Origin of the sequence: Tuberibacillus sp. Marseille-P3662 (assembly GCF_900178005.1) — a bacterium.
In the GTDB taxonomy this organism is placed as follows: domain Bacteria; phylum Bacillota; class Bacilli; order Bacillales; family Sporolactobacillaceae; genus Marseille-P3662.
Genome location: NZ_FXBS01000005.1, coordinates 230,687 through 288,357, shown reverse-complemented (window position 1 = coordinate 288,357; position 57,671 = coordinate 230,687). Strand labels below are relative to the sequence as shown.

Below are 57,671 nucleotides of genomic sequence, written 5' to 3'. Positions count from 1 at the left end.
CTCGTTTTGTTAATTTACTATAATATGAAACTTTATATTGTTTGGCAAGATCATAAAGTTCTTTTAACTTCATGTTCTCAAGTTCTGCCAATGTGACTTCCATTATGACACCACACTTTTCAGTTTTCGTAATTGGCATTGGTAAATAGCTAATCTGAGAGAAGAAAAAATAAATTAGGAAGAGTTGAAAGAAATTAAGAGAAGTGCTTGATTTGCAGTAACTATTCATAGCTTTGCCGGTAACGCTAATTTATATACAGGCAAGGACACTGTCAAGCAACAACAGTGAATTATACGCTTGTTTCCCCATCTTTTCAAGAAGCACTAGCAAAAGCTAGTGCTTATTCATTTTTGATCACGAGATTCGGTTTTTTAATAAGACTATGATCACCGTTGATAAAACGAACCGTTCCTGAACGGGCTCGCATGACTAATGATTGTGTACGACCTTTATTACCTTGATAACGGACACCTCGAAGGAGCTCGCCATCGGTCACACCGGTAGCTGCAAAAATAGCATCATCACCGCTAACTAAGTCTTCCATGTGCAAGACTTGATTGACATCACTTATGCCCATGTTCAAACAGCGGTTTAATTCTTCATCATTACGCGGCATTAACCTTCCTTGAATTTCTCCTCCTAGGCACTTTAACGCCACCGCAGAAATAACACCTTCAGGGGCTCCACCTTGCCCTAATAACATATCAACGCCAGTGTTATCAAAAGCTGTGTGAATGGCGGCGGCTACATCGCCTTCTGGTATTAATTTGATGCGGGCACCTGCGTTGCGGACATCTTTGATCAATTGATCATGTCGGGGCCTGTCTAAGATGACGACCACCAAATCTTCAACATCTTTATTTCTTGCCTTCGCTACAGCTTCTAGATTATCAACCACAGGCGCATCAAGATTTATTTTTCCGACGGACTCGGGCCCGACGGCGATTTTGTCCATATACATATCCGGGGCGTGTAATAGATTTCCCCGGTCAGCAATCGCGAGGACTGCTAAAGCGTTCCACGTCCCTTTAGCAACAATATTGGTTCCTTCCACAGGGTCAACGGCAACATCAACCCCTGGTCCATCTCCCGTTCCTAAATCTTCGCCGATATAGAGCATTGGAGCTTGATCTTTTTCGCCTTCGCCAATAACAACTGTGCCCTCCATAGGTACAGTATCAAACACACTACGCATGGCCGTTGTGGCCGCATCATCAGCTTCTTCCTTTTTGGCACGTCCCATCCACCTCGCTGAAGCTAAGGCAGCTGCTTCAGTTACGCGGACCAATTCCATTGATAGACTTCTTTCCATATCCGGTTCTCCCCCTCAATGTAAAACGCTTCCATTTATTTGTAATGGAAAACCGCCTGATTAGACGATTTCCAAGATGAATATCAAGTTATAACCTGCTCTTGCTCTCGGGTATCCAAGTCTTTACGCCAAATTTTGGCACCAATACCTTTTAGCTTTTCTACTAAAAGGCTGTAACCACGGTCAATATGCTCAACGCCTGTCACTTCCGTAACACCGTCGGCCATTAAACCCGCAATCACTAAAGCCGCTCCTGCGCGTAGATCTGTTGCCCGGACGCGTGCACCTTGTAAGGTCACCGGACCGTGAATGATTGACGAACTTCCTTCAACCTTGATATCCGCACCCATTCGCCGCAGTTCATCGACATGTTTGAAACGGGATGTATAGATCGTATCGGTGACCATGCTTGTGCCATCAGCCTGCGTTAACAGCGATGTCAAAGGTTGCTGTAAATCCGTCGGGAATCCTGGGTATACCAGTGTTTTGACATCAATTTTCTTAAACGGATCTCCTGAATTAGAAATCATCATTTGATCATCACCGATCTCTACCTGGATCCCCATTTCACGAAGTTTTGCCGTCAAAGATTCAACGTGCTGTGGAATGACATTATCAATGAGAACCTGGTCACCCATGGCAGCAGCCGCAGCCATAAATGTTCCAGCCTCGATACGATCAGGAATAATCGAATGACGGCAGCCGTGTAACTCTTGAACACCCTCAATGCGGATAACGTCCGTTCCCGCACCTTTAATTTTAGCTCCCATACTCGTCAACAACGTTGCAACATCAATAATTTCCGGTTCCTTCGCCGCGTTTTCAATGACGGTTTTGCCTTTGGCTCTTACAGCCGCCAACATAATATTAATCGTTGCCCCGACACTGACAACATCAAGGTAAATGCGTGCACCCACCAGTTCTTCAGCACGCAAATAGATTGCCCCTTGCTCATTTGTAATTTCGGCACCTAGGGCCTCAAAACCTTTAATGTGTTGATCAATGGGACGTGGGCCAAGATTACACCCTCCAGGCAAACCAATAACAGCTTTTTTAAACCGGCCCAGCATAGCTCCCATTAAATAGTAGGAAGCTCTTAGCTTTTTCACCCGGCCATTTGGAAGCGGCATAGATACCATTTGACTTGAGTCAACAGTCAATGCATCACCTTCCAATTGGACAGTACCACCAATTTCCTCCAACAATTCGGACAGGGTCTGTACGTCTGAAATATTTGGTAATTGGTCAATGGTAACAGTGTCTTTCGCCAAAATAGCTGCCGGTATCAACGCAACTGCACTATTCTTTGCTCCGCTGACTTGTATGGTCCCTTTAAGGCGCTGACCGCCTTCAATCATTAGCTTATCCATGGGTTGACTCCCTTTTCTGTCATCTCACGGTTATGGTACATATACATAAACCCTGATGTCATATTTTACACCGTATTATGTGTAAAAGTAGATGCATTATGCATTAAATCTTTTACTTTTGGTTCCCTTTATATTGATGCCAGTCTTCCAGAAATGCCGCTAATCCCTTATCAGTCAATGGATGCCCGACGAGCTGACTGAACAGTTTATAAGGCAGTGTCGCAATATCAGCACCGGATAACGCGGCATCAATAACATGTTGGGGATGGCGAACAGAAGCTGCTATAATTTGCGTATCTAGCTCATGCACCGCAAATAGTTCAGCAATCTGTCCCACTAACTCAGTGCCACTTTGCCCAATATCATCAAGCCGACCGATAAAAGGCGAAACATAAGTTGCCCCGGCTCTTGCAGCTAGAAGAGCTTGGTTGGCAGAAAACACAAGGGTCACATTGGTATCAATGTTATTTGCATGCAAATGACTAACTGCTTTCAGTCCTTCTGATGTCATCGGAATTTTGACCGTAATATTCGGCGCGATGGCAGCAAGTTGTTTGCCTTCTGCAATCATGCCTTCAGCATCTGTTGCGACGACTTCAGCGCTAACCGAACCCGATACAATAGCTGTGATCTCCTTTAATCGCTCAGTAAAATCCGCGTTTTCTTTAGCAACAAGTGTCGGATTCGTCGTCACACCGTCAATAATGCCCCAGTCATTAATTTCCGAAATTTGCTCAACATTTGCCGTATCAATGAAATATTTCATCTTAGGCAACTCCCCCCTAAAAAGTTATTGATGAATCAAGTGACTTAACCTAACCGTTATCCAATTGGCTTAAACTTATGCCTTATTGGACGAACCAAAATCACGCATTTTGCCAACAACTGTTTCTTTAATAGCATCACGTGCTGGACCAAAGTACTTACGTGTATCATACAGTTCGGGTTTTTCATCTAAAACTTGACGCACAACTTGAGCAGAAGCGATTTGACTTTCCGTATTGACATTAACTTTGGCATGACCAAAGCGAATCGCTTTTTGTACATCAGCAATCGGTATGCCGCTGCCTCCATGAAGCACGAGCGGAACGCCGGTTAATTTGCTGATTTCTTCCATACGATCAAAGCCGAGATTGGGTTCGCCTTTATATGGACCGTGAACCGAACCAAGTGCTGGAGCAAAACAATCCACACCTGTTTCATCAATCAGCTGCTTGCACTCAGATGGAATCGCGTAGGCAGCCTCAGCATCTTCAACAACAACGTCATCTTCTTGACCACCAATACGTCCTAGTTCAGCTTCCACGGAAACCCCTGCAGGATGTGCGGCCTCAACGACCTTTTTCGTTAGAGCAATGTTTTCTTCCAAAGGATAATGAGAGCCGTCAATCATGACCGAAGTGAATCCGGCCCGAATCGCTTGTACACATTTGTCGAAGGAAGATCCATGATCCAAATGGATGGCGACGGGAACAGTAGTGCCATACTGTTCCATAAGAGCTTTAACCAATTGGACAGTTACATGAAAACCGCCAATATATTTGGCTGCCCCTTCAGAAACTCCTAGAATGACCGGCGATTGTTCATCTTCAGCTGCCTGAAGAATCGCTTGCGTATATTCGAGGTTATTAATGTTAAATTGACCAACGGCATAATGCTCAGATTTGGCCTTCTTAAGCATTTCCGTCATTGAAACTAATGGCATAAGTGTGTCCTCCTTTATGACATATCAGCTTTAGTTTGCTACTCTCACACATTTCATTAAAAAGACAAGCAAACCCATTCACCCTAATCGGCTTAGGCAAAATCAATTATATCATAACATGAAATTAATCAGAAAATGGTTGACTTTAATAACTTAAAATCTTCCATTCACCAAACCTTTTTTATGATCAGACCGGAAGTTCACCTTTAACAGCCGATAATATTTCCTCAATATCGAATGGTTTAGAAAAATGCGTCACAGCACCATGGTCAATCGCTTCTTGAATCATATCCAATTCGCCATAGGCTGTCATAATAATCACCTTGATATCTGGGTAATCCTTTTTAACCCGCTTTAGAATTTCCAGTCCATCCATACCGGGAATTTTCATATCTAAAACAACGAGACCGGGCTGCTCGTTTTTAACGATATCCAAGGCTTGAACACCATTAGCTGCTTGAAATGTTTGATAACCCTCTTTTTGAAATATTTCATCAAGTAAAATTCGAATCCCATATTGATCATCCACTATCAGTAATTTTTGCTGAGCCATGATCATCCGCCTTTCCTACTTCATCTGTTATAAAGATCTATCTACCTGCATTCTTTTCTAGATTGGATATTTCGCCACATATTTCTAAACTCCTGCTAAAATCTACATATCACTCCATCAGATTCCTATATGTTACGATGAAAATAATCGGGTAGGAGGTGCTTAAGATGCACAAAATTTATCAAACACAACTCCAAGGGATTTTCGAAAACATCAATGAAAACAGTGCCTTCGACATTGAAGATGGTGCGCGATTACTGACTCAAGCGTCCATTGCTGATGGCACGATCTACTGTTGGGGTATGGGCCGGATGATTGGGGTTGCCTATGAAGCTGTTTGTGGCCCTAATGCCATTCCAGAAGCTCAATTTCTATTCCAAAATGAGGAGCTAGTTGCGACAACGGAAAGGGATCGAGCCCTTATTATCGATGATACTAGCCAAACTGCAGATGTTGCAGATACCGCAAAACAATTACAGGCAAGAGGCACATCATGTGTCATCATCACCCCACAAACAGTGCCACAATGGGCGTCTATGACAGACATCGTCATCAATACAGACTCGAATCGATCAATGATTCCGATGGATGATGGTCAAAAAGTCGGACACCCTTCAACATTAGCTGCTTTTTATGCGTATCATTTACTATATTTATCGACATACGAAATCCTAACAGAACAGGATTTTTACTGATTATGTAAAAATTTTGGGGAATTTGAAGGAATTTATCGAAGCGTGCTGAATTATAAAATATAGGGGGGATCGCCTCCCCCTATTGACCAGCTTCCCTTTTTCACCTTTTCACCTATAAACCTCTGTGCCAAAAACCTCAAGCGTTTGAATCATACTTAATGGTGTTCCTCGCTCGTACCTTCATTTTTCCCCCAGGGCCGCACCTACGAAATCTTTAAATAAGGGCTGCGGACGTGTCGGCCTTGATTTGAACTCAGGGTGAAATTGGGAAGCTACAAACCAAGGATGATCCTTAATTTCGATAACTTCGGCTAATCGCCCATCGGGACTAATCCCAGAAAAGACAAAACCGTATTCCTTCATTGTCTCGCGGTATTCGTTATTAAATTCATAACGATGTCTATGCCGTTCATAGATCACTTGATCCTCATAAGCTCGGAATGCGTGAGTATTCTCCTGAACTTTAGCCGGATTAATACCAAGGCGTAATGTCCCGCCTAAATCTTCGACTTCTTTTTGTTCCGGTAATAGATCAATGATCGGATAAGGCGTTGACGGATCAATTTCAGCGGAATGGGCACCCTTCAATCCGACAACATTGCGGGCAAATTCAACGGAAGCTAATTGCATTCCCAAACAAATTCCCAAGAATGGAATTTTATTTTCCCTAGCAAATGTGATCACGCGGATCTTGCCTTCAATACCACGGTCACCAAAACCACCGGGAACAAGAATACCATCAACACCAGCCAGCATATCATTGACATTGTAATCCGTAACTTTTTCCGAGTTAATCCATTGGACGTTAACATCGGCATCATACGCAAAACCGGCATGTTTCAAAGCTTCAACAACGGAAATATAAGCATCTTGCAAGTCGACATATTTACCAACTAAACCAATGGTTACCGCTCCATTAAGATTGGAAACTTTATTAACTAGCTGCTTCCATTCGGTCATATCCGCTTGTCCGCAAGATAATTTTAAATGATCACACGTAATCTGATCCAAATGCTGTTCTTGTAAAGCTAAAGGCACTTGATATAATGTTTCTTCATCCATAGCTTCAATAACGGCCTTCGGATCAATATCACAGAACAAAGCAATCTTGTCTTTCATTTCTTGCGACAGCGGCATTTCGGTGCGCACGACAATCACATTCGGCTGAATGCCCAAACTCCGCAGCTCTTTAACACTATGCTGGGTTGGCTTGGTCTTTATTTCACCCGCTGCTTTAATATAAGGTACAAGCGTACAATGGAGATACATCACATTGTCTATGCCAACGTCGCTTTTCATTTGCCGGATGGCTTCCAAAAACGGGAGACTTTCAATATCCCCAACCGTGCCGCCAATTTCGGTAATCACAACATCCGCATTCGTTTCTTTTCCAGCGCGATATATACGATCCTTGATTTCATTAGTGACGTGGGGGATAACTTGAACTGTTCCACCTAAGTAATCACCGCGTCTCTCTTTTTTTAAAACTGTTGAGTACACTTTCCCCGTGGTAACATTGGAATACTTGTTCAGATTGATGTCAATAAACCGTTCATAGTGACCCAGATCCAAGTCGGTTTCTGCACCATCATCGGTCACAAACACTTCACCATGTTGATAAGGGCTCATTGTACCTGGATCAACATTAATATAAGGGTCAAATTTTTGTATCGTCACACTCAAGCCGCGGTTTTTCAAAAGGCGTCCCAGAGATGCCGCTGTAATACCTTTACCAAGGGAAGAAACCACACCGCCGGTCACAAAAATATATTTTGTCATATTCACATCCCCTTCATCAGATCATCAAAAAGTTATATAGGGTTAGTCTGTATTGAAAGTTTCAACGTTAACCTGACAATCGGGAGCTCCTGAAGAAACTTTCCCATAAAAAAAAGTGACGCCGCTCCAAAAATAGGAGGGCCTCACTATGACTTTGAATCCTTTATTATTCGAATTAATAGCCCAAAAATGATTGTACCAAACACGCTGTTAAAAAGCAAAACTTTTCTTAGTCGTCATAGTTATCATCATGAGCCGGTTGTTCTCCCTTATCAGCTTCATCATCCTTATCTAAGTCAAGGTCAAGATCAAGATCAAGGTCTTCATCCAAGCCTTCCAATTCATCCTCAACCTCGACATCATCAGCGGCTTTCCCTTTCTTCTCTTTCTTATCTTTCTTATCTTTTGATTTCATTTTGATAGCCACTTCTTCTTCACGCTGGTCAACAGGATACCACTTTTTCAGACTCCAATAATTGTCACCGATACATATGAATCGACCATCGACAGTCATATTAGTAAAAAGCCGGGTTAAAGCACGACCGCGGTCATCATCCGCGCCACCAATATCTAATTGTGCAACAAGATCATAAAAATTCTTCGGCTGCCCATCCTTTTCAAGCAGATCATGAACTCTTTCAATCATCGGCTGTCCATTAGCTGTCATCGTCATTGCCAATTGCACCCTTTCAGTCCAAACTGTTCTTAATATATCCACCATTATAGACAAATTACTTCAAACTATGCTTAATAAAAAGTGTCATCATTATTTTTAAACATGTTGACTAAAAAAATCAAGTCCTTTAATCAGTTTTTTATTCTTAAAGGATAAAAACAAGGGTCGAGACATATCACTCGATGCAGTTACATATTCCTGCGATATTGACCTCCAACGTCATAGAGCGCCCTTGTGATCTGTCCAAGACTAGCCACTTTAACCGTTTCCATCAGTTCTGCAAAAATATTGCCTTCAGTCAGCGCTACTTGCTTTAATCGATGAAGAGCAGCCTCTGACTCGTCTTCGTGAATTTGCTGAAACGTTTTAAGATGGCTGATTTGTTGCTCCTTTTCCTCTTTTGATGCTCGAGCTAACTGGAGGTCTTGGTTAGCTTCAGAATCATCTGTTTGGTTCGGGTTAAGGTAAGTGTTAACACCAACAATTGGCAATGCTCCGCTATGCTTTTGCATTTCATAATACATCGATTCGTCTTGAATCTTTCCGCGCTGATATTGAACTTCCATCGCTCCGAGCACACCACCGCGTTGGTTGATTCTATCAAATTCGGCTAGCACCGCTTCTTCAACAAGATCCGTTAATTCATCAATAATGAAAGACCCTTGAAGGGGATTTTCATTTTTAGCCCAACCCATTTCTTTAGAGATAATCATTTGGATCGCCATCGCCCGGCGCACCGATTCTTCCGAAGGAGTGGTCACTGCTTCATCATAGGAGTTGGTATGAAGCGAGTTACAATTATCATAAATTGCCATAAGGGCTTGCAGCGTTGTGCGAATATCATTAAAGTCCATTTCTTGGGCATGCAGAGAACGTCCCGACGTTTGGATATGATACTTTAACTTCTGGCTACGTTCATTGGCCCCATACTTATTTTTCATGACAACCGACCAAATCCTGCGGGCCACGCGCCCAATTACTGTGTACTCAGGGTCGAGGCCATTAGAAAAGAAGAAAGACAAATTGGGTGCAAAATCGTCAATAGCCATGCCCCGGCTTAAGTAATACTCCACATAGGTGAATCCGTTAGCGAGGGTGAAGGCCAACTGAGAAATCGGATTAGCACCAGCTTCAGCAATATGATAACCCGAGATTGACACCGAATAATAATTGCGCACTTGATGGTCTGTGAAATATTGTTGGATATCACCCATGAGACGCAAAGCAAATTCAGTAGAGAAAATGCATGTATTTTGACCCTGATCTTCTTTTAAAATATCCGCTTGGACAGTACCACGAACGACCTGCAGCGTTGCCGCTTTAATTTCAGCCGCTTCAACCTCCGTAGGTTTTCGACCGTTATCCGTTGTGAATGTTTCTAACTGTTGATCTATCGCGGTATTCATAAACATCGCGAGTATGATCGGCGCCGGACCATTAATCGTCATCGATACCGAGGTTGATGGTGCACATAAATCAAAACCGGCATAAAGCTTCTTCATGTCATCTAAATTACAAATACTGACGCCGCTCTCACCCACTTTTCCGTAGATATCAGGACGGCGGTCGGGATCTTCACCGTATAACGTTACAGAGTCAAAAGCGGTGCTTAATCGTTTGGCATCGTCATCCTTAGAAAGATAATGAAAACGCCGGTTAGTCCGCTCTGGCGTACCTTCACCAGCAAATTGCCGTTTCGGATCTTCACCTTTGCGTTTTAACGGAAATACACCCGCAGTATAAGGGAATGAACCCGGAACATTTTCTTTATAGACCCATTGTAGAATCTCGCCCCAGTCCTCATATTTTGGCAAAGCGATTTTGGGGATGTCCAGGCCAGATAAACTTTGAGTGGTTAACTCATTGACAATTTCTTTGCCACGGATATTAACGGTAAATGTCTTCTGCTTATATCTATCTTTGAGATCATCCCAGCCTTCTAGAATTGTCTTTGAATCAGGATGCAATTGGTTCCACCAACTGGCCTTGAGATCCTCTAATTTAGTTATGTCAATATCATTGGTCTGATTCATATTTTGCATCGCTTCGATGGTGCCCTGAATTTGGAAACAGCGCCGCGCTGCTTTCACTTCTTGCTTAATCAACTCGTGATAGCTGCGAACGGTACGAACAATATCATTTAAATAGTGCGTTTGTTCTGCCGGGATGACAACGTTTTGTCGTTTGACCGTTAATGCTTGAGCATCCGGCACCTCCCAATCCAATTCGACATTATTTGTTACCGCTTTCATTAAAGCGCTAAATAAAATATTCGTTCCCGCATCATTAAACTGGCTGGCAATCGTTCCATAAACGGGCATCTCCTTTGGATCTTGATCAAACAATAAGTGACCGCGTTGATACTGTTTCTGCACCTCTTTTTGGGCATCCTCGGAACCTTTTTGGTCAAATTTATTAACTGCAATCAAATCTGCAAAATCAATCATATCAATTTTTTCAAGTTGCGAGGGTGCACCAAATTCACTTGTCATGACGTACATAGAGACGTCAGATACTTCCGTGATTTCCGCATCTCCTTGGCCGATCCCGCTTGTTTCCACAATAATCATGTCAAAGGGGGCTGCTTTGACCATTTGAATGGCATCGCGAACAGCAGCTGACAGCTCCGTTTTCGATTTTCTTGTAGCCAACGATCGCATATACACATTTGGATGATGAATCGCGTTCATGCGAATGCGATCGCCAAGTAAAGCGCCACCCGTTTTTTGTTTGGTCGGATCGACGGAAATAATCGCGAGTTTTTTCTCGGGATAATGATTAATAAACCGGCGAACCAGTTCATCCGTTAATGAACTTTTGCCGGCACCCCCCGTTCCCGTAATCCCGATCACGGGGGTTTTCCGCGCAGTAATATCGCTATGATGACCCTGCCCAGCCGTTTCTAAAGCAGCTGACATTTCTTCGGGGGCCTTAAGGCCATTTTCAGCCATCGTCACGATGCGTGACAAGGCACGATAATCGCCTTCTTGTGCCTGTTCCCATTCATTTTCAATTTGGGTGACAGTTGGGAAGTCACATTCCTCTAACATGAGACTAATCATACCTTGAAGACCATATTTGCGCCCATCCTCTGGTGAAAAAATCCAGGCAATACCATAATCATGCAATTCTTTAATTTCCTCGGGAATAATCACCCCGCCACCGCCGCCATAGATGCGGATATGCTTGGCATCACGTTCCTGAAGCAAGTCATACATGTATTTAAAATATTCCACATGACCGCCTTGGTAAGATGAAATGGCTATACCTTGTGCATCCTCCTGAATCGCCGCATTCACAACTTCCTCAACAGATCGATTGTGTCCAAGATGAATGACCTCAGCGCCCCCTGATTGTAATATCCGCCTCATAATATTGATGGAAACATCATGACCATCAAACAAACTCGACGCGGTGACAAATCTGACATGGTTTTTTGGTTGGTACATTTGTGGTTGTGACATTGATGATTCTCCTCCTTTAAGCCGGTTTGATACTCTGCAGCAGCGAATGAACTTGCTTTGTCGCAAACTGTTCAAGTGTAAATTGCGTTTGAACAGCCCATCGGCGAAACGTCCACATCTGGCATTGAACCAAAATTTGCTGGGCATGGAAGGCACGCCATTCTTGGTCGATATGGAGAACGCCCAGGTCAACACATCGTTTTAAAATGTTTTCAAAAATGACCGCCATTTCACGTTCTTTATTAAGAACATAAGGTAACGCCTCTTTGGACAATGACTTGGTTTCCTGATACATAACGAGGACCTCGTCTTGAAGTTCGTCAATCACGTAAATGTAATTTTGAATGGCTTGCCGCAAAGCTGACCACGGATCCCCACTAAAGTCGATCTGTTTTTCTAAACCTTGTTTCACTCGTGTATAAATATCATCACAGACAAGGTAGAGAACATCTTCTTTTGAACGGATATATTCATATAATGTGCCAATGCTAAAACCGGCTTCGCGAGCAATTTCTCGCGTTGTCGTCCGGTGAAACCCCTTATCGGTAAATAATTTGACCCCGGCTTTAATCATCTGCTCGCGACGTTTTTGTACAAGTCTTCGATCTTTAACGGATGTATCGACGTTTTTACTATCCATCATGAACAACCTACGCTTTCATAAGATATCTAGAAATAACCAGACGTTGAATCTCATTCGTCCCCTCATAGATTTGTGTAATTTTTGCATCACGCATGTAGCGCTCCACAGGGTAATCCTTTGTATAACCATAACCGCCAAATACTTGGACTGCGTCTGTTGTCACTTCCATGGCCGTATCCCCGGCGAATAACTTTGACATAGCCGAAGCCTGACCGTAAGCCTCACCCGCACCTTCCAACCAAGCCGCTTGATAGGTTAATAGGCGAGAGGCCTCAACCTTTGTTGCCATATCAGCAAGTTTGAAGCCGATCCCTTGTTGTTTGCCAATGGATTTGCCGAATTGTTTCCGTTCTTTAGCATAATCCACGGCCTTATCTAGGGCTCCCTGAGCGATGCCGACAGCTTGAGCGGCAATGCCATTGCGTCCGCCATCTAATGTCATCATCGCAATTTTAAACCCATCACCTTCTGTGCCTAAAAGGTTTTCCTTAGGTACCCGGCAATCTTCGAAAATAAGTTCCATCGTCGGGGACGAACGGATGCCTAGCTTTTTCTCCTTTTTACCCATATAGAATCCTGGTGTGTTTTTTTCAATAATAAAAGCACTCGTTCCTTGTTGCTGTGATTCCGGATCAGTAACAGCAAATACGACATAAATATCGGCTTCACCGGCATTTGTCGTAAAAACTTTATTGCCATTAATAATATAATAATCGCCATCTTGTTTGGCTGTCGTTTGCATTGCACCGGCATCTGAACCCGCCCCAGGTTCGGTCAAGCCATAGGCGCCAAGTTTTTCGCCGGTTGCCAAGGCTCTGAGGTATGTTTGTTTTTGCCATTCGTTACCAAACTGATAAATTGGCCAACTCGCTAAAGACGTGTGGGCAGATAAGGTTACGCCGGTGGAGGCACAGACTCTGGATAATTCTTCAACGGCAATCACATAGCTTAAATAATCAGAACCAATGCCGCCGTAAGCCTCAGACCATGGAATCCCGGTAAGACCGAGCTCTGCCATTTTGTCAAATAGCTCACGGTCAAAGCGCTCTTCTTCATCGCGTTCAGCAGCTGTCGGCTCCACCTCATTTTTGGCAAAATCACGCACCATTTTTCGCAGCATCTCGTGTTCTTCGGAAAGTTGAAAGTTCATGTATTCTGTCTCCTTTTTCGATATTTACTTGGTCAGCTCACGACCAATAACAATCCGCTGAATTTCACTCGTACCTTCATAGATTTCTGTCACTTTAGCATCCCGAAAAAATCGCTCCACGGGGTAATCTTTGGTATAACCATAACCGCCTAAGACTTGAATCGCTTCGGTGGTCACACTAACTGCCGTTTGTGAAGCCAATAGTTTTGCCATGGATGCCTCTTTCGTACATGTGATATCGCTTTCAACCAATGCTGCTGCTTGGTACACAAGTAACCTCGCAGCCTCAATTTGGGTGGACATATCCGCTAACTTAAAGCCGATCCCTTGTTGCTTCGAAATAGACTTGCCAAACTGCCAGCGTTTCTGAGCGTAATCGCGCGCATATTCCAGGGCACCTTCAGCAATGCCGAGTGCTTGGGCTGCAATACCGATACGTCCAATATTTAAATTGGACATGGCAATTTGAAAGCCTTCCCCTTCACGACCTAGCCTATTTGCGGCTGGAACCCTAGCATCATCAAATTGCAGACCTACGGTACCAGAGCCATTGAGTCCCATCTTTCTTTCCTTCCCTGTCACAGTGAAACCGGACATACCTTTTTCAACGATGAAAGCGGTAATGGCGTCTTTGCCTTGGTCCGGATCAAGCGTGGCGAACACAACAAATGTATCAGCCGCCTCACCATTTGTGATAAATACCTTTGATCCGTTTAAAATGTAGTCATGACCATCTCTCTTCGCTCGACAGCTGAGCGCAGCAGCATCCGATCCGGCGCCCGGCTCTGTTAAACCAAACGCACCAACTAACTCACCGGACGCCAGTTTTGGAACATAAGCGTTTTTTTGTTGTTCGTTGCCATAGGATAAAATCGGGTGCGTTCCGACTGAGGTATGCACTGATAGAATTACGCCCATCGTTGCACTAACCTTAGACAATTCATGAATGGCTATGATGTATGATGTGAAGTCCATGCCTGCCCCGCCATGTTCCTCCGGTATTGGGATACCCATTAGACCGAGCGAGCCCATTTTTCTGATTAAGGATACGGGGTAGGTATCCGTTTCATCGATGTTATCCGCAAGCGGCGCAACTTCCTTTTGAGTAAAATCACGAACCATTTTTCGCATCATTTGTTCCTCATCGGTCCATTTCAGATGCATATCAAATCACCCTATTTGTAATCGTAAAAGCCTTTGCCCGTCTTTTTACCGAGCCATCCAGCTTTCACGTATTTTCTTAACAATGGACATGGACGGTATTTATCATCGCCTAACCCTTCATGCAGGACTTCCATAATATAAAGGCAGGTATCAAGGCCAATAAAATCAGCCAACGTTAACGGGCCCATCGGATGATTTGCCCCCAATTTCATGACTTTATCAAGATCTTCGGGTGATGCGACCCCTTCATATAAGGCAAAAACAGCTTCATTAATCATCGGCATGAGAATGCGGTTGGAAGCAAAACCGGGAGAGTCGCTGACATCCACCGGTGTTTTCCCCAGAGATTCTGCTATTTGTCTAACCGTCGCAAACGTTTCGTCTGTCGTAGCTAACCCTCTAATAACTTCTACTAATTTCATAACAGGAACAGGGTTCATAAAATGCATACCGATGACCTGACCCGGACGATTCGTTGCCGCCGCGACTTCAGTGATAGGTAACGAACTGGTATTCGTCGCCAATATAGCCTTCTCCGGTGCGATTTGATCAAGTTCCTTGAAAATTTGCGTTTTGATGGCCATATTTTCGACGGCGGCCTCAACAACCAAATCAACTTGACCGGCATCATTTAATGATCGGGCTGGCTGCAAATAATTGAGGGCATTCTGAACGTCTTCATCTGTCGCTTTGCCTTTCTCTACCAACCGGTTTAACCGGCTTTTAATATGGGTCATGCCTTTATTAAGTGCTTCAGTATGATTATCATAAAGTCTGACGTGATACCCTGCTTGCGCAAATACTTGGGCAATGCCGGCTCCCATCTGTCCAGCACCGATTATCATGACGCGATTGATTTGTGTCATATAAGATTCCCTCCATAATTTTCCGAGTTACCTTTAAACCTCGACTAAAATAGCGTCTCCTTGCCCGCCGCCTGAACAAATTGCGGCTATGCCTAGACCACCTCCGCGGCGTTTCAATTCATAAACCAGTGTCATTAAAATTCTCGCCCCACTGGCGCCGATGGGGTGACCTATAGCTACCGCGCCACCATTCACATTGATTTTTTCAGAATCGAGATTTGCAATTTCCTTGCTGGCTAGAGCGACGGAAGCAAATGCTTCATTAATTTCAAATAGATCAATATCATCCAGGCTGTGACCTGTTTTCGTAAGCAAATCATTAATAACAAGACCAGGTGTTTCCGGGAAATCTTCGGCATCCACCGCAACCTCAGCATGACCCACAATTGTGGCAAGGACGTCTTTACCTTGTTCGCGAGCCGCGTCTCCTTCCATAAGCACAAGGGCGCCAGCGCCATCGTTAACACCGGGAGCATTGCCTGCCGTAATGGTGCCGTCGTGGCTAAACGCCGGTTTCAGTGCAGAGAGTTGTTCTAAAGTGGTATTTCGGCGGACGGCCTCATCCGTATCGACAATTATAGGCTCACCTTTACGCTGCGGGACTTCAACCGGAGTGATTTCTTCAGTGAGGCGTCCCGCATCAATCGCTTCCGCTGCCTTTTGCTGACTGCGATAGGCCCAACTATCTTGTTCCTCGCGGGTGATGGCGTATTTCTCGGCTGTGCCGCTTCCGTAAATCCCCATGTGAACCTGATTAAAAGCACACGTCAATCCGTCGTGGACCATAAGATCAATAACCGATGCATCCCCCATACGGTATCCCCAGCGCGCTTTCGGCAGAACATAAGGCGCTTGACTCATAGATTCCATGCCGCCCGCGACAATTGTCCCCGCATCACCGGCGCGAATAATTTGATCACCTAGAGAAACACTGCGAAGTCCCGATGCACAAACTTTATTAATGGTCTCCGTTTTAATCTCCCATGGAAGACCCGCGCTGCGCGCAGCCTGCCTTGAAGGGATTTGCCCTTGCCCACCTTGAAGGACCATCCCCATAATAACTTCATCTATTGTCTGTGCTGATACCTGTGATTGCTCTAAAGCTGCTTGAATCACCTGTCCGCCCAATTGGACGGCGGACTTTGAACTCAACGCTCCGCCTAATTTTCCAAAAGGCGATCGTTTAGCACCAACGATCACTGTCTTTGTCATTCATATAACCTCCTAAATAAGTAAACGCTTGCAAAAATAATTATCTGATTGAACGCTCGCTCAGAAAACATCCGTTAACAGGCTCCCGCCCTTCGCGGGAGCATCTGATTAGAGCATTAAACGGCTGCCTTCTCAGGGGAACTAAGAGAACGGTCAACAAGCTCAGCCACGTCATATGTGCTAATTTCCTCGTCTTTTTCTTTTGCTTTCGTTCCATCACTCATCATCGTTAAGCAATAAGGACAAGCGCTGCTGATCACTGTTGGATTGACGTCAATTGCCTGCTCCGTGCGTGCTACGTTAATGCGGCTGCCAGTATCTTCTTCGGTCCACATAAGGCCGCCGCCGGCCCCGCAGCACATGCCTGTTTCTCGATTTCGTTCCATCTCCACGAGTTCGACACCCGGAATCGCCTTTAAAATGTCACGCGGCGGATCGTAAACTTCATTATAACGTCCTAGATAACAAGAATCATGATACGTAATCCGTTCATTAACGGAATATTTCGGCTTGATCAAACCGTCTTTGATCCATTCAGCAATCAATTCCGTATGATGGTAAACGTCAATGCCTTCCATACCAAATTCAGGGTATTCATTTTTAAATGTGTTATAAGCATGCGGGTCTGTGGTGACAATCTTCTTGACGCCGTTTTTCTCAAACGTCTGGATGTTTTGCTCCGCAAGCTCTTGAAATAAAAATTCATTGCCCATCCGTCTTGGCGTATCCCCCGAATTTTTCTCTTTGTTACCCAAAATAGCGAAACGGATCCCCGCTTCATTCATGACCTTCGCAAACGACTGAGCAATTTTTTGGCTGCGATTATCGTAAGAATCCATCGAACCGACCCAGAAAAGATAATCAAATGATTCCTCATTCTTTTTCATTTCTTTAACCGTCTTGACTTCAATGTCGTCACGGCCGTCGCGCCAGTCTTCGCGTTCCTTTTTACTCAGTCCCCAAGGATTGCCTTGACGTTCGATATTCGTCATCGCGCGCTGAGTATCTTGATCCATTTTTCCTTCGGTTAAGACAAGATAACGACGCAAATCAATAATTTTATCCACGTGCTCGTTCATCACCGGACATTGATCCTCACAATTTCGGCATGTTGTACACGCCCAGATCTCTTCCTCAGTGATCACATTGCCAATAATCCCCTCCGGCGGTGCCTCAACGGATGCAGCGACCTCATCATTCGAATTGTTACCGCTTCCACCTGCGGCCAACTGATTACCTTTGGTATGACCAAAAGCATAGGCAGGCATCCAGGGAGATCGTGACGTTACTGAAGCCCCGTATTCCGTCAGATGATCACGCAATCGAACAATCAAATCCATCGGTGACAACATTTTACCAGTTCCAGTTGCCGGACAAACGTTGGTACAACGGCCACATTCCACACAAGCATAAAGGTCGATCAACTGACTTTCCTGAAATTCCGTAATGTGGTTGACACCAAAAGTCTCCTGCGATTCATCCTCAAAATCAATCGACTTAAGGCGCCCAACTTCATGGGTGCGGCCTAAATAGACATTGGCCGGGCCGAAAATCAAGTGCGCATGCTTTGATTGCGGGACGTAGATCATAAATGATAATAGTGTCAGTAAGTGAACCCACCAGAAAGCGTAGAAGAGCCCCTGTGCCACCGACACCGGCAACCATTGGAATACAAACGCAACGCAAGACGCCATTGGTGCTGTCCAAGTATATTCAAGGCCTGAAACGATCATCTCCATACCATTGGAAAATAGCACGGAAAACATGAGAACCGCAATAAATAGTAATACAAGACCGGCTTTAAATCCCCGCTTCAACCTCACTAATTTTTCCACATAGCGGCGATAAAATGCCCAAACAACCGCAACGAGAATCATCAACGTCACAAGTTCTTGAAAAAAGACAAAACCTGGATAAATTGGACCAAACGGCAAATGACCGCCTGGATCTAATCCTTTCCAAATCAAGTCTATAGCCCCAAATTGGACTAATAAGAATCCATAGAACATCATGACATGAATACTGCCGCTTTTCTTATCCTTAAGTAATTTCTTTTGGCCGAAAACGTAAATACCTATGTTTTTCAACCGCTCTTTAACCGTTTGATCCCATTCAGCTTTTTGCCCCAGTTTAATGAATTCATAACGTGTTTTCACAACATGGGTAAATAAGTAAATTCCATAACCCGTTATTCCTAGGAACAGCAACCAATTTAACAACAATAAGGTGTTCATTCATTCATCCCCTTTCACTAGAAGTCAAAATTGCTTTTTTGCAAGCCCATACATATCTGAATGGGATTAATATTCTGTTAGTTATTATAACATACATTTTAAAAAATGAGTGAGCATTCAGTCAGAAAAAATCATGATTTCATAAAATTTTTCTGATCGGGGAAACTAATCAATAGACTTTGTTCCTCTAAGGAGGATTTGCCGTTGATTCTCACCATCATTTTAGCGATTCTGTTAATCATTATATTAACTTTATTCGGTATCATGCTTGATTTGTATCTCGGGTTTAAAACCCATCAACATACAAGACCTTTTTTCAAGCCACCCAGCCGCCATAGTAATATTGATTTATTTATGGATGGAAGGCGTTTTTTTGATACGTTTAAAGAAGATATCAGCCAATCGCAGGACTACGTTCATATTGAATTTTTCATTTTTCGAGAGGATTCATTAGGTCAAGAGATGATCCAGTTAATGAAAAGAAAAGCTCAGGAAGGGGTTAGAGTCCGGTTACTTTTGGATAAGCTGGGGAGCTTTGCCTTCTCTAAAAGAACCCAAAAGGAATTAACCGCTGCCGGTATTGAGATTGCGTTTACCGCAAAAGCAAAATTCCCTTACTTTTTTTATCACTTAAATTGCCGTAACCATTGTAAAATCGCAATTCTAGACGGTAAAACTGGTTATTACGGCGGATTTAACGTGGGTGATGAGTATTTGGGAAAAGCACCTAAGTTTGGAGACTGGCGGGATTATCATTTGAAGTTATCCGGTGAAGGGATCATTGATTTATACGACCAATTCACGCGTGATTGGGAAGGCGCGACGAATGAAAAACTGAACTCCAAAAGGCCGGATATATTGGAGAAAACCGGTCAATCGGAAATGCGTTTGGTATCGACGTATGGCAAGGATCTGGAGGATGAATTTATTGACCATTTAAGCCGGGCACAGGAAACGATTTTCATCGGCTCACCTTATTTCATCCCAAGCCAAAGACTCCTCAACCTATTGCTAGAGAAATTAAAACAAGGCGTCCAGATAACAATCCTGCTACCGCTTAAGAAGGATCATCCATGCGTCAAACCTGCTTCTTATAAGTATCTCACACCGCTCGTGAACAAAGGAGCACGCATCTTTCACTTTTATCAAGGCTTTTACCACGCCAAAGTATTCATTGTTGACAAGGTAAACTGCTATCTAGGCACCTCTAATTTTGATAAGCGGAGTCTATTTTGGAATGTAGAGATCAACGGCTTCATTTATGATAAGAATCTAATCAAAAAAATTGACTTAATGACCAAAAAGGATTTGGCCCAATCTGTCGAAGTAACACAAGAAAATCTCGAACAACGCACGTGGATACAAAAGCTTAAAACACAAGCATCCGCGCTGTTGTCCCCTTTTTTATAGATAGAGTCGCTGGAACAAAAGGATATTAGTCACAGCATCCTCCGAACTTGTATATTAATCCGTTCGGAGGATTGGTTAAAATAGTCATTTTTGTTATGCTTCGTCAAAATCCCTCGCTTGCCACGGCCTCAGCTAACTTGGTCAGCCTCTATCATGATAGTTCCTTGCCTTCATTGGGTAAGTCCTTACGTTTGACCGCTTCACCATTCTTGCCTTGGAAACGAAGTCCCCATCCTGTCAACGCCGCAATCAGCATGACGATCATGAGCCCCCAGCCCTGAAAGACAAACGGGAATACTTGAGACGGATTAACAACGGTGATGAAATCAAAATCCTGAGCTGCTGTTTTTATCGTACTCCAAGCAAGTAACACCCCAGCACTCCACGGAAAAATATAACCAAGTGAGGATGAAATGGTATCAAGAAAATTAGCTCGTCGGTACGGATGGATATTATATTCTTTGCCCAACCGGCGAACAAAAGGTGCGGCCGCGATTTCTGATGCGGTATTAATCGTTATAAACACATTCAAGAATGCCACAATACCAAAAATAGTCAGTTCTGCCCGGCGAACAACATTATTAATCATTTTCATAAAGAAGGCTTTGATAGCCTCCATTGTACCCGCTGCTTCTAGTAAGTAAGCCGCCGCTAATATAAATAAAATTAAGAGCGCCATATTAAAGTAGCCTGTAATTCCTTCAATCAAAGCACCTTCAACAACTGGTGAACCACTGTTATTCATGTGAATATATAAAACCTCTTTCAAAGGAACACCTGCGAACAGGATAAAGAAAAAGGAGACGATGATTCCCCATGTCAATGATGTTAATAAATGATGACCTTTTAGCGCTAGAAATATGACAAGAATAAATGGAATTAAAAGCAATAAACCGTTCGGAGACACTTGACTTTTCAATTGTGCAACCGCCGCTAAGTTTTCTGCTGAACCGCCACCGCCGAAAATAACAAATAAAATCAATGACGGCACTGCAGCTATGATTGAGTATTTAAACCGTGACCGAACGACACCAGGCACATCCGTTTCTTGGGTGGTTGCTGACACAATTGTCGTATCGGATACGGGTGCCAGGTTATCACCAAACACCGCTCCACTTAGGATCGCTGCTAACATTAAGACAGGGTCAGCTCCAAGGGCGATACCAGCAGGATACATCAATATACCAAATGCAGAGACCGTCCCATAACCAGTTCCAACAGCTGTTGCAAAGAGGGCAGCCAAAACAAAGGTCAAACCGACAAACAATCCACCTGACATGTTAGTAATAAAGCCAAACCAAATCAGTCCGTCCACAAGCCCTCCGGTTTGTAGCATCTTAGCAAACATCCCTGCCCAAAACCAAGCAATAACCGCGACCACACCAACGGGTTGAGCCATGCCTGAAAACAAGCTCTGAGCATAATCCGCCCATTTTGATTTGCAAAAAAGCAGTCCAATACCAAGACCGATGACAATACCTAGTACCAGCGCCTGTTCCGTAATAAGGCCTTGAACACTCAGAACAATTGCCCAAACCACAAAAAAGGCCAGCGGTAAAGCGGCCATAAACGTCCCGCCACGAAACTTAAGCTGACCTACTTCTTTCTCTCCTACCGCTTCATCCATCGATTGATCCGTCATTCTATCACCCCAAACCTATTAAAATAATTTCTTACTAATATAACATACATACCGAATCATAGTCCCCTCTAGAACACAGATTTTTGATAATTTATGTCAGTTGATGTCTAAACTTTTCTAAAACGGCGCCGATATATATAAAGAAATTGATTCTAGGGGGGCAAGCATGCTTAAATTCTTGCAGAAATTTAAAAAGTTCCGTTGGAAGGATTTAAAGATCGGACAAAAATACGCATCCGCTTTTGTGATAACTATTTTGTTATTCGCTGTCTCAAGCGCCATCATCTCTGTGTTTCTTGCTAATATTCAAGGAAGTGTCTCCGCATTAGAGCGGCGCGGGCAAAGAGCCATTGATGTCACGTCCATGGGGTCGCTCATCCGGTCAAAGGACGCTCATATTTCTGATTATTTAAAACGTCCGAGTGCATCACTAACTGAAGATTTTGAAGCCGAACGCAAAACCTTTAACAAACTGGAAGCACGCGTGAAGCCGAAAATGGATACGAAGAAACAACGTCAATTATTTAAGAAAATTACAGCCAATGACAAAAAAATAAACACGCTTTTTCTTGAAAAAATAGCTCCCGCTGTTGACGACGGTGAGCTGGTCAAGGCCTCATCATTCCGTATGGATGCCAATGAAATACGCCGGAATACGGTTGACTTACTGGAAGAGCTTCGAACGATCGTTAACCAACAGCGGGATCAAGCTGTTAACCAAGTCACAGGAAATGTCACAGGTACATATATTGCCCTATTTAGTTCGATCATCATTTCACTTATTTTCGGTATTGCCGTCCTCATTTTCGTGAATCGTCTAGTTAAAAGGACACTAAATAAAGCTATTGGCACATCTAAAGATATCGCCGCAGGTAACCTTGCGACGGAACAAATTGATGTCCAGGGCAAAGATGAGTTGGGTGAATTATCAATAGCGATTAATCAAATGCTGACAAGCCTAAGGGACATCGTGAATCGCATCAATCAGGCATCGACTGATGTGAGTGGTAACAGTGAAGAACTAGCACAATCTGCCAGCGAAGTCAGTTCGGGCAGCAACCAAATTGCGACCACCATGCAAGAATTATCATCAGGCACTCAAGAGCAGTCGGCCACCACCCAAGACATGGTCAAAAATATGAATGATTTCATGGAAAAAATCGAAAGTGAACATGAAAATAGCCAATTCATGCAGTCTTATTCTGATGAAGTTTTAGAAATGACAGAAAAGGGGTCTTCCTTAATGAATGACTCCGAAAAACAAATGCAAGTGATTTATCAATTGGTTAAGGCGTCCGTCGATCAGTTAACTGGCTTTAATGAACGAACCAATGATATTTCCAAACTTGTTCAAGTGATCCAGAAGATCTCTGAACAAACCAACTTGCTTGCGCTTAATGCTTCAATTGAAGCCGCAAGAGCTGGTGAACACGGTCGCGGCTTTGCAGTTGTCGCTAGTGAAATCCAAAAATTATCGGAGGAAGTCTCTAATTCCGTTAAAGACATCACAAGTATCGTTACCGATTTACAAAAAGAAGCCTCTGAGATGACTGAGTCCTTAAAGGACGGCTACCAACAGGTCGAAAAAGGTTCGGAACAAATTGAGGAAACGGGCAGCGCCTTTAGTACGATTCACAATAATCTCAATAAAATGGCTGAGCGCATCCAATCCATGACCACCAATCTTTCGGCAGCAGCGACAAACGGTCAAGATATTAATGACTCTGTCGACAGCATTGCCGCCATTTCTGAACAAACATCCGCAGGCATTGAACAAACTTCAGCATCGGTTCAACAAACCAACAGCACGATGGAAGAAATCAAATCAAGCGCCGACGCTTTGTCCAAACTAGCGGAAGATTTAAACAACACCGTTCAAAACTTTAAACTCTAGATCTCCACCTGATCAAAAACGCTTGGATGAATCCAAGCGTTTTTCTATGGGACAAATCACTCCTTTGGGCGAGTCTGTTACAGATTCACGAACAATTCGACCGTATAGTCACACTGTGAAACCGCTTTATATCAGCAATCTTTACAATGATTTAGTCAATATCTATTGACAATTGACCATATAGTCATTTATGATTTCCTTTGTGCTTATGACTTAACAGTTTTATTATGACTCGATAGTCACACCCGAAGAAAAGAGGTGAATATACCCTGACTGATAAAGAAAAAGAGATCATGCAAACTGCCATTAAGCGATTTTCAGAACAAGGCTATTTTAAGACATCAGTTCAAGAAATCGCTGATGATTGCCATATTTCTAAAGGAGCCCTTTATAAATATTTTGATTCAAAGGAATCCTTACTCATTCAAGCATTTGAGTATAACCACAATAAGATATTTGAAAATGCGATGGCGATCGAATTTGATACTTCTGAAACACCCAAATCGGTATTAGTTAAAAAATTAGCCGTTGAAATAGATGGCATGATCGAAAATAAAGATTTTATGACAATGCTTTTTAGAACGTTCCCTCCAGGGGAAAGTGAAAAGCTAAAACCCGTGATGGAACGCATTAAGTATTCGATGGCGGATTGGCATAAAGATTGCTTACTAGAAGCTTATGGCGAGTCCGTTCAACCTCATATTTGGGATCTCGTCGTCATTTTGCAAGGCATTTTAAAAGAATACTTGTTTCTCTTGATGAACGAGCGAAAGCCGATCTCGATTGAATCATTAATCCATTTTCTTATTGAACGCATGGATGCGATTGTTTTGGATATGACCCACTCTCAACCTTTGTTAACACGAAAAATGATGAGCGATTACGAGCAATTTAATGACCAAGACGATTCAAGATCTCGTATCAGCTCATTAACAGAGCTTATTACGCAATTAAAAACCACCATTCAGTCTATATCATGTCGTGAAGATGAGCGTGAAGAACTGACCGCAACGACAACATTATTAGAAAAAGAAATGAATGATGATGAGCCAAGACGATTTCTCATCCAAGCATTGCTCAACTATTTAAATCAGTGGGAACCCTTGCAGCAATGGGTCAAACGCATAAGAATGAGTAACGAACTAGAGGAGGATAGAACCCATGAGTGAAGAAGTAGAGAATCAACAAAACGTTAAAAAGGGCCCGATTATGGTTATTATGCTTTCGGGTGCATTTATCGCTATTTTGAATGAAACATTGCTAAACACGGCATTACCGATCATTAAAGATACTTATGGTATCGAATATAATACTGTTCAGTGGCTGACAACAGCCTTTCTACTCACCAACGGTGTCATGATTCCGATATCGGCGTTTTTAATTGAGAAATTTTCGACGAGGAAATTATTTCTCACGGCTATGAGTGTATTTGCAATTGGAACCTTGGTCGCAGCTGTATCGAATACATTTCCAGTGCTTTTAACTGCTAGGGTTATTCAAGCTGCTGGTTCAGGCATTATGCTGCCATTAATGATGAATGTGTTCTTAGCGATATTCCCCTCTGATAAACGTGGGGCAGCCATGGGTTCCGCCGGTATGGTCATCGCCTTTGCTCCAGCAATTGGTCCGACATTATCCGGCTGGCTTATTGAACATTATTCATGGCGACTCTTATTCTACGTCGTCCTTCCGATTGCAATTATTGATATCATCGCTGCCAGCTTTGCATTGAAGAACGTCACGAAATTAACGAATCCTAAAATCGATATTCTCTCCATTATCTTATCATCTATTGGTTTCGGCGGACTCCTATATGGATTCAGTAAAGCCGGGAAATCAGGATGGGGTGAAACAGAGGTTCTCGTCACTTTAATTGTTGGTGCCATTGTTCTTGCTGTATTCATCTGGAGACAATTAAAAATGAAACATCCAATGTTAGAATTTAGGGTCCTTAAATATAATACATTTACACTAGCCATGGTCATTACCATGATTGTGATGATGGCGCTTCTCGGCGCTGAAACACTATTACCTATGTACATGCAGAACATGCGCGGTTTTACAGCCCTTGAATCCGGCTTAATGCTGCTTCCAGGAGCCATTGTCATGGGACTCATGTCGCCTATTACAGGTGTCTTATTTGATAAAATTGGGGCCAAGATACTGGCAACATCAGGTTTAGCGATTGTCGCTGTGATGACATTCTTCTTTACCGATCTGACACCATCAACATCGTTCACATTTTTAATTATTGTCTATGCTATCCGGATGTTTGGACTAGCATTGGCGATGATGCCGGTTATGACGGCAGGCTTGAATCAACTTCCCGAAAAAATGCATCCGCACGGAACAGCCGTCGTCAATACCATGCAGCAAGTGGCGGGTTCCATCGGAACTGCTGTATTAATCACATTTATGACCAACAGTGCTGAAAGCAGACGGGAAGAACTAACCATTCCTAAAGGAACATCGCCAGCTGAGGCCAAAGAAATGATGGCCAACACCATGATCCATGGCATGAACGTCGCCTTTATGATCGCGGCTGGACTTGCCGCAGCCGGTGTCATACTCGCTTTCTTTATCAAAACACCGAAGAAAACCGGCGATGGTGAAACAATTACAAGTGAGGGTAACGCATAATAGTCTTTCGAAAAAGGCTTCCCCAAGATAAGGGGGAAGCCTTTTTTAGATTCTGCGCTAAAAGTCAGAGCACAATATTTAAACCAGGGTACCGCTTTACGGCAAGCATAATACTCTATTATGATGTTATACCAAAAAAGGGAGGAAACAATATCAATTTAAATGAAAGATTAGCTACAATTTTACAAATAACCACAGTTTCGTAGCATTATGTCAAACACTAAAGTTTGATGATACATAGAAACGCATTCACTTCTTAAAAAGACGTGCAAAGAGCCCGTCTTTTTTTCAAAATATCACCGTTTTATTCCCATACACAATAATTTTATCTTCCAAATGCAATTGTATTGCACGTGCCAGAACATCACGCTCAATGGTCCGGCCGATGCGTTTCAAATCGTCAACGTTATATTTATGGCTGATTTCTTTGGTCCCTTGAGCAATGATTGGACCTTCATCAAGATTATCGGTAACAAAGTGAGATGTTGCCCCGATAATTTTCACCCCGCGTTGGTAGGCTCGTTCATAAGGGTTGGCACCGACAAAGGCAGGCAAAAACGAATGGTGAATATTGATAACCCGCTTGGGATAATGAGCAACGAAATCAGGAGACAAAATTTGCATATAACGCGCTAGAACGACAAAATCAACATGGTATTGTTCAAGACATTCAAGCTGCTCTTTCTCCGCCTCCCGTTTATTTTGTTTATTCACGGGTATGTAATGAAACGGAATATCAAAGGATTCCACCGTTGCTTGTAAATCCGGATGATTGCTGATCACCACAGGAATATCAACATTTAGATCGCCGGCCTTCCAGCGCCACAAAAGTTCTAGAAGACAATGATCCTGCTTGGACACAAATATGGCCATGCGCTTAAGTGTGTTCACATGGGACAACCGCCAATCCATATCAAACGATTCGGCAATCTCGGTAAATGCCGCCTCTAAATTTTGACTTTCCCCACCTTCACATTCAAATTCAATGCGCATAAAGAAGATGCCACCTTGAGGGTCTGTCGTGTGTTGATCAGATTGAATGATATTGGCACCATTCTCATACAAAAACTGCGACACAGTAGCGACAATCCCCGGACGATCTTGGCAGGAAATTAATAACCTCATACGAATGTTACTCGACATATAGATAACCTCCCGATGTATTCATGAAAATTATAACCGTCGAGAAACGGGTTTTAAAGGGGGAAAGTGTCAAACATTTATTAAAAAAACCATCAGCATAAAACTGATGGCTTCTATACTGGCTCCGGTTGAAATGTTTCGGTCATAAACCGGTGGATGGCATGGTTAAAGGGTTCATGAAAGCGACTAGGTAGCTGGTGAGTCCCGCCTTGGATGATCGCTGTGCGCGCATAAGGCAATTGCTCCTGGTAATACCGGGCATGCGGCTTGATGTGATAACTTTTTTGCCCATATAATAGTAAAAATGGAATAGCCTTAAGTTCCGCTAGTTGATTTTTACAATCATAATATAAACTTTCAATATAAAAATTCAGCACTGTCCTTGGATCTGCCTTTTGTCCATAAGTGAAAAAGGTTTTCTCATCCCGATCTGTGATTTTATGCGTTTTAGCAAGCACTTTTGATAAAAATGCCTGTTTGCCTGCCTTGATCGCTCCAATGCCCATGTTAAATTCCTGCCTGAGACTCCATGTATCGACACTTGGAAAACCGCCGGATAAAACGATTCCTCCGACCCTGTCTGGATAATGAAGGGCAAAGTCTTGTGCAACAGTTCCACCACTGGAATAGCCAACGAGAATCGGCTTTTTGAGACCTAGATATTCAATCAACTGTTTTAAGTCCGCAGTATGATTGCGCAAATGTACATGCTCCGGCTTGTGAGTACTACGCCCATGCCCGCGGCAGTCATAAAAAATGGTCTGATAATGGGAACTTAAGGCCCGCTGATAATGCATCACCACATGACCCATTAACGGCGGATGAATGAAGATCATCGGCTGACCCTTACCAAAAGTTTCATAAAATATATCAATGCCATCCGTTGTCATGAATTTCGGCATATTGAATCACTCCAACTGTGTGTTCTTTCTCATCTTCCATCTTATTGTGATTAAAAATCGATGAAAACATACAAAAAAGATTGGAGTCAGTTGTTCCTTGGAAAGCGCATGGGGCAATTGGGACTGCCGGCCATGATGGCCACTATCCCGTGATTGGACCATTAAGGGTGTGGTGTTCCATTGATGGTGCGCTGTCCCATGATTGTCCCGTACTGCAACAAAAGCGTCCCGCATTGTAAAAATTCTGTCCCGCAAATCTTGAATCAAGGAACGCTCTTGTCCCATAGGGCGTGCGCTGTCCCATGATTGTCCCATACTGCAACAAAAGCGTCCCGCATTGTAATGATTCTGTCCCGCAATGCATGAACCAAGGAACGCTCTTGTCCCATAGAAGGCGCGTAGTCCCGTGATTGTCCCGTACTGCAACAAAAGCGTCCCGCATTGTAATGATTCTGTCCCGCAAATCTTGAATCAAGGAACGCTCTTGTCCCATAGAAGGCGCGCTGTCCCGTGATTGTCCCGTACTGCAACAAAAGCGTCCCGCATTGTAATGATTCTGTCCCGCAATGCATGAACCAAGGAACGCTCTTGTCCCATAGAAGGCGCGCTGTCCCGTGATTGTCCCGTTTCGCAACAAAAGCGTCCCGCATTGTAATGATTCTGTCCCGCAAATCTTGAATCAAGGAACGCTCTTGTCCCATAGAAGGCGCGTAGTCCCGTGATTGTCCCATACTGCAACAAAAGCGTCCCGCATTGTAATGATTCTGTCCCGCAATGCACGAACCAAGGAACGCTCTTGTCCCATAGAAGGCGCGCTGTCCCGTGATTGTCCCATACTGCAACAAAAGCGTCCCGCATTGTAATGATTCTGTCCCGCAATGCACGAACCAAAGAACGCTCTTGTCCCATTTTAACCACTTAATCGGATTCAGCCACAGACTAACAAAAAAGCACCTCTCAACCGAGAGGTGCTTCTTCTTGCGTTCCTGTTCTACATTTTTTCCGGTGCCGATACACCAATTAAGTTCAAAGCGTTGCTCAGCGTGATGCGAACGGCATCGACAAGGGCGACACGTGCTTTTGTTTTCTCTATATTGTTTTGATCAATCACTTTTTCAGCATTGTAGAAGCTGTGCAATGCGGAGGCGAGTTCAAACACATAGTTCGTCATCCTTTGGACAGCTAATCGATCGGCCGCTTCCACCACTGTCTCAGGAAATTCGCCAACTTTTTTCAGCAACTCAATTTCCTTTTCTGATTCAATATGACTGAAATCAAGCGTCTGAACGTCTGACACCCGATAGTCTTCAGCTTGTCGCAACATGCTGCAAATCCGGGCGTGAGCATATTGGACATAATACACAGGGTTTTCGTTTGACTGAGAGCGAGCTAAGTCGATGTCAAAATCCAAATGGGTATCCGAAGAACGCATTGCAAAAAAGTAACGCGTCGCATCGACGCCAACTTCATCCATGAGTTCATGCATCGTCACGGCTTTGCCGGAACGCTTGCTCATTTTCACTTTTTCGCCGTCTTTAAACAAGTTCACAAGTTGGATGATTTGGATTTCCAAGCGATCAGAATCATAGCCCATGGCTTGAAGCGCGGCTTTCATACGCGGAATATAGCCGTGATGATCGGCGCCCCAGATGTTAATCAGCTCATCAAAACCCCGTTCTAATTTATTGCGATGATAGGCAATATCAGGCGTCAAATAGGTATAAGTCCCATCACTCTTGATTAACACACGGTCCTTATCGTCACCGAACTTGGTTGACTGGAACCATAAAGCGCCGTCAGCTTCATAGGTATGTCCACCATTCTTTAATTGCTGTAGGGCGTCTTCAATTTCACCGCTTTTATAAAGGGAGGCTTCCGAGAACCAACGATCGAACGACACGCGAAAGGCTCCCATATCTCGTTTAATACTTTCAAGTAAGTGATCAACACCAACCCTGCGGAAATAGGCCACACGTTCGAGCTCGTCCATTGATCTGAGTCCCTCACCATGTTCTTTGGCAAGCTTTTCACCAATGGCGATGACATCTTTACCGCGATAGCCATCTTCAGGTAAGTCATGATCATAGCCTAGAGACTGATTATAACGCGCAGCAATGGAGTACGCCAGATTCTCAATTTGGTTACCGGCATCATTAATATAATATTCGCGCTCAACGTCATAACCCGCTTTGTCAAGCAAATTACACAAGGTATCACCGACAGCCGCCCCACGTGCATGACCTAGATGCAAGTTCCCTGTCGGATTCGCTGAGACAAATTCATTTTGTACACGTTTGCCTTGGCCATGATTCGAAGCACCAAATGCTTCACCCTCCGTGATCACGGTTGGAATAAGATTGGTTAGATAGCGATTATCTAAGAAAAAGTTGATAAATCCAGGGCCGGCAATCTCTACCTCCGTGATATATGCTTTTTCATAATTAATGTGTTCGATCATATCTTCGGCAATCTGCCGCGGCGCTTTTTTCGCAATGCGTGCCAACTGCATAGCCATATTGGTGGCAAAATCACCATGGGCTTTATCCTTGGGGACCTCTAAAATAACATCAGGCATATTTGTCTCATCAGCTAGACCTGCCTTAAGCACCGCTTGTCCGATCTCGTCTTTTAACTGCTCTTTGACTTGTTCAGCAATCGTCATTTATGTATGAACCTCCTGTATTTCAAAAATCAATTTGAACGCGCCCACCGGCTCACCTTGAATTTTTAAATGATAGCGTAAATCAATGTGGCCTTTTGCCTTTCCAGAATCCCACAGGATGGCACATTGCTTCGTGTTCGTCACCATCGTCATTTGTCCAAATGGATTATGGTAAACACCTTGGGTCTCCTCACCGGGGACTAAATGTTGGCGCATTGATACCGGACCTTTACGAATCACAACAGCTTCCGTATCATCCATTTTAATCGTGTTACTAACGTCGCCGATCCCTTCCATATTTTCAGTATACCTTAAATAATAGGTTTTATCTTTAATAAATAATTGCCCCTGTGTATGTGAAACCGTCGCTTCCCGCGGCATATCCGGGCGTTCAATCGTACTATTGAGTTTAATATCTACATCGTATTTGTCTTCCATTATAACCATCCTTAAAACGCTTTAACTTTTCTAGTATATATAAAATATCATGGCTTCTTCAAGTATGATCTGATTTCTCTCTTAAAACACGCCTACTTTTTTAAGTGCAAAGCTATGTTAAAGGTCATTATTGTATTTTATCCTTCGTTGATTGGAGAGGAAGGCGTTCGAGGTTCGGAACACTTAAACTTAGTGTGTTCCTCAATGCCACTTACTCAAGAAGCCTTTACTAGAGTCCTGCAGGAAAAGCAACAGCTGAAGACCCCGCAGGAAGTGATTGTCTTCCGAGGAGGCTGAAGCGTTGCCCCGCGGAAAGTGAACGCCTGGAGCGGAAATCAACAATCACGTTTAACAAAGCCTAAGTGTAAAAAATCCGCAAATAGCTCACAATATATGAAAAGCATCATTCGTTTAAATAGACAATCATTCATCCATACTATATTATGAGTATGATTTGGAGGTAAGTAGCCATGGAAATCGTCACTGAACAACGCAAAAAACTCGCAAAGCTACTTTTTAAATGGGCCGTCCGGGTTGCCATTGTGATCATTCTTATGATCGCCATTTTTACCTGTGGTGTCTTGTTGTATGCAAAAATTCTCGGCCCGCCTCCGCTTAAGGTGCCGCAAACAACCGTTTTCTATAGCAATAGTCAAGATGTCATTGGACAAATGGAACATCAAAATCAAAATCGTTATTGGATTAACCTCGATGAGATTTCCAAAAATGTCACTGAAGCCACTGTTTCGATTGAAGACCAACACTTTTATGAACATCATGGATTTGACTTTAAACGGATCGCCGGTGCAGCTTTATCCGACATCCAATCGTTGTCTAAGGTCCAAGGTGCGAGCACCATAACCATGCAATACGCTCGGAATCTGTTTCTGGATTATGATAAATCATGGTCTCGTAAATTAAAAGAAGCCTTCTATACGGTCCGGTTAGAAATGAACTACAGTAAAGATAAGATTCTAGAGGGATATCTGAATACCATCTATTATGGGCATGGGGCCTATGGGATTCAAGCAGCCGCGCAGTATTACTTCAATAAGGATGCTAGTGAATTATCCTTATCAGAAGCCACTACTCTCGTCGCTATTCCAAAAGGGCCAAGCATCTATGCCCCTGATACGAACTTAGAAAACAACCAAAAAAGGCAACATGATATTTTAAGCGCCATGGTAAAAGCGGGTGATATCACTCGGGAAAAGGCTGAGCAAGTCAGTCAGCAAACCGTGAACCTTAACATTCAAGATAACCCGGCATCGGACAATATCGCTCCGTATTTTCAAGATACCGTCACTTATCAATTAAAGCATCAATTAAACATTAACGAAAAGCAGCTCGTTACCGGCGGTTTAAAAGTCTATACGACATTAGATACTGACCTGCAGAAGAAAGCGAAACATCAGGTTGACAGTGTGATTCATTCCGATTCAGATATTCAAACCGCCCTCATATCGATGAAGCCCGAAACAGGGGCTGTCAAAGCGCTGATTGGAGGACGGAATTATAAAAAGGTCAAATACAACCATGCGGTCCAAGCTCAAAGACAACCTGGCTCAGCGTTCAAACCCTTTCTTTATTATTCAGCGCTGACCCAGAATTACACACCGTCAACAACGCTGGTTAGCCAGCAAACATCTTTCCGTGTCAACGGCGGTCAGGATGTCTGGCGTCTGCACAATTACAATAATGAGTATGCGAATGGCCCAATCACAATGATGCAGGCCCTTGCCTTGTCAGATAATATCTATGCCGCCAAGACCAATTTGGCCATAGGACCAAAAACATTGGTGGACACCGCTAATAAAGCAGGGATTTCTAGCCCGTTGAAAGCCATCCCATCATTAGCTTTAGGAACAAGCAACGTCAATCTTTTAGAAATGACAAGGGCTTACAGCACCATTGCCAATTACGGCGCCCGTGTCAAACCACACTTTATCAAAAAAGTCGTTAATTCCGACGGCGACGTCATTTACGAATGGCATCCTAAGAAACAGCAGGTCCTTGATCAAGCGACATCCTATGTCCTTGCGCAAATGATGACGGGCATCTTTGACCCTAAACTGAACGATTATAATAAAGTCACAGGCTCATCCGTTAAAGATAGTTTAACGCATAAAGTTGCCGCGAAAACCGGTTCAACTGATGCCAATAGTTGGATGATTGGATTTACACCTGAGCTCACCACTGGCGTTTGGGTTGGCTATTCTGATGGACGACCGCTCAACCACTATCCAGAAACATCCTATTCCAAAGATATCTTCGCCTTTTACATGGAATCAGCGTTAGAGGGCCAACCAGAAGATAGCTTTAAAGACGCTCCTAAAGATGTTGTGGCTAAATATGTTGATCCTGATACCGGCAAATTAGCAACACTAGATTGTCCAAATGCGCGCTTGACCTATTTTGTAAAAGGCAGCGCCCCACAGGAGTATTGCGATCTCCACGATGGTGACCATATGCGGCAACCTGGTGAGGAACCAAAGGACGATCGGCATGAAGACAAAAAAGAAGGCAAAAACTGGTTTGACAAATTTTTAGATCTCTTTTAAAAGATACAAAACCCGGAGTCTAAAGACTCCGGGTTTTGTATGTCCAAATAATATGTGTGTATCATTTACAGTTTACGTCTTTAAATGGACGTACACAAGTTTATCACAATTTGTTCAAAAAAAATTCAAAATTAGTCTAGTGCTATGTACAGTCCTTAGCGGTAGGCCGGATGTTTCCGATGTTTGAGACCAAAATGGATAAAACCGCCGCCAAGCGACCAAACCGCTAAGATCAACAAAGTTACCGTTGGTCCCATCGAAAATTCAGCATGACCCAAAACAAGACCGATGAACATACCGACAAATCCCGCAAGCGGAAGTAAAAACAAGAAAAATCCTCTTACCATATCACCCATTCCCCCACATTAAATATCAATAAAGAACCAAATAATCATCACTACTTGGATCACAATTTTGGCCACCGTTCCGCCTAGAAAACCCATAAGTGAGCCAAAAGCAACTCTGAGCGCATCCACGCTTGTCTTCTTTTGCAAGAGTTCAGTAATAAAGACAACGATAAAAGGGACAATAATTAACCCGAATGGCGGAAAAATGAACGAACCGACAATAACGGCAATTCCCGCCATACGCTCGCTCCATTTGCTTCCCCCGTATCGTTTAACAAAGTAGCTATTAGCAATAATATCCGATACAATGAGCAGAACGCTTAAGAGCACCATTGATATCCAGAAAACCGTGGACAGCGCCCCTCCATCGATGAAAAAGGCATAAAGCAAATAACCAATCCAAATCACCAGTGGACCCGGAATGACTGGGAAGACAATACTCACAAAGCTCGTGATAAAGGCTGCGATGATTAAGACCCAAATGATAATATCCACAAAAAACATCCTCTATTTGTCCATGTTGTTACTGAATTGAACAGCCATCCTTAAATGGCGTCAGCAGTGCATGCAACGTTTCCACATGCGGTAAGTCCAAACCGTGAGATTGACCTAAAGTTACTGCGCCACCCAACAAATGATCAGACTCTAAGGGTTGTCCTTTCCTAAGATCCTGATGCATGGAAGACGTCGCCTCATCTGGAAACGTCTGTAGTTGTTGCCCGGCTTGAGCTTTGATATCACGAACGGCCTCATCACTACAATAGTAAGCTGCTAAAGCTGTCATTTCTGTTAAAATCGTCTGTGCCAATTTTTCTAGTTGCGGGGTGTTTCTAATTGGACCAATCGACACCCGGGCTGCTGTCGTCACACCCGAGAAGGTCGTGATAAAAACGTATTTCTTCCACATTTCGAATGTGATGTCTTCTTTAAATAATAAACGAAAGTTAACTTTAGATGCTGTTTCTTCCAATTCCCGACAAATCGGCTTTTGCTTAGGGTGTAAAGGACCAAAGATGATATCATGCTGCTCACTGGTATGATGAACATGGCCCTTCTCATCCAGCGTTGCAATGATATAAGCTAGACCTCCCAAGACTTTGTCTTCGCCAACAATCTGTCCCAGGTGCTGAACATGAGTGATGCCATTAAGCAGCGGCAGAACAAACGCCCCTTTTTCCGTTAATGCCCGCACTGTCGGTAACACCGCTTCTAAATGGTAACCTTTAACAGCTAGAATCACCAAATCACAAGCTTCAACCTCTTCAGTCCGGCTCACGATGTCAGGATGCTCCAAACGTTCATCACCATATACACTATGTATGTTCAACCCCTGTTCCTTTATTTGTGCTGCCCGCCTATCCCTGACTAAAAACTGCACACGGTGCCCAGCAGATATCAGCCGTGTACCAAAATAGGCACCCAATGCACCGGCTCCAATCACAACAATATTCATAGCCCGCCATCTCCCTTACCTAATTCATCAGCCACTTGGTCAAGTTCATCAAGATCCGTAATGTCACTTGACAACAAGGGAATCTCCACAACCTCTTGTTCATCGAATGATGTCCTCACCCATGACCGGTAACCTTGTTCTAACTCTTGACGCCTGCGCCAAAAATCATCCTCCCCCTGATCAGGCAGGCACTTATTTACAATGATTGTACCAACTTTTAATCCATAATGTCCAAGTTGATGAACAGCCTGCTCCGCCTCTACAATCGGAAGTTTTTCCGGATTGACAACAAAAACAAACCCTGTCACCCCTGCATTCAATAATAAATCTCGAACTTCTGCAAATCGTTTTCGCCGTTGATTCAAAATCTCATAGATCGGGTCATCAGGCCGGTCGCTATCCCCCAGCCATTGCGAATAATCATGATGAACTTTCCGGCGCCGCTTAATCATGCCTTCGATCCACGTATTCATTAATTCCGGCAGTGTGAGTAAACGTAACGTATGACCCGTGGGTGCGGTATCAAAAACGATCTTGTCAAAGTGTTCGTATTCATCAAGCACAATGCTGACTATTTTATCGAATAATGCTGATTCATCCGTACCCGGGGCTGCCTGCGCCATATCAATCTGTCTATGAACCTCTTCAACCATATGCGTTTTCACGAGCCCGTTAAGGTTTGCTTTAACCCCTTCAATATAACGCTTCGCTTCCTTAGAAGCATCAATTTCCAACCCATATAAGTGATCTCCCAAGGGCGTCGGATCAGCATCGATGGTCTTGCCAAAAAGATCATGTAAGTTGTGAGCAGGATCCGTCGACACCAGCAGGGTCTTATACCCTTGCCTAGCTAAACGGTAAGCCCAAGCGGATGAGCATGTCGATTTCCCGACACCGCCCTTACCACCAAAAAAGATAATATTTTGTTCCATACGCGCCATATCTTTGCCTTCCCTTCTTAGCAACAACGAATACCGTCAAACGGTGATTTTTCCATGCCCATACGAATATGCCATTCATGAAATCGCTCAACGATGTAGGGGTATAGTTCAAGCGTGTAATATTGAACCGGATTCGGCAGACCAAGCAGTTCACTAAAACAAAGTAATAAAAACAAATCGTCCTCGTCTCTTAACTCGCGCTCAATTTCAGCTTTATGTGGTAAGCTGATCACTTCATCATAAAAGGCAATCAGTTGCTTCAATGAGAATTTTGGCGGCATAAGTTGTCCTCCCCTTTCTATCTAAAAAAAGAGACTGGAACAAAAGGATATGAATCACAGAATCATCCGAACTTGTTGATTAATCCGTTCGGATGATTTGTTGAAAGCAGTCATTCCTGTCATTGCTTCGTCAAAATCCTTCGCTTGCCGCGGGCACGGCCTCAGCTAACATTCGGCTTCCTGAGTACCCTGTTTGAGATTTATCCCAGCCTCTTGCCGTCACTCTTTTAACGACTGATCTGTTGGCGGTGTTTTTTGACTTAACGTTCGCAGTGACTCAATCACAATCCAGATAGCGAAACAGAAAATGACGAGACCCAAAATAAACAGCAATCCTTGGAATTCATGATCACCGTAGCCGGACCATTGAAAGAATACACTCTGGGCCATTGCCCAAATCGTCATAAACATGAGGAAAAACATTGGTATCAGGGTAATCACATAGTTGCGCCCTTTATTTTTCAACCAAATTGAGACGAGTAGCAGGCTAATCCCTGCGAGCAATTGATTACTCGTACCAAACAGCGGCCAAATGAGATAACCGCCGGAACCGAAGCCTTTTGGCCCTTGTGGTAAAAGCGCCAAAGCAGCTGAAGCAATCACACCGATGGACGTTGCTACATGCATTTTCGTGAGCACTGGCTTTTTATATTCAACACCCAGTTCACTAATAATATACCGCATCAACCGAACGGATGTATCCAAGCTTGTGGCCGCAAAACTAATGACAATAATTGACACAATGGTCGTTGCCACATTCATCGGAACGGCCAATCCTTCATGAGCCAACTGGGCAGCACCCGCGATGAAATTCCCGAGACCACCGCCTTGGGCCAAACTAAACGTAGCATAGTTTTCCATAAATGCTTCTTGTGAACTAAATAATGTGACAACCGCAATAATGGAAAGTAACGCGAGCGTTCCTTCACCGACAGCACCGAAATAACCTACAAACCGCGCATCCGTTTCCCGATCCAATTGTTTTGAACTCGTTCCTGAGGCAACGAGTCCATGGAATCCTGAAATCGCACCGCAAGCAATGGTTATAAATAATAGTGGAAACCACGGTACATTCGCTTCTGTGTTCATGGCTGGCGCCGTGACTTCGGGATTACTCAAAAACAAGCCTAGGAATAAGACTAACAAGCCGACGACGAGTTGGTGCGAGTTAATATAGTCTCTTGGTTGCAGAAGTTTCCATACGGGTAGCGTGGAAGCAATATAGGCATATACCATAAGAATAACAATCCAGATAAAGAAAGCCCAGCCGGTTACACCCAAGCCAGCAACAGTATGTCCTTCACCGCCAAACCATGAGACAAAGTCAATTTCTAAAGCAGGGACATAGCTTGTTAGCACCGCTATGCCATACATTATTGCCAGGGCAATAACTGAGGGTAGCAGCATATTCCCGCTCTTCTTATACACCTTATAACCAATCCATACCGCAAGTGGGATTTCAATAAATACCGGCAGGACAGCTGCAGGATACGTGACGAATAAATTAGCAATCGCCCAAGCGAATACGGCATTCACCATTAATACGAGAATCAAAATGATAAATAAAAATAAAATTTTAGCCCGACTGCCCACAATCCGATCTGCAATATTCCCGACCGATCGCCCTTTATGCCTAACGGATAGCACCAAGGTTCCAAAGTCATGCACACCAGCAGCAAATATTGTTCCGAGAACGACCCATAGTAGTGCTGGCAGCCAGCCCCAAAAAACTGCAATCGCCGGACCCAGGATTGGTGCCGCACCTGCCACCGAACTGAAGTGATGTCCCCATAACACAAATTTGTTAGTCGGAACATAGTCCACTCCGTCTTTATATTCATGAGCCGGTGTGACGTAATTCCGATCAAGCTTCAATACCTTCTGCGCAACAAAGTTGGAATAATACTTATATCCTAAGAAGAACGCAATGAATCCAAAGACAACCAACCAAATCGCACTCATTTTAACCCCCCTTTAAATTATTATTTAACTTTTTAGAATAGACACTATTATATATATTATATGAAACCCCTTTCATTCCTTTTTTGCGTGAATCATTTTCGTATCAATTCTCACGATTAGATCCACATTAAAAAACCAACCGCTGATAGATAACGGTTGGCTTACAGAACAACACTCACCAATACTAGACAAACCGGTCAAGGACACGATCGACAGACTGGGCGTACATTCCCCCAAAAGTATTGAGGTGAACGAGCAAGTAAAACAGTTGATATAAATGCTTACGCTCTTGGTACTCAGCTTCCGGCGGGAACACCTCATAGTAATGATCAAAAAAGTCTTGAGAAAAACCGCCGAACATTTCGGTAAATGCCATATCGAATTCATGGTGTCCGTATAAAACAGCCGGATCAATTAACACCGGTTCGCCTTCAGGTCCGGCCATAAAATTGCCGCCCCACAAATCTCCGTGCAATAAGGACGGGCGAATATTGGAAGGTATCCACTGATTAAGTCGCTCCATCAACGACTCCATTTTTCGACGTCGCTCTAAAGGCATGCGACCTACTTGCTCCCCATATTCCACTTGTTTCAGGAGGCGCTGTTCTCTATAGTAATCTACCCATGAATCATACCATCCGTTTGGCTGCCGCAGTTCACCGACATAGTTATCATTTGCCAGGCCAAAAGCTGAACCATATGTCGCATGCAAAGCTGCCACTTCCCTGCCGAGCCGGGCACTTGTGTCCATTTGTCTGCCGCCCCCGAGCCATTCTTGGACAAGGACGCCCATCTCATGGTCAGCAGGTTCATTGTAATATAAAACATTCGGAACCATGACTGTGTTCGTCTCTCTTATTAGCTCCAAACCTTCAGCTTCTCTACGGAAAAAATCCTGCGGCACATCAGCGTTCAATTTGACAAAGTATTCGCCCGCTTTGGTTTTGACGTAATAAGTTTGGTTAATACAGCCTCCGGAGACAGCTCGGGACGATTGTATCGCTGACTCGTCCCCCGAGCAGTGGAGTGCCTCTTCGATGATTGGTTCCAAGTGTCTTCACCCTTTATTTTCTGTCCATAATGTCGGAACATTAATGGGATTTTAATTGTTTGAGATAATCCAATCCCGATTGAATTTCCTCCATCGTATAATTTTGCTTTTTCTTCACAACTTGCACCTTGTTAACCAATGACGCTTCATCTAATTCATCAAAAAATAACATCGTCGATATCAGTTCAAGAAAGCGTGAATTCTGTCCATTTAACTGATGGATCAACGTTTGGATATCCGGCAATTCAATATCATAATGGCCTAAAAATTCTTCTCCTGATTCAGTTAAGACATATCGATACTGATGATAGCCCCCTTTTTCCTCGCGCGTCTCTTGGACAAACCCCAAATTGCCGAGTTCTTCTATTTGCAGGGTCAATTCTTCAGAATAAGGCCCGTAAAAATGGAACTGATATTTTTGTTGAAACGGATAATCCATCTTTTTTAATATGTAAAGAATCTTCTGCAGCTTTTTGCGGCCGACAACCTCTCCAGCATGGGAAAAAAGTGTCAACAACTTCGCATGATCCTCAAGCATTCGGCATCCCCCTATTGATAGAGTAATTCTTGAATTCGCGTTTTGACAGTCTCATCAGCGATGGCTTCAATAAAGTCTTTTGGAAAATATAATTTATGGTCGGTTCTTTTTTTACCTGAAATCGCCTCAACGACCGTTGACTCACGAGAAAGTTCACGCAAGTCACCTCCAGAGGTTAACAAATGAATCGGCAAGCGCTCGCCTTCTTCACCAGGACGATAAAAGTCATAGGGCAAATCCGAAGACGAATCGACAACCAAGTAGTAGCGTGGGTCGATCCCCGCCTTCGCAAACGCCTCCTTTAATTCGAAATAGTCGTTAAAGTTACTAGGCGTAAATTCAACATATTTAAATAACCGGCGGTTCATAAACCGTTGGCATAAGTCACTAAGAATTGAGTCTTCTTCATCTTGCCAGATTTGAAAATAGAACATAATGACGGCCTCATCCAATTTTATATACTGTTCAAGCGTGAGTGAATCGTCAAATAATGGAATTAAATGGCCTGGTTTTTGTTGGAACCTATATCCCTCATGATACAAATCTCTAGCCCGGCGTAAAATTTTCGATAAAATCACTTCGGCACTGCGGGTGACGGGATGGAAGTAAACTTGCCAATACATCTGATACCGGCTCATAATGTAATCCTCAACCGCATGCATGCCGCTTTGTTTGATGACGACTTGATCGTCTCTCGGCCGCATCACCCGCCAGATCCGCTCCAAATCAAAATGCCCGTAGCTCACCCCGGTATAATAGGCATCGCGCAGAAGATAGTCCATCCGGTCGGCATCAATTTGACTAGAAATCAAGCTGACAACTAATTTATTATCATACGTTTTGTCGATCACTTCAGCTACATTAGCAGGAAAATCGTCACCCATACGCCGTAAGACGCGATTAATCTCTGTATCTCCGGTAATCATTTTTTGCGTAAAAGCTTCGTGGTCCATACCAAAAATTTTTTCAAATGTATGTGAGAACGGCCCATGTCCGACATCATGAAGTAAGGCCGCGCACAAACAAAGCAGGCGCTCGTCATCATCCCAGTACGGCCGACCTTCGAAAACCTCAATGATCCGTCTCGTAATTTCATAGACGCCTAGGGAATGGCTGAAGCGACTGTGTTCAGCACCATGAAAGGTTAGAAAGGTTGTGCCTAGTTGCCTGACGCGCCGCAATCTTTGAAATTCCCTTGTTCCAATTAAATCCCAAATTAAACGGTCTCTGACGTGAACATAGCGGTGTACAGGATCTTTAAATACTTTTTCCTCTTCAAGCTTGTCCATCCCGTTTATCATTGTCTCCGTCACATCCTGTCTCATCATGTCATTATTATATCGGTTCCCAGATAAAATTTAAACAGCCCTTAGTCTGATGGTATTCTTTATAAGTCCATTCTAGCCGCTTGCCAGCGGATTCCCCGAATGTTTAACTTTTTTCACCGTATACTCATCATCCTTGACCATGATATAATTGGGAATATTATTGTCGATTAAGGAGAAAGTCCTATGCATGCACCATCGATCCTATCTCAATCCCAATGGCGTGTGATCGATCAAACGACACTGGGACCCAGCTTTGAGGCTAAACAATCCTTCGCTATTGATGATGCCTTGTGTGATTCCGTTGGACAAGGTCACTCGTCACCTGTCGCTCGAACCTGGGTCCATCATGACACCGTTATTTTAGGTATTCAAGATACTCGACTCCCTCACCTGCAGAATGGACTGAACTATTTAGAAGAACAGAAGTGTCACTATATCGTCCGAAATTCAGGGGGGTTGGCTGTTCCCTTGGATGAAGGGGTCTTAAATATATCATTGATTTTTCCCGAGGCTGAAAATGGGATTTCTATTAATACCGGTTACGAGGCCATGACGGATTTTATTAAAAAAATGCTTGTGCCCTATCATTTAAATATTGAAGCACGTGAGATTGCCACATCTTATTGTCCGGGAAGCTATGATTTGAGCGTTAATGGGAGGAAATTCGCGGGCATTTCCCAGCGGCGCCTGCGCCACGGTGTCGCTGTTCAAGTCTATCTCTGTATTGACGGTACCGGAGCCGGGCGAGCCCGCTTGATCAAAGACTTTTACGAACGAGCCCTCCAAGGGGAGCAAACGAAATTCGCCTATCCCCACATTGTCCCTGAAAACATGGTCTCGCTTGCGGAAATCACAGGCGAGGATCTCGATGTATCCAAAGTGATGGCACTATTTTATATGACCTTGCGCGAATTGGGCCAAATCACCCCATCCCAGCTTAATCTGGAAGAAGTCCAATCGCTTTCCAATTATTACGACCGCATGGTGAAACGGAATGAAAAAGTGTTTGGATGACTTTTGATTGACGAAAGTTAGGAAGGGGCTTCATTAAGAAGGGTTAACAACATAACATGGGTTTCATGGGGTGAAACATGGATAAATGAACTTTGTGAAAAATATGGATAGCTCCTACTGTCTTAAATATTGAAGGGCTCAAAGCTATACGTGAGCTTGGAATCTTTATAATAATGAGTCAAATTCATCATTCAAGACTAAAGCAGAAAACCCAAACATGTGTAAGTGTGCTTGGCCTGTTGATTTCCACTAGGCGGACGCTTTCCGCGGGCATGGCTTGAGCCTCATGCCCACAGGATGTGGGTAGGATCAGCGTTGTCACAGGACGTGACGCATTTAGCTGATCATCCTTGATTGCGCTGCGGGGTCTCAAGACTCATGCTATTCCCGCAGGAGTCGCCGCCTGCCGTTCCAATCAACGATGTTAACGCGCTGAATTAACAAACATTAATACATTAGACCATTCGAGTGTTCGGATCAATGATGAATATAAGCATTTATGAAATTGACTCAATGATCTCCCTTTTAAGCATTTGGATCTTAATCCAAAGTTTAATGATTGTAACATGAATCAGACAAGGCAAACTTTAACACGATGCCAACGACCACGTCTATACTGGTGTTGTAAAGTCTATAAACCAGACTAAAAAATAAAGAAAGAACCCACCTCGCTCCAACTAGGTGAGTTCATCTGTTGGATTATATAGTATTCATATTGATCTATGTTGTTTCTGAAATCATTGAATATACTTGCGTTCTTGTTACTTGACGTGTTTCCAGTATATCTAACATACTCATGTGGCGATTCGCTTAATGCTTGCGCAACAAAATGAGAATTACCGTAGTCATAATTATAGTAATTATCATATGCTCCAGCCATTGCGACTGATCCTGAAGCTAATGTTTTACTATCATTTTTTCCGTTAAGGGAAGTTGATTCTAGATTTAGTACTTTATTAATCTTTTTGGCCTGAACCTCTTTCTTTATTTGATCTGCAGCTTCCAAAGCTTTATTAATATCTTTTTGCGTAAATCCTTTAGCACTTTTAAAATCTTTTGGGATGGTTCGGTATGATTGCAGGTTTCGTATCTCTTGTAGCAGGATTTGCAACTGGCCCCGCTGGATGGGTTGCGATTGTAGCAAATTATGCCGGGGCTTTCTCTACATTCACCGGGCTGACCTCCATGTCATATGCTACCCATCAAAGAATGGAATATAGTAGATCCGCGTGTGCCTATCTAGAGAATGCGAGAGACAACATGTATTACTCTTATTGGGATTGGAGTAATGCCTCATCGTCTGTAGTAAATGGTTTTTAATATACCAAAAAGGTGTGAAATATGGATAAAAGAACTTTGCGAAAATTATGGATGGCTCCTTTAGTCGTGTTAATATTGCTGGATATAGGATTAATTGGTTTTACCGTCTTAAATATTGAAGGACTCAAAGCTATACGTGAGCTTGGAATTTTTATAATAATGATCTCCCTTTTAAGCATTTGGATCTTAGTCCAAAGTTTAATGATTATGACATGGATCAAACAAGGCAAACTTTAACACAGTGCCAACGACCACGTCTATACTGGTGTTGTAAAGTCTATCAACCTTAAAAAGCGAAAAATGAACCCATCTTATTAAGTAGAGGCCACTGAAGAACTGTCTGGTTCTTAAAAAAGTTCACTTGGTTTTCATGAAAAAACAGCTGTTTCGGATTTATTTTTCCGAAACAGCTGTTTTATTTGAAATGAGCGGACATAGCCTGTCACTTTTTATCTCATCAGCTTCAGTATTTTTTTTAAGTTGACGGTGAAAGTGGCCACCGCTCCTTGTATATGCATGCCTTCCAGACCCGATGATGAGGCGACCTCATACCCGTGTCTATGTTTTAATTCGCTATTCTTTGCCTCTACTTTATATCGCTCTTTAGCCTTTTCCTTAAATGGCTCACTATTTTGGAATGTCAGTTGATTCGTGTGCTCCTCTGATTTGATACGCACGGAATACGTTTTAAATTGAGCCCCCGTTGTATAACAGCCGTCTCTCAATGGGCATCGCTTACACCTTTCCACATCAAAATAATACGTCATCCGTTAGTTCTTACCCTCATTTTTCCGTTCTTGCTTCGCTTTTCGAATCGCCATATGACCTGCTGGACACACATACATACCGGCGTCCTTATTGAACTCAAATTAATCCTCTTCTTTACGGTTTCCATGAGAAACGGCCGGGTTCAGTTTCGCGACTAATTCTATATGGTGATCAGACGTATACTTCAGGTTGTCTTTATCGGAATAAGCGGCATCTCCAATAGTTGTGTCGATCGGCATCCCAGCTTCCTGGCTTTTTTCGATTAGGATTTCAAGTTGTTTTCCATCATTTTTTTCACCTGTGGTGACTGTCGCTGCGGTAATTATACGCTCTTCACTCATCGCCAGGTGAGTCTTGTACCCAAAAAATGAGGAATCGGCCGACTTATGGCCGACACGGGCGTCAGGGTCCCCGGAATGTTGGAGGAATGCGATGTCATCCTCCACGGTTTCCTTTAAGAGATTCAGGGCTCCTTCACCCTGGGATATTCTTTCAACGTGGGTTCTTTGTCGACCACCTCGACAAGCTCTCGTGTATAATCAATTTCAGCTTCGATGGTATCCACTTGAGGCTTCTCCGGGAACTTTTCTTTCATGGATTCATTAATCGAATAGATCTCTTTTCGAACCTTTTTGGATCGGTTGCGGAGCATTTCCTGCGGTGTCAGTTGATTGTACCTCGCTTTCGTATGAGTGGCGTCCACAATGATCGATTTGGATTGGATGATGTTTTTGTCGATGGCGATCTCAACTGTTTCTCCGATTAAAAGATCAAGGAGATCCTTGTCTTTTAATCGTTGACGACGGAAATGCATCAATAAACTTGAATCAATGACTTCTTCCTCCGGTGCCAAAAGACATGTCGGACGAGAGCACGTTCCACAAGGTCCGCATCTGATAACTTATAGATTGTTTTTAAGAGAAGATATTTGAACATACGAATGGGATGCACGACATTTCGTCCGTTATCATGGCAATACTTATCCTTGAGTTCATCATAAACAAAAGAAAAATCCACCAGTTCATTGATTTGTCTTAGCAGATGGTCTTTTGGAATAATGGCATCATATAACCCTGCATATTCACTTAGGTTCATCGATAGTTGGCGTTCAATCATCCAATCCCTCGCTTATATATATTACCCTTATTGTACAAGAAATCAGTCCACCTTTCTCCCAATATCGGAAGAAAAGTGGACTGATTTTAAAAATATTGGACTTTTTCAGTGGCCTCATTAAGTAGAGGCGGATTTATGATAACTCCTAGATAGATTGAGATTCTACACAAGTAAGGCGAGTAACCCCTCTTTATAAAAGTGTAAGAATTTACCCTCCGATTATATCCTTTCACTTTGCATTACGAAACATTTTTGTCCGTGGAAGACTTTCTTTGCCGCTGCCGCAATTCACCTTTCAAATGATCCACAAACCATTCCGCTTTTTCATCAGGCGCTGACGTAACAAGACTCACACCAACAAATAGGATCGACGAAATGAGCAAACCCCAAATCCCAGAGGCGAGATGCAACGGTGTACGCCCGGTCACTTCAAGATAGATCACCAAGACGGCCCCCGCAATGACACTGATCAACACACCCGCTTGGGTTCCCTTTTTCCAAAAGAATGTCCCGATGGTTGCCGGTACGGTCACGATCAGACCCGCAGATGCCGCCACAGAAAGGATCGCAATTAAATCTAATTCCAACTGCGCAAAAGCAAACGCCAGAACGGCAATCACCGGGATGATGATTTTACCTGCCAAGAGCTGGCGACGGTCATTGGTTCGCTTGGATGCATTTCCGTAAACATCCCGGGCAAACATCGACGACAGTGTGAGTAAAATCGAGTCAATCGTTGAGATCGCCGCCGCTAAAATCCCAACCATGACGATGACACCTAACACGGGTGGGACTAGATCGGATGACAATAATTTCGGTGTCGCCAAGTCAGCCGAGGCCAGATCCGGAAACATGATAAGGGCGGAAAAACCCCACATGACGGATACCATCGTATAGATGAATCCGAAAACTAGAAAAATTAATAACATGTGTCGTAAACTTTTCAGCGATTTGGGCATGAATAACCGCTGGCTTACTTGTGGGTTAGACAGACTGAAGAAAAACCAGGGTATCGTGAGTCCTAGAAATGTAAAGATGTTAAAATAGCCATTACCAGGAACCGTTAGCATATCGGCATGCTCGGTTTTTAAGGTAGTAAAAAAGCTGTCAAACCCACCCAGACCTCTAACAAGCAACAACACAACAATCGTGGCCGTCACGATCATGACTAGGGCCTGTAGTGCATCCGTCCACATCACCGAGCGAATCCCAGCAACATAAGAAAATACCACCGCAAGCACAGTGGCTATGACAACACCAACTGTAAACGGGATGGCCCCGTCTGTAATACCTTGTAGCAAATAGCCCACGCCAATTAATTGCACCGCACTATACGGAATCAAAAATAGGCAACTCGTCAAGGCAACGGCCATAGCCACAGCGCGACTGTTATATCGATCGCCGATCATTTCCGCCGGTGTCACATATCCGAATCGTTTGCCAGCGAGCCAAAACCGTGGTCCGAAAATGGACACGAGCGATACACCCATAAAATAAATCATTTCAAACCCGAAAGCCCCTACGCCTCCTTGGTATGTCAAACCAGCTAGACCGACCATCATGAACGCACTATAGGTGGTCGCGCTATAGCTTAACGCAGACAATACGCCGTTCATTTTTCGACCACCAAGAAAGTAACCTGATAGATTCGAGGTTTGTGTACCTTTACGCGACCCCCAAGCCACGAACAAGGCCAACACGATATAACCAGCAAGCGCCCACCATACCAACTCAGGATTCATCGTGATCCCCCCATGCTTTCGTGATCATGACATTAGCGAAAATAATCAAAGCACCAATGACGGCCCAAAAGAGAAAACTCCCATACCAAGCACTGATGCTTCGAAGCAACGTATAAGGGATGGTATAGGCTAATAACACCAACAATACAACAACCACTCCCCAAAAAACACTTTGTCTTGTCATTATAGAATCCCTTCCCCCTTTGTGAAATCATACACAAGATCATGTCATGATTATTATTACATAATAAAAATCATGTGTAAAGACACATGTAAATATATGTACATAAAAAGCCCCGGAAGCCACATATGCTCCCGGGGCTTTTACCTTTATTTTTATTTCGCAATACTTTGCGTCGCTGTAATAAGCGCCAATTTATAAACGTCTTCCGCAGAACAACCGCGCGATAAATCATTGACCGGTTTATTCAAGCCTTGCAAAACCGGCCCTACCGCATCATAGCCGCCAAGGCGCTGAACCATTTTATAGCCAATATTACCCGCTTCCAAGCTTGGAAAGACAAACACATTGGCATGACCGGCTAACTCAGAGTCAGGGGCCTTTTTCTCTGCAACATCGGTCACGTAGGCAGCGTCAAATTGAAACTCACCGTCAATCGGCAATTCCGGGGCCCTATCTTGTGCTAACCGGGTCGCTTCGACGACCTTGTCTGCTTCAGGCCCTTGTCCGGAACCTTTGGTTGAAAAACTTAGCATGGCGACGCGGGGATCTATGTCGAATGCCTTGGCTGTACTAGCACTTTCAACTGCGATTTCCGCTAAATCTTGACTATCCGGCGCAATATTAATCGCGCAGTCCGAAAAGACCAACTTTTCATCATCTTTAACCATGATAAAAGCTCCCGATGTCTTTTTGACGCCTTCCTTCGTCTTGATAATCTGTAAAGCTGGACGAACGGTGTCCGCTGTAGAATGGGCGGCACCACTCACCAGGCCATCCGCCTGACCAGTATATACAAGCATCGTACCATAGTAGTTCTCATCCTGAATCCATTGTTTCGCCGTCGCTTCATCTGTTTTACCCTTACGGCGTTCAACGAGGGCTTGTACCAATTCATCAGACACATCGTCGTCCTTAACGTGACGAATCTCGAGATGCCCTTCATTCTCCAAGCGCAAGACGTCTTCATCTAACTCGGAACGCTCGCCAATTAATAGTGGGTAAACCACCTTGTCACGCGCAAGTTGGATGACAGCATCCACGACCCGCTTATCTGATCCTTCCGGAAAAACAATTTTCGGCCTCGTTTCTTTTAATTCAACTTTCATTTCTTCAAATAATGAAGCCATGACTTCTTGTGACCCCCTTCTTTCTTCTTCTCTAAGGATACACCTTGTTGTTTAATTGATAAACGGTTGACAACGTTTCACTTATAAATGTCTATTATCCGCACAAAATATGGCAAACGAGTGACAACTCGACAAACCGTAACCCGCTCATTTCCATGATATAAAAGTTATATGGTATAGTAAAGATGGAATGAAATGACTCGAACAAAGGAGTGCATATATATGGTTGAAGCAGCTCAAACCTTAGATGGTTGGTATTGCCTGCATGATTTTCGTGCGATTGACTGGAGCGCATGGAAACGTTTGAGCAGTGATGAGCGTACAGCAGCCCTGCAAGAGTTCTATCAATTTTTAGATGCATGGGATGTTGTTCAGCAAAATAAAAACGGCAGTTACTCTTTTTATTCTATTATTGGGCAAAAAGCTGATATCGCTTTGATGTGGCTACGCCCAACCATGGACGAATTAAATGATATTGAGACAGCTTTTAATAAGACGCGATTAGCCGAATTGACAGTGCCAACGTATTCCTATTTCTCTGTTGTTGAACTCGGCAATTACATGGCACCCGATGATGGATCTGATCCTTACGACGATCCAAAAACGAGAGCCCGGTTATATCCGATCCTCCCGAAAGCTCAGTATTTCTGTTTTTATCCGATGGACAAGCGTCGCGAAGGCAACGATAATTGGTATACACTACCTATGGACGATCGGCGCGAATTGATGAAAGCACACGGCATGACCGGAAGAAAATACGCCAGAAAGATCAAACAAATTATCACAGGTTCCATCGGATTCGATGATTGGGAATGGGGCGTGACATTGTATTCTGATGATGTATTACAATTTAAAAAGCTTGTCTACGAAATGCGGTTTGATGAAGTCAGCGCCCGCTATGCGGAATTCGGTAGTTTCTATATCGGTTCATTATTGAATAAAGAACGCTTCGACGCACTGATGGCGGTCGATTAAATCAAAATCCCTGATGTTGTTCACGGTGAACAACATCAGGGATTTTTTTCGACGAATTTTTTCCTCATATTTTTGACACCCATTCATAGGAATGGGCATAGAGTGTTTATTGAGTTCACAACAGGGGGTGGCTCAAGTGGCGGTTATAAAAAGTACAGAAAAAGACGTCAAACTGCTGGCAAGACTCATGCGGGCCGAGGCTGAAGGCGATGGTCAGCTTGGGATGCTTATGGTCGGCAATGCCGGCGTCAATCGTGTCCGCGGTGATTGTTTGGACTTTGCTAATGTCAATAACATATCGGAAATGGTCTATCAATCTCCCGGGGGCTTTGAAGCAACACAACATGGTTACTTTTACCAAAGAGCAAGGGATAAAGAAATACGTCTAGCACGTAAGGCGATTAAAGGTAATCGCTATCACCCTGCAAGCTACTCACTATATTTCTATGCGCCTGCTGAAGGTGCAGAGTGTCGAAGTCAATGGTTCGGACAATGGAATGCCGGGCGCTATAAATCCCATTGTTTTTACAGAACAAGTGCAAGCGTTTGTCCCGGCATCTATTAATTTATAAGGAGTGAATGATTAATGGCACAAAACCAAGGATCTGGGCAAGGGCAAGGCCAAAGTTGGCAAGGACCGTCGCCGCAACCCACTCAAAATTGGCAAGCACCACAATCACAATCCGGTCAAAATTGGCAAGGTGCAATGCCACAGGCACCTCAACCCAGTCAAAACGGGCAAGGTACAATGCCTCAAACACCGCAACCCGGTCAATTCGGGCAAGGCATGACACCACCGTCACAAGGTGCAGGCGGCTTTCCGCAGGGTTATCCAGGATACGGAACAGGTATGCCTAGTCCGCAAATGCAAGGTGGTATGGGGCAAGGATGGCCTTCTCCTTCTCCAGGAACGGGGATGCCAACGCCTCCAACGCAACAGGTTCGAGAACAATCGTACATCGAAAATATTTTGCGGCAAAATGCCGGTAAATTAGCGACCATTTACACAACATTTGAAAACAATGAAGAGTGGAATGCCAAGGTTTTCCGCGGCGAAATCGAAGCCGCCGGCCGCGACCACGTTGTTATTAGTGACAGGAAAACCGGCATGCGTTATTTAATACCCCTGATCTATCTTGACTATGTTACCTTCCAAGGGCCCATTAACTACACATACCCGATTCAACCGCAAACGGGTGATTAAACCTCAGCTCACGCTGAGGTTTTTATTTGATAAAAGCAATAATCACGAGCAACCATGCCGCTAAAAAGCCTATTCCGCCAATGGGTGTAATCGCACCCAATTTTGATATCTGTGTCACACTAAGGACATATAAGCTTCCAGAAAAGAAAATAATGCCGGCAAACATTAACCAGCCTGCCCACTGCATCATACCTTGTCCAGCCACTTTTTCTGACAACACGCCAATTAAAATTAAACCCACCGCGTGCATCATATGATATTGCACCGCTGTATTCCATATGGATTCATACTGATCAGTTAAAACATCCTTGAGCGCATGAGCACCAAATGCACCTAAAGCAACCGCTAAAAAAGCATTAATACTTCCAAGTACCGTAAAAAGTTTCAACATCCTTTATCAAACCTCCAAACGAACAATGTATGTATTGACGTTCTCCTGTCACCACATTAACATAAATGGCAACGGTCAGAAGCAAGCTTTTTTGACAAAACATTGAGCGACGCTGAAAAGCAAAACCGCTGAATCATCAGCGGCTTTGTAAATAGACATGCAGCACATCCTTCATCGAATCAACATTAGCTTCGTTCTCCGATTGAATATGAAAATGGCCACCTGATGCCTCAGTATTAAAATGTTGAAAACCTTCTTCTTGCAGAAATTCATTCAAATCATCTATACGATCGTTGGTCGCCATCAATGACTTGATGCCAACAAAATCATCATTAACATAAACGTCATAACGATCATGTCCCTCATCGTCAAGGGATTCTTCCAATGTTAACGGGAACAAGGACATATGTTCAAACATATTATCACCCCTCGTTATCAATATGTGCGATAACGCGGATAATATAAATGGAAATAACCGGCGCCCGCTTTTAATCGCCCTGTTTATTGGCCATCATTTTACGCAAGAAACGGGCAATAATGGCTTGCAAACGCCGTTTGTTTGTCCCAAAATCGGTCAAACCAATCCGTGAAGCTGAACGAAAATGAACTTGCTTGGCCGCCTCGTCCAAATAAAATTCAACATCATGGTAAAATTCCATTACGGTTGTCTTTGCCACGGCATGGATATAGTGATGTTCCTGTTTTTCAATGGTTGTTTTCGGCAGACCAGAAAGGATATCAACGAGATACTCCATGGCTTCTTCAGTTGTCGCCCCATCAAAAGACACCGGCATCATCCGCCGGTTTAAGTCTTGATGCTCTGATGAGACGCAGTTGGCTGTTTTAGGGCAAGGTGCCAAGAACGTTTCTTTATCCGCTTTTATATTAGAGTCTTGCATTTATCATCATCCTTTAGACGAAACGTTGATCCGTTCTTGATGTGTATAGACATTAAGCTTATGATCACGCACGAAACCAACAATCGTAATATTTAAGTCATCAGCCAATTTTAGTGCCAAATGGCTGGGGGCGGACTTTGAAATGATCATCCCAATCCCCATTTTGGAAATTTTCAATAATACCTCCGAGGAGATTCGACCGCTGAATACAATAACCGCTTGGTGGCGGCGGAGGTTGTGATTTAATAAATACCCATAGATTTTATCGAGTGCGTTATGGCGCCCAATATCAGCACGAACCACCTTAAGATGGTCTTCTACGGCTAAAGCAGCGTTGTGCATACCACCGGTTAAGGCAAACGTCTCCGATCGCTTCTGTAGTTGAGCCATCAAAGCGTAACACGTTTGCACAGAAACATTTGTCGATCTCATGATTGTTTTAGCAGTCTTAGCGTCATTTTGAAAGTAAAATTGGCGGCTCTTCCCACAACAAGACCCTACCACACGTTTGGAATAATCAATCACATCCGGAAGCGGTTTGCTGAGCGCAACATACGCAAATCCTTGGGCGTCATTAAAAGTGATCGTCTCAATCTCCGTAGCTGACTGAATCACACCTTCCGACGCCAAAAAACCCGTGACCAGTTCCGGCAAATGTGTCGGCGAGCACAATAAAGTGGCAAATGCTTCACCGTTAACAATGACCGTCACCGGTGATTCTTCCACAACCCAATCCAGCTGATCAGTGACATCCGTTGCGTGATATTTTTGAATGGACCACTGCGTGATACCCGATTCATCCATGGGCAACCATCCTTTAACGAACTTCCATAATACTTATATTATGCCACATTTACTATACAATAATAAAACGAAGACCTTCACCGTCAAAATTTCATCAAAAATGGTTACCTTGATTGTTTATGGAACATGAATAAAAGTAAGGAACGCTCAATCCGCAAATAAGAAAAAGGCTGTCCCTCATTTTGGGGACAACCTCTAATGATTGTTCTGCTTTTTTGCATTATGGTATTTCTTTTGACCACAACCTAGACGGTGTGCATTTGCTCTTTATATTTCTTGTATAATGCTTGGGTGCCGCTGTCACCTTCACCTGATTCAGCGAGTTCCTCGTATAATCGTTTTGCCAAGGAAAGGCCGGGAGTAAGCAATCCCATTTTCTCTGCGCTATTTAACGCAATCGTCATATCTTTAATAAAATGTTTCACATAAAAACCCGGCGCATAATCATTATTGATCATTTTCGGCGCAAGATTTGATAGCGACCAACTGCCAGCTGCTCCTGAGCTGATGCTTTGTAATACGGTATCAGGGTCAAGACCTGCCTTTTCAGCATAAGCCATCGCTTCACAAACCCCGATCATATTAGAGGCGATCTTGATTTGATTGGCCATTTTCGTATGCTGGCCAGCTCCAGCAGGGCCTTGGTGAACAATATTCTCGCCCATTGCTTGGAAGATCGGAAGGCATGCTTCATACACTTCAGCGTCACCGCCAACCATAATGGACAGCTTCCCATTTCTCGCACCGACATCACCTCCGGAAACGGGTGCATCTAACGCCGCAATCCCTTTCTTTCGAGCCGCTTCAGCGATGCTTTCCGCTAATTGAGGCGATGATGTCGTCATATCGATTACAATGGACCCTTCTGCCGCTGCATCAAGAATGCCATCCTCAAGGTAAACGGCTTCAACATCGTCTGGATAACCGACAATTGTAATCGTGACATCCACATTTTCCGCCACTTCTTGTGGGGTATCACGCCAGATTGCTCCTTTTTCTATAAGCGGTTCAGCCTTTGACCGTGTGCGGTTATAGACATTGACTTGATAGCCATTTTGCAACAAATTCGAAACCATACCTTGGCCCATAACGCCTGTGCCAATAAAACCAATAATGGGTTGATGATCCACTGTCATTTCCATGTCCCCTTTTTCGTTGACTTGTTAAACGAATGACCTTGAACATAGCCTTTTCGTTAAAATATAGATACTCTTACAGACCTATTCGCTGCTAAAAGGGGATTTCCTGTCTAGAAAGGTGATTTTGTCTTCCCTTCACCTTGGACAATCAATCGATCCGTGTTCTGCAGATCTTCAAGGTTGGTGGCGCCGATGCCGAACATCGCCATTTTCAATTCCATCTCCTTCACAGCCATGGTCTCAGCTAAAGCTTCTTCCGACACAACGGCCGATTTTAAAATGGATCGTCCAAACGCCGCTTGACCGGCTCCTAAGGCAATCGCTTTGGCTGCATCAAGACCTGTTCGCAATCCACCGCTCGCAATCACATGCCTCCCCGGATTACGGCGACAGACATCAACGATACAAGTTGTCGTCGGTATCCCCCATCCCGAAAAGGCCTCAGCGGCACGCGCTTTGACAGGATCTTGTGTCCGGCTTTTTTCAACTTCGGACCACGACGTACCACCTGCTCCGGCGACATCTATAAAACTAACACCAGCCGTGAATAGACGCTTGGCCGTTGGCCCGTCAATGCCCCAGCCAACTTCCTTAACACCGACAGGCACCTCTAGCTCTTTGCATAGATCATTAATTTTACTTAACAATCCAGCAAAATCTGTGTCCCCCTCGTGTTGAATGACTTCCTGCAGACTGTTCAAGTGCAATACCAATCCATCTGCATCCATCAATTCAACAGCTCTCTGGCATTCATTGGGGCCATAGCCCGCGTTCAATTGAACAGCGCCAAGATTACAGAAGATGGGGACGCTAGGTGCTAATGGCCGGATTTGATAGGTATAGGCGACCTTCTCTGATTCAAGTGCCGCCCGAATCGATCCTGTGCCAATTGCCCAGCCTCTTTTTTCTGCTGCCTGTGCCAACCGTTGATTAATTAATCCAGCTTTCTCGGTGCCACCCGTCATAGAGCTGACAACAAAAGGGGTTACCACTGATTTACCAAGAAAGACAGCTGAGAGATCAATGTCTTTAAAGTTTTGTTCAGGTAAGGCTCTGTGGCGAAAATGATAACGTTCAAAGCCCGTTGTCATTGTCTTGGCGTTAACATCTTTTTCAACTGCGATATCAATATGTTCTGCTTTGCGATTCTGTGTTTCCTCATCTTTCATTCCACTGATACTCCTTATGTACTTAAGTTCACTCTTTTAACCATGTTAAATCATAAGATAACTTAAAATCATCTGCTTTTCTACACTATAGAACGAAATGCCTACTTTCAAAAACAGCGCTTTTTTCCCAAGGAAGAGTCACCTTAAGAATTGAAGTATAAATATAGTCGACACTGTCGACCATTATAGTACTTCCCATTTTTGTGACCCCCTATATTATATATGCCTCGCAGGATTAAATCTGCGGGGTCTTTTTTATGATCAAAAAGCAAACGAATGCCTATTTCCAAGCAGGCCACCCCATCATATCCTATAAATGACGGCATTCCATTGAAAAGGAGGAGCACAAATGGGAGAAGATAAGGATTATCGCTTGAAAAAACGAGATAGATCAGACTTTGAGGGTGGTTTATTAAATCAAATTGATGAATTTTTCTATAATGAACCTTATCGAAATATTCTTGACTCCATTGACGGTTTTTTCAGGCAGCATTCACGGGATACCTATATTCCGGTGGATCTCTATGAAAATGACAAGGAATGGGTTGTTAAGGCCGAATTACCGGGCATCAAAAAAGAGGACATTCATGTTGATATTGTCGGTGAGCGACTAAAAATCACTGTAACGAACCGTCACGACGTCAAAAAACACAATGAAAGCAACGATTATTACCGGCGCGAACGGCAGTATCATCGCTCCGAGCGTGTCGTTCAGCTACCTTACGCGGCTAATAAACGGACATCCAGAGCGCGCTATCAAAACGGCATTTTAGACATCCGCGGCCCTAAACGGCCACCTTCTGAACACACATTGGACATAGAATAAGCTAATAGGGGCTCCCCCATTAGCTTATTCCTCATCGCTTGGCCCAACTTCATCATAGGATAAGTGGGTTACCCGCGTGGAGGCCCCCTTTGCCACTTCTTTCTTGGAAGCATCCGCTTCTAATTCTTCTTGATCATCCATGCCCGGAGCGATACTTGGTTCCGCATCTTTATCCTTAGAATGCTTCCATTCATTGTTCTTTGCCATTTTCACACACCTCGCTTTTAGGCCTAGTGTGGCACCAACGATGCTCTATTATGTTTCCGATCTGATTTCAATGATAATTTTCCCTTTTGCATGCCCTTCCTCACTCATGTGATGGGCTTCCTGCATCCCCTCTTCAGAGAAAGGAAATGTCTTGGCGATCAAAGGTTTGAGCTGATCATCTTCCAGCATGAAAGCCAAGCGCTTGAGTCGCTCTCCATCAGGTTCAAGCCAGACAAAACCGGCCTTAATTCCTTTCGACTTCGCTTTTTTCTCATCGGGCGGCTGGGCAATGGAGACGAGACGACCGCCGGATGTTAACACATCAAAGCTACGTGATTGGGTTTCACCGCCGATCGTATCAAGCACAATATCTACCGAATCAACGTCATTTTCAAATGTCTGCGTCCGATAATTGATGAATTGATCGGCTCCAAGTTGCTCAATGATATCTTGGCTTTCGCTGCTCCCTGTGGCGATCACTTCAGCACCGTAGCTTTTAGCAATTTGGATAGCCATACTGCCCACGCCGCCAGCGCCGCCGTGAATCAAGACACGCTCCCCTGCCTTCATATCCGCAAAGTCGAATAAACATTGCCACGCAGTTTGTGCAACTAACGGAATCGAGGCCCCTTCGTTAAAACTGATCTTATCAGGTAATTTTGTGACCAGATCAGCAGGAGCGGTAATATATTCAGCATATGTTCCCCGGTTCGTTGTCGGTGGACGTGTAAAAACACGGTCACCCACTTCAAAGTCATGAACGCCCGAA

At 43.7% G+C, this 57,671-nt stretch carries 54 protein-coding genes and 1 pseudogene (2 of these 55 running past the window's edge); 12 read left to right on the top strand and 43 right to left on the bottom strand.

Going from position 1 to position 57,671, the window contains the following annotated elements:
• The 6 genes from rho to B9Y89_RS07460 form a co-directional block, all read right to left on the bottom strand.
• A protein-coding gene (rho, locus tag B9Y89_RS07485; protein WP_085522613.1) for a transcription termination factor Rho crosses the window boundary here: on the bottom strand, positions 1-103 show its start. 1,160 nt of this gene lie to the left of the window's left edge; the window shows 103 of its 1,263 coding nt (coding positions 1-103); its start codon is at positions 101-103; its stop codon lies off the left edge, out of view.
• Between the two features lie 238 nt (positions 104-341).
• On the bottom strand, positions 342-1,313 hold the full coding sequence (gene glpX, locus B9Y89_RS07480; RefSeq protein WP_085522612.1) for a class II fructose-bisphosphatase: 972 nt from the start codon (positions 1,311-1,313) through the stop codon (positions 342-344).
• Positions 1,314-1,396: 83 nt separating this feature from the next.
• Positions 1,397-2,683 (bottom strand): UDP-N-acetylglucosamine 1-carboxyvinyltransferase, encoded by a 1,287-nt coding sequence (locus B9Y89_RS07475; RefSeq protein WP_085522611.1) that lies wholly within the window; start codon positions 2,681-2,683, stop codon positions 1,397-1,399.
• Positions 2,684-2,795: 112 nt separating this feature from the next.
• Positions 2,796-3,449 (bottom strand): fructose-6-phosphate aldolase, encoded by a 654-nt coding sequence (gene fsa, locus B9Y89_RS07470; protein WP_085522610.1) that lies wholly within the window; start codon positions 3,447-3,449, stop codon positions 2,796-2,798.
• A gap of 75 nt (positions 3,450-3,524) precedes the next feature.
• On the bottom strand, positions 3,525-4,388 hold the full coding sequence (fba, locus tag B9Y89_RS07465) for a class II fructose-1,6-bisphosphate aldolase (protein WP_085522609.1): 864 nt from the start codon (positions 4,386-4,388) through the stop codon (positions 3,525-3,527).
• Between the two features lie 187 nt (positions 4,389-4,575).
• The gene (locus B9Y89_RS07460; RefSeq protein WP_139822750.1) at positions 4,576-4,941 is read right to left on the bottom strand and encodes a response regulator; all 366 of its coding nucleotides are present in this window, start codon (positions 4,939-4,941) and stop codon (positions 4,576-4,578) included.
• A gap of 167 nt (positions 4,942-5,108) precedes the next feature.
• Here B9Y89_RS07460 and B9Y89_RS07455 point away from each other — a divergent pair, with 167 nt between their 5' ends.
• Positions 5,109-5,636 carry a DUF2529 family protein gene (locus B9Y89_RS07455; RefSeq protein ID WP_085522607.1) on the top strand — a complete coding sequence of 176 codons (528 nt, stop codon included), beginning with the start codon at positions 5,109-5,111 and terminating at the stop codon, positions 5,634-5,636.
• A gap of 180 nt (positions 5,637-5,816) precedes the next feature.
• Here the strand turns inward: B9Y89_RS07455 and B9Y89_RS07450 are convergent, their stop codons facing one another.
• From B9Y89_RS07450 to B9Y89_RS07410, 9 genes are all read right to left on the bottom strand, one after another.
• Complete coding sequence (locus tag B9Y89_RS07450; protein ID WP_085522606.1) at positions 5,817-7,415, bottom strand: CTP synthase; 1,599 nt, start codon at positions 7,413-7,415, stop codon at positions 5,817-5,819.
• A gap of 229 nt (positions 7,416-7,644) precedes the next feature.
• On the bottom strand, positions 7,645-8,088 hold the full coding sequence (gene rpoE, locus B9Y89_RS07445; protein ID WP_176222143.1) for a DNA-directed RNA polymerase subunit delta: 444 nt from the start codon (positions 8,086-8,088) through the stop codon (positions 7,645-7,647).
• Between the two features lie 191 nt (positions 8,089-8,279).
• Complete coding sequence (icmF, locus tag B9Y89_RS07440) at positions 8,280-11,555, bottom strand: fused isobutyryl-CoA mutase/GTPase IcmF (RefSeq protein ID WP_085522604.1); 3,276 nt, start codon at positions 11,553-11,555, stop codon at positions 8,280-8,282.
• 16 nt (positions 11,556-11,571) lie between these two features.
• Positions 11,572-12,195, bottom strand: coding sequence for a TetR/AcrR family transcriptional regulator (locus tag B9Y89_RS07435; RefSeq protein ID WP_085522603.1), 624 nt, complete (start codon positions 12,193-12,195; stop codon positions 11,572-11,574).
• 10 nt (positions 12,196-12,205) lie between these two features.
• Complete coding sequence (locus B9Y89_RS07430) at positions 12,206-13,348, bottom strand: acyl-CoA dehydrogenase (RefSeq protein WP_085522602.1); 1,143 nt, start codon at positions 13,346-13,348, stop codon at positions 12,206-12,208.
• 24 nt (positions 13,349-13,372) lie between these two features.
• Positions 13,373-14,512 carry an acyl-CoA dehydrogenase gene (locus B9Y89_RS07425; protein WP_085522601.1) on the bottom strand — a complete coding sequence of 380 codons (1,140 nt, stop codon included), beginning with the start codon at positions 14,510-14,512 and terminating at the stop codon, positions 13,373-13,375.
• An 11-nt stretch (positions 14,513-14,523) separates the two neighbouring features.
• A complete protein-coding gene (locus tag B9Y89_RS07420; protein WP_085522600.1) occupies positions 14,524-15,378 on the bottom strand; it encodes a 3-hydroxybutyryl-CoA dehydrogenase in 855 nt (284 codons plus the stop codon).
• A gap of 33 nt (positions 15,379-15,411) precedes the next feature.
• Entirely contained in the window at positions 15,412-16,590 is a 1,179-nt protein-coding gene (locus B9Y89_RS07415; RefSeq protein WP_085522599.1) for an acetyl-CoA C-acetyltransferase, read from the bottom strand.
• 116 nt (positions 16,591-16,706) lie between these two features.
• Positions 16,707-18,824 carry a (Fe-S)-binding protein gene (locus B9Y89_RS07410; RefSeq protein ID WP_085522598.1) on the bottom strand — a complete coding sequence of 706 codons (2,118 nt, stop codon included), beginning with the start codon at positions 18,822-18,824 and terminating at the stop codon, positions 16,707-16,709.
• A gap of 204 nt (positions 18,825-19,028) precedes the next feature.
• Between B9Y89_RS07410 and cls the strand changes: the two genes are divergently transcribed.
• On the top strand, positions 19,029-20,234 hold the full coding sequence (gene cls / locus B9Y89_RS07405; protein WP_085522597.1) for a cardiolipin synthase: 1,206 nt from the start codon (positions 19,029-19,031) through the stop codon (positions 20,232-20,234).
• Between the two features lie 151 nt (positions 20,235-20,385).
• On the opposite strand, the gene B9Y89_RS07400 is transcribed toward cls, so the two are convergent.
• Positions 20,386-21,876 (bottom strand): Na+/H+ antiporter NhaC family protein, encoded by a 1,491-nt coding sequence (locus B9Y89_RS07400; protein WP_085522596.1) that lies wholly within the window; start codon positions 21,874-21,876, stop codon positions 20,386-20,388.
• A gap of 166 nt (positions 21,877-22,042) precedes the next feature.
• On the opposite strand from B9Y89_RS07400, the gene B9Y89_RS07395 reads away from it, so the two are divergent.
• The 3 genes from B9Y89_RS07395 to B9Y89_RS07385 all read left to right on the top strand — a co-directional run bounded on the left by B9Y89_RS07395 (position 22,043) and on the right by B9Y89_RS07385 (position 26,410).
• Positions 22,043-23,770, top strand: coding sequence for a methyl-accepting chemotaxis protein (locus tag B9Y89_RS07395; protein WP_085522595.1), 1,728 nt, complete (start codon positions 22,043-22,045; stop codon positions 23,768-23,770).
• Between the two features lie 293 nt (positions 23,771-24,063).
• Positions 24,064-24,939, top strand: a complete 876-nt coding sequence (locus tag B9Y89_RS07390; RefSeq protein WP_085522594.1) for a TetR/AcrR family transcriptional regulator — start codon at positions 24,064-24,066, stop codon at positions 24,937-24,939.
• A complete protein-coding gene (locus B9Y89_RS07385; protein WP_085522593.1) occupies positions 24,932-26,410 on the top strand; it encodes a DHA2 family efflux MFS transporter permease subunit in 1,479 nt (492 codons plus the stop codon). The genes B9Y89_RS07390 and B9Y89_RS07385 overlap by 8 nt, the downstream gene beginning before the upstream one ends.
• 288 nt (positions 26,411-26,698) lie before the next feature.
• Here B9Y89_RS07385 and purU read toward each other — a convergent pair whose 3' ends face one another.
• The 5 genes from purU to B9Y89_RS07360 form a co-directional block, all read right to left on the bottom strand.
• Positions 26,699-27,553, bottom strand: coding sequence for a formyltetrahydrofolate deformylase (gene purU, locus B9Y89_RS07380; protein ID WP_085522592.1), 855 nt, complete (start codon positions 27,551-27,553; stop codon positions 26,699-26,701).
• Positions 27,554-27,666: 113 nt separating this feature from the next.
• The gene (locus tag B9Y89_RS07375) at positions 27,667-28,455 is read right to left on the bottom strand and encodes an alpha/beta fold hydrolase (protein WP_085522591.1); all 789 of its coding nucleotides are present in this window, start codon (positions 28,453-28,455) and stop codon (positions 27,667-27,669) included.
• 263 nt (positions 28,456-28,718) lie between these two features.
• Positions 28,719-29,297: a hypothetical protein gene (locus tag B9Y89_RS07370; protein WP_085522590.1), complete on the bottom strand. Its 579-nt coding sequence runs from the start codon at positions 29,295-29,297 to the stop codon at positions 28,719-28,721.
• Positions 29,298-29,446: 149 nt separating this feature from the next.
• A complete protein-coding gene (gene argS, locus B9Y89_RS07365) occupies positions 29,447-31,117 on the bottom strand; it encodes an arginine--tRNA ligase (protein WP_085522589.1) in 1,671 nt (556 codons plus the stop codon).
• Positions 31,118-31,555, bottom strand: a complete 438-nt coding sequence (locus B9Y89_RS07360; RefSeq protein WP_176222142.1) for a YwiB family protein — start codon at positions 31,553-31,555, stop codon at positions 31,118-31,120.
• Between the two features lie 470 nt (positions 31,556-32,025).
• On the opposite strand from B9Y89_RS07360, the gene B9Y89_RS07355 reads away from it, so the two are divergent.
• A complete protein-coding gene (locus B9Y89_RS07355) occupies positions 32,026-34,116 on the top strand; it encodes a transglycosylase domain-containing protein (RefSeq protein ID WP_085522587.1) in 2,091 nt (696 codons plus the stop codon).
• A 155-nt stretch (positions 34,117-34,271) separates the two neighbouring features.
• Here the strand turns inward: B9Y89_RS07355 and B9Y89_RS07350 are convergent, their stop codons facing one another.
• The 9 genes from B9Y89_RS07350 to B9Y89_RS07310 all read right to left on the bottom strand — a co-directional run bounded on the left by B9Y89_RS07350 (position 34,272) and on the right by B9Y89_RS07310 (position 41,990).
• Positions 34,272-34,463 carry a hypothetical protein gene (locus B9Y89_RS07350; RefSeq protein ID WP_085522586.1) on the bottom strand — a complete coding sequence of 64 codons (192 nt, stop codon included), beginning with the start codon at positions 34,461-34,463 and terminating at the stop codon, positions 34,272-34,274.
• An 18-nt stretch (positions 34,464-34,481) separates the two neighbouring features.
• Positions 34,482-34,967 (bottom strand): DUF456 domain-containing protein, encoded by a 486-nt coding sequence (locus tag B9Y89_RS07345; protein ID WP_176222141.1) that lies wholly within the window; start codon positions 34,965-34,967, stop codon positions 34,482-34,484.
• Positions 34,968-34,986: 19 nt separating this feature from the next.
• Positions 34,987-35,916 carry a ketopantoate reductase family protein gene (locus B9Y89_RS07340; RefSeq protein ID WP_085522584.1) on the bottom strand — a complete coding sequence of 310 codons (930 nt, stop codon included), beginning with the start codon at positions 35,914-35,916 and terminating at the stop codon, positions 34,987-34,989.
• Positions 35,913-36,857: an ArsA family ATPase gene (locus B9Y89_RS07335; protein ID WP_085522583.1), complete on the bottom strand. Its 945-nt coding sequence runs from the start codon at positions 36,855-36,857 to the stop codon at positions 35,913-35,915. The genes B9Y89_RS07340 and B9Y89_RS07335 overlap by 4 nt, the downstream gene beginning before the upstream one ends.
• Positions 36,858-36,874: 17 nt before the next feature.
• Complete coding sequence (locus tag B9Y89_RS07330; RefSeq protein ID WP_085522582.1) at positions 36,875-37,138, bottom strand: cory-CC-star protein; 264 nt, start codon at positions 37,136-37,138, stop codon at positions 36,875-36,877.
• A 219-nt stretch (positions 37,139-37,357) separates the two neighbouring features.
• Positions 37,358-39,100: a carbon starvation CstA family protein gene (locus tag B9Y89_RS07325; protein WP_085522581.1), complete on the bottom strand. Its 1,743-nt coding sequence runs from the start codon at positions 39,098-39,100 to the stop codon at positions 37,358-37,360.
• Between the two features lie 184 nt (positions 39,101-39,284).
• The gene (locus B9Y89_RS07320) at positions 39,285-40,151 is read right to left on the bottom strand and encodes a fructosamine kinase family protein (RefSeq protein ID WP_254901204.1); all 867 of its coding nucleotides are present in this window, start codon (positions 40,149-40,151) and stop codon (positions 39,285-39,287) included.
• A 40-nt stretch (positions 40,152-40,191) separates the two neighbouring features.
• Positions 40,192-40,689, bottom strand: coding sequence for a YwgA family protein (locus B9Y89_RS07315; protein WP_085522580.1), 498 nt, complete (start codon positions 40,687-40,689; stop codon positions 40,192-40,194).
• A gap of 11 nt (positions 40,690-40,700) precedes the next feature.
• Positions 40,701-41,990, bottom strand: coding sequence for an HD domain-containing protein (locus B9Y89_RS07310; RefSeq protein ID WP_085522579.1), 1,290 nt, complete (start codon positions 41,988-41,990; stop codon positions 40,701-40,703).
• Positions 41,991-42,200: 210 nt separating this feature from the next.
• On the opposite strand from B9Y89_RS07310, the gene B9Y89_RS07305 reads away from it, so the two are divergent.
• Positions 42,201-43,031, top strand: a complete 831-nt coding sequence (locus B9Y89_RS07305) for an octanoyl-[GcvH]:protein N-octanoyltransferase (RefSeq protein ID WP_085522578.1) — start codon at positions 42,201-42,203, stop codon at positions 43,029-43,031.
• A gap of 643 nt (positions 43,032-43,674) precedes the next feature.
• Here B9Y89_RS07305 and B9Y89_RS07300 read toward each other — a convergent pair.
• Complete coding sequence (locus B9Y89_RS07300; RefSeq protein ID WP_139822748.1) at positions 43,675-44,142, bottom strand: hypothetical protein; 468 nt, start codon at positions 44,140-44,142, stop codon at positions 43,675-43,677.
• Between the two features lie 230 nt (positions 44,143-44,372).
• Here B9Y89_RS07300 and B9Y89_RS07295 point away from each other — a divergent pair, with 230 nt between their 5' ends.
• A complete protein-coding gene (locus tag B9Y89_RS07295; RefSeq protein ID WP_085522576.1) occupies positions 44,373-44,588 on the top strand; it encodes a hypothetical protein in 216 nt (71 codons plus the stop codon).
• Positions 44,589-44,800: 212 nt separating this feature from the next.
• On the opposite strand, the pseudogene B9Y89_RS07290 reads toward B9Y89_RS07295, so the two are convergent.
• The 4 genes and pseudogenes from B9Y89_RS07290 to pta form a co-directional block, all read right to left on the bottom strand.
• A pseudogene (locus B9Y89_RS07290) lies at positions 44,801-46,235 on the bottom strand (IS1182 family transposase).
• Between the two features lie 239 nt (positions 46,236-46,474).
• Positions 46,475-47,977 (bottom strand): sodium:solute symporter family protein, encoded by a 1,503-nt coding sequence (locus B9Y89_RS07285; protein ID WP_085522575.1) that lies wholly within the window; start codon positions 47,975-47,977, stop codon positions 46,475-46,477.
• Positions 47,967-48,161, bottom strand: coding sequence for a hypothetical protein (locus B9Y89_RS07280; RefSeq protein WP_085522574.1), 195 nt, complete (start codon positions 48,159-48,161; stop codon positions 47,967-47,969). The genes B9Y89_RS07285 and B9Y89_RS07280 overlap by 11 nt, the downstream gene beginning before the upstream one ends.
• A 152-nt stretch (positions 48,162-48,313) precedes the next feature.
• Complete coding sequence (gene pta / locus B9Y89_RS07275) at positions 48,314-49,288, bottom strand: phosphate acetyltransferase (protein ID WP_085522573.1); 975 nt, start codon at positions 49,286-49,288, stop codon at positions 48,314-48,316.
• A 222-nt stretch (positions 49,289-49,510) separates the two neighbouring features.
• Between pta and hemQ the strand changes: the two genes are divergently transcribed.
• From hemQ to gerQ, 3 genes are all read left to right on the top strand, one after another.
• Positions 49,511-50,263: a hydrogen peroxide-dependent heme synthase gene (hemQ, locus tag B9Y89_RS07270; RefSeq protein WP_085522572.1), complete on the top strand. Its 753-nt coding sequence runs from the start codon at positions 49,511-49,513 to the stop codon at positions 50,261-50,263.
• A gap of 136 nt (positions 50,264-50,399) precedes the next feature.
• Entirely contained in the window at positions 50,400-50,828 is a 429-nt protein-coding gene (locus B9Y89_RS07265; RefSeq protein ID WP_085522571.1) for a cell wall hydrolase, read from the top strand.
• 21 nt (positions 50,829-50,849) lie between these two features.
• Entirely contained in the window at positions 50,850-51,467 is a 618-nt protein-coding gene (gene gerQ / locus B9Y89_RS07260; RefSeq protein ID WP_254901203.1) for a spore coat protein GerQ, read from the top strand.
• A 22-nt stretch (positions 51,468-51,489) separates the two neighbouring features.
• On the opposite strand, the gene B9Y89_RS07255 is transcribed toward gerQ, so the two are convergent.
• The 6 genes from B9Y89_RS07255 to fni all read right to left on the bottom strand — a co-directional run bounded on the left by B9Y89_RS07255 (position 51,490) and on the right by fni (position 55,869).
• Positions 51,490-51,855 (bottom strand): DUF423 domain-containing protein, encoded by a 366-nt coding sequence (locus tag B9Y89_RS07255; RefSeq protein ID WP_085522789.1) that lies wholly within the window; start codon positions 51,853-51,855, stop codon positions 51,490-51,492.
• A 139-nt stretch (positions 51,856-51,994) separates the two neighbouring features.
• Positions 51,995-52,276, bottom strand: coding sequence for a hypothetical protein (locus B9Y89_RS07250; RefSeq protein WP_085522570.1), 282 nt, complete (start codon positions 52,274-52,276; stop codon positions 51,995-51,997).
• A 70-nt stretch (positions 52,277-52,346) separates the two neighbouring features.
• On the bottom strand, positions 52,347-52,757 hold the full coding sequence (locus B9Y89_RS07245; protein ID WP_085522569.1) for a DUF1499 domain-containing protein: 411 nt from the start codon (positions 52,755-52,757) through the stop codon (positions 52,347-52,349).
• 6 nt (positions 52,758-52,763) lie between these two features.
• The gene (gene fdhD / locus B9Y89_RS07240) at positions 52,764-53,561 is read right to left on the bottom strand and encodes a formate dehydrogenase accessory sulfurtransferase FdhD (RefSeq protein ID WP_085522568.1); all 798 of its coding nucleotides are present in this window, start codon (positions 53,559-53,561) and stop codon (positions 52,764-52,766) included.
• Positions 53,562-53,806: 245 nt separating this feature from the next.
• A complete protein-coding gene (locus B9Y89_RS07235; protein ID WP_085522567.1) occupies positions 53,807-54,697 on the bottom strand; it encodes an NAD(P)-dependent oxidoreductase in 891 nt (296 codons plus the stop codon).
• Between the two features lie 113 nt (positions 54,698-54,810).
• Positions 54,811-55,869 (bottom strand): type 2 isopentenyl-diphosphate Delta-isomerase, encoded by a 1,059-nt coding sequence (gene fni, locus B9Y89_RS07230; protein WP_085522566.1) that lies wholly within the window; start codon positions 55,867-55,869, stop codon positions 54,811-54,813.
• A gap of 349 nt (positions 55,870-56,218) precedes the next feature.
• Between fni and B9Y89_RS07225 the strand changes: the two genes are divergently transcribed.
• Positions 56,219-56,695, top strand: coding sequence for an Hsp20/alpha crystallin family protein (locus B9Y89_RS07225; RefSeq protein ID WP_085522565.1), 477 nt, complete (start codon positions 56,219-56,221; stop codon positions 56,693-56,695).
• 24 nt (positions 56,696-56,719) lie between these two features.
• Here the strand turns inward: B9Y89_RS07225 and B9Y89_RS07220 are convergent, their stop codons facing one another.
• Together B9Y89_RS07220 and B9Y89_RS07215 are read right to left on the bottom strand one after the other, a co-directional pair.
• The gene (locus B9Y89_RS07220; protein WP_085522564.1) at positions 56,720-56,902 is read right to left on the bottom strand and encodes a hypothetical protein; all 183 of its coding nucleotides are present in this window, start codon (positions 56,900-56,902) and stop codon (positions 56,720-56,722) included.
• A 48-nt stretch (positions 56,903-56,950) separates the two neighbouring features.
• Positions 56,951-57,671, bottom strand: partial view of an NADP-dependent oxidoreductase gene (locus B9Y89_RS07215; RefSeq protein ID WP_085522563.1) — the 3' portion only. It continues 224 nt past the right edge of the window; only the last 721 of its 945 coding nucleotides appear in the window; its start codon lies off the right edge, out of view — the gene reads right to left on this strand; its stop codon occupies positions 56,951-56,953.

Bases quoted from the DNA above. Each gene is read 5' to 3' on its own strand.
- glpX (WP_085522612.1), bottom strand. From the start codon at position 1,313: ATGGAAAGAAGTCTATCAATGGAATTGGTCCGCGTAACTGAAGCAGCT.
- B9Y89_RS07475 (WP_085522611.1), bottom strand. From the start codon at position 2,683: ATGGATAAGCTAATGATTGAAGGCGGTCAGCGCCTTAAAGGGACCATA.
- fsa (WP_085522610.1), bottom strand. From the start codon at position 3,449: ATGAAATATTTCATTGATACGGCAAATGTTGAGCAAATTTCGGAAATT.
- fba (WP_085522609.1), bottom strand. From the start codon at position 4,388: ATGCCATTAGTTTCAATGACGGAAATGCTTAAGAAGGCCAAATCTGAG.
- B9Y89_RS07460 (WP_139822750.1), bottom strand. From the start codon at position 4,941: ATGGCTCAGCAAAAATTACTGATAGTGGATGATCAATATGGGATTCGA.
- B9Y89_RS07455 (WP_085522607.1), top strand. From the start codon at position 5,109: ATGCACAAAATTTATCAAACACAACTCCAAGGGATTTTCGAAAACATC.
- B9Y89_RS07450 (WP_085522606.1), bottom strand. From the start codon at position 7,415: ATGACAAAATATATTTTTGTGACCGGCGGTGTGGTTTCTTCCCTTGGT.
- rpoE (WP_176222143.1), bottom strand. From the start codon at position 8,088: ATGACGATGACAGCTAATGGACAGCCGATGATTGAAAGAGTTCATGAT.
- icmF (WP_085522604.1), bottom strand. From the start codon at position 11,555: ATGTCACAACCACAAATGTACCAACCAAAAAACCATGTCAGATTTGTC.
- B9Y89_RS07435 (WP_085522603.1), bottom strand. From the start codon at position 12,195: ATGGATAGTAAAAACGTCGATACATCCGTTAAAGATCGAAGACTTGTA.
- B9Y89_RS07430 (WP_085522602.1), bottom strand. From the start codon at position 13,348: ATGAACTTTCAACTTTCCGAAGAACACGAGATGCTGCGAAAAATGGTG.
- B9Y89_RS07425 (WP_085522601.1), bottom strand. From the start codon at position 14,512: ATGCATCTGAAATGGACCGATGAGGAACAAATGATGCGAAAAATGGTT.
- B9Y89_RS07420 (WP_085522600.1), bottom strand. From the start codon at position 15,378: ATGACACAAATCAATCGCGTCATGATAATCGGTGCTGGACAGATGGGA.
- B9Y89_RS07415 (WP_085522599.1), bottom strand. From the start codon at position 16,590: ATGACAAAGACAGTGATCGTTGGTGCTAAACGATCGCCTTTTGGAAAA.
- B9Y89_RS07410 (WP_085522598.1), bottom strand. From the start codon at position 18,824: ATGAACACCTTATTGTTGTTAAATTGGTTGCTGTTCCTAGGAATAACG.
- B9Y89_RS07400 (WP_085522596.1), bottom strand. From the start codon at position 21,876: ATGACGGATCAATCGATGGATGAAGCGGTAGGAGAGAAAGAAGTAGGT.
- B9Y89_RS07395 (WP_085522595.1), top strand. From the start codon at position 22,043: ATGCTTAAATTCTTGCAGAAATTTAAAAAGTTCCGTTGGAAGGATTTA.
- B9Y89_RS07390 (WP_085522594.1), top strand. From the start codon at position 24,064: ATGCAAACTGCCATTAAGCGATTTTCAGAACAAGGCTATTTTAAGACA.
- B9Y89_RS07385 (WP_085522593.1), top strand. From the start codon at position 24,932: ATGAGTGAAGAAGTAGAGAATCAACAAAACGTTAAAAAGGGCCCGATT.
- purU (WP_085522592.1), bottom strand. From the start codon at position 27,553: ATGTCGAGTAACATTCGTATGAGGTTATTAATTTCCTGCCAAGATCGT.
- B9Y89_RS07375 (WP_085522591.1), bottom strand. From the start codon at position 28,455: ATGCCGAAATTCATGACAACGGATGGCATTGATATATTTTATGAAACT.
- argS (WP_085522589.1), bottom strand. From the start codon at position 31,117: ATGACGATTGCTGAACAAGTCAAAGAGCAGTTAAAAGACGAGATCGGA.
- B9Y89_RS07360 (WP_176222142.1), bottom strand. From the start codon at position 31,555: ATGGAAGACAAATACGATGTAGATATTAAACTCAATAGTACGATTGAA.
- B9Y89_RS07355 (WP_085522587.1), top strand. From the start codon at position 32,026: ATGGAAATCGTCACTGAACAACGCAAAAAACTCGCAAAGCTACTTTTT.
- B9Y89_RS07350 (WP_085522586.1), bottom strand. From the start codon at position 34,463: ATGGTAAGAGGATTTTTCTTGTTTTTACTTCCGCTTGCGGGATTTGTC.
- B9Y89_RS07345 (WP_176222141.1), bottom strand. From the start codon at position 34,967: ATGTTTTTTGTGGATATTATCATTTGGGTCTTAATCATCGCAGCCTTT.
- B9Y89_RS07340 (WP_085522584.1), bottom strand. From the start codon at position 35,916: ATGAATATTGTTGTGATTGGAGCCGGTGCATTGGGTGCCTATTTTGGT.
- B9Y89_RS07335 (WP_085522583.1), bottom strand. From the start codon at position 36,857: ATGGCGCGTATGGAACAAAATATTATCTTTTTTGGTGGTAAGGGCGGT.
- B9Y89_RS07330 (WP_085522582.1), bottom strand. From the start codon at position 37,138: ATGCCGCCAAAATTCTCATTGAAGCAACTGATTGCCTTTTATGATGAA.
- B9Y89_RS07325 (WP_085522581.1), bottom strand. From the start codon at position 39,100: ATGAGTGCGATTTGGTTGGTTGTCTTTGGATTCATTGCGTTCTTCTTA.
- B9Y89_RS07315 (WP_085522580.1), bottom strand. From the start codon at position 40,689: ATGCTTGAGGATCATGCGAAGTTGTTGACACTTTTTTCCCATGCTGGA.
- B9Y89_RS07310 (WP_085522579.1), bottom strand. From the start codon at position 41,990: ATGATAAACGGGATGGACAAGCTTGAAGAGGAAAAAGTATTTAAAGAT.
- B9Y89_RS07305 (WP_085522578.1), top strand. From the start codon at position 42,201: ATGCATGCACCATCGATCCTATCTCAATCCCAATGGCGTGTGATCGAT.
- B9Y89_RS07295 (WP_085522576.1), top strand. From the start codon at position 44,373: ATGGATAAAAGAACTTTGCGAAAATTATGGATGGCTCCTTTAGTCGTG.
- B9Y89_RS07285 (WP_085522575.1), bottom strand. From the start codon at position 47,977: ATGAATCCTGAGTTGGTATGGTGGGCGCTTGCTGGTTATATCGTGTTG.
- B9Y89_RS07280 (WP_085522574.1), bottom strand. From the start codon at position 48,161: ATGACAAGACAAAGTGTTTTTTGGGGAGTGGTTGTTGTATTGTTGGTG.
- pta (WP_085522573.1), bottom strand. From the start codon at position 49,288: ATGGCTTCATTATTTGAAGAAATGAAAGTTGAATTAAAAGAAACGAGG.
- hemQ (WP_085522572.1), top strand. From the start codon at position 49,511: ATGGTTGAAGCAGCTCAAACCTTAGATGGTTGGTATTGCCTGCATGAT.
- gerQ (WP_254901203.1), top strand. From the start codon at position 50,850: ATGGCACAAAACCAAGGATCTGGGCAAGGGCAAGGCCAAAGTTGGCAA.
- B9Y89_RS07250 (WP_085522570.1), bottom strand. From the start codon at position 52,276: ATGTTTGAACATATGTCCTTGTTCCCGTTAACATTGGAAGAATCCCTT.
- B9Y89_RS07245 (WP_085522569.1), bottom strand. From the start codon at position 52,757: ATGCAAGACTCTAATATAAAAGCGGATAAAGAAACGTTCTTGGCACCT.
- fdhD (WP_085522568.1), bottom strand. From the start codon at position 53,561: ATGGATGAATCGGGTATCACGCAGTGGTCCATTCAAAAATATCACGCA.
- B9Y89_RS07235 (WP_085522567.1), bottom strand. From the start codon at position 54,697: ATGACAGTGGATCATCAACCCATTATTGGTTTTATTGGCACAGGCGTT.
- fni (WP_085522566.1), bottom strand. From the start codon at position 55,869: ATGAAAGATGAGGAAACACAGAATCGCAAAGCAGAACATATTGATATC.
- B9Y89_RS07225 (WP_085522565.1), top strand. From the start codon at position 56,219: ATGGGAGAAGATAAGGATTATCGCTTGAAAAAACGAGATAGATCAGAC.
- B9Y89_RS07220 (WP_085522564.1), bottom strand. From the start codon at position 56,902: ATGGCAAAGAACAATGAATGGAAGCATTCTAAGGATAAAGATGCGGAA.